The sequence below is a fragment of the Luteimonas sp. RC10 genome, from assembly GCF_014192745.1.
Lineage (GTDB): Bacteria > Pseudomonadota > Gammaproteobacteria > Xanthomonadales > Xanthomonadaceae > Luteimonas.
Genome location: NZ_JACHYJ010000001.1, coordinates 1 through 57,671, shown reverse-complemented (window position 1 = coordinate 57,671; position 57,671 = coordinate 1). Strand labels below are relative to the sequence as shown.

The 57,671-nt window shown below is 68.3% G+C and carries 36 protein-coding genes (1 of these 36 running past the window's edge); 25 read left to right on the top strand and 11 right to left on the bottom strand.

Going from position 1 to position 57,671, the window contains the following annotated elements:
• The 3 genes from FHW73_RS00180 to FHW73_RS00170 all read left to right on the top strand — a co-directional run.
• Positions 1-443, top strand: the end of a protein-coding gene (locus FHW73_RS00180; RefSeq protein WP_183424701.1) for a winged helix-turn-helix domain-containing protein. The gene continues 1,885 nt to the left of window position 1, outside the view; the window shows 443 of its 2,328 coding nt (coding positions 1,886-2,328); its start codon lies off the left edge, out of view; its stop codon occupies positions 441-443.
• A 110-nt stretch (positions 444-553) separates the two neighbouring features.
• Entirely contained in the window at positions 554-1,429 is an 876-nt protein-coding gene (locus FHW73_RS00175) for an AraC family transcriptional regulator (protein WP_183424700.1), read from the top strand.
• Between the two features lie 167 nt (positions 1,430-1,596).
• Entirely contained in the window at positions 1,597-4,386 is a 2,790-nt protein-coding gene (locus tag FHW73_RS00170; protein ID WP_183424699.1) for a TonB-dependent receptor, read from the top strand.
• Positions 4,387-4,482: 96 nt separating this feature from the next.
• Here FHW73_RS00170 and FHW73_RS00165 read toward each other — a convergent pair whose 3' ends face one another.
• Positions 4,483-5,559, bottom strand: a complete 1,077-nt coding sequence (locus tag FHW73_RS00165; protein WP_255492591.1) for an HDOD domain-containing protein — start codon at positions 5,557-5,559, stop codon at positions 4,483-4,485.
• Between the two features lie 140 nt (positions 5,560-5,699).
• Positions 5,700-6,233: an inorganic diphosphatase gene (gene ppa, locus FHW73_RS00160; RefSeq protein ID WP_183424698.1), complete on the bottom strand. Its 534-nt coding sequence runs from the start codon at positions 6,231-6,233 to the stop codon at positions 5,700-5,702.
• Between the two features lie 188 nt (positions 6,234-6,421).
• Between ppa and FHW73_RS00155 the strand changes: the two genes are divergently transcribed.
• On the top strand, positions 6,422-7,984 hold the full coding sequence (locus tag FHW73_RS00155; RefSeq protein WP_183424697.1) for a M91 family zinc metallopeptidase: 1,563 nt from the start codon (positions 6,422-6,424) through the stop codon (positions 7,982-7,984).
• A gap of 239 nt (positions 7,985-8,223) precedes the next feature.
• Positions 8,224-8,769 (top strand): hypothetical protein, encoded by a 546-nt coding sequence (locus FHW73_RS00150; protein WP_183424696.1) that lies wholly within the window; start codon positions 8,224-8,226, stop codon positions 8,767-8,769.
• 234 nt (positions 8,770-9,003) lie between these two features.
• Here FHW73_RS00150 and FHW73_RS00145 read toward each other — a convergent pair whose 3' ends face one another.
• Together FHW73_RS00145 and FHW73_RS00140 are read right to left on the bottom strand one after the other, a co-directional pair.
• Positions 9,004-11,055 (bottom strand): sodium-translocating pyrophosphatase, encoded by a 2,052-nt coding sequence (locus FHW73_RS00145; protein ID WP_183424695.1) that lies wholly within the window; start codon positions 11,053-11,055, stop codon positions 9,004-9,006.
• Positions 11,056-11,156: 101 nt separating this feature from the next.
• Positions 11,157-11,984: an ATP-binding cassette domain-containing protein gene (locus FHW73_RS00140; RefSeq protein WP_183424694.1), complete on the bottom strand. Its 828-nt coding sequence runs from the start codon at positions 11,982-11,984 to the stop codon at positions 11,157-11,159.
• 118 nt (positions 11,985-12,102) lie between these two features.
• Here FHW73_RS00140 and FHW73_RS00135 point away from each other — a divergent pair, with 118 nt between their 5' ends.
• Together FHW73_RS00135 and FHW73_RS00130 are read left to right on the top strand one after the other, a co-directional pair.
• Positions 12,103-13,311, top strand: coding sequence for a fatty acid desaturase (locus FHW73_RS00135; protein ID WP_183424693.1), 1,209 nt, complete (start codon positions 12,103-12,105; stop codon positions 13,309-13,311).
• 13 nt (positions 13,312-13,324) lie between these two features.
• Positions 13,325-13,684 (top strand): EF-hand domain-containing protein, encoded by a 360-nt coding sequence (locus FHW73_RS00130; protein WP_183424692.1) that lies wholly within the window; start codon positions 13,325-13,327, stop codon positions 13,682-13,684.
• Between the two features lie 353 nt (positions 13,685-14,037).
• Here FHW73_RS00130 and FHW73_RS00125 read toward each other — a convergent pair whose 3' ends face one another.
• Positions 14,038-15,699 (bottom strand): MFS transporter, encoded by a 1,662-nt coding sequence (locus FHW73_RS00125; RefSeq protein ID WP_183424691.1) that lies wholly within the window; start codon positions 15,697-15,699, stop codon positions 14,038-14,040.
• A 129-nt stretch (positions 15,700-15,828) separates the two neighbouring features.
• Complete coding sequence (locus FHW73_RS00120) at positions 15,829-17,208, bottom strand: DcaP family trimeric outer membrane transporter (protein WP_183424690.1); 1,380 nt, start codon at positions 17,206-17,208, stop codon at positions 15,829-15,831.
• Between the two features lie 250 nt (positions 17,209-17,458).
• Between FHW73_RS00120 and acs the strand changes: the two genes are divergently transcribed.
• Positions 17,459-19,417 carry an acetate--CoA ligase gene (acs, locus tag FHW73_RS00115; RefSeq protein ID WP_255492529.1) on the top strand — a complete coding sequence of 653 codons (1,959 nt, stop codon included), beginning with the start codon at positions 17,459-17,461 and terminating at the stop codon, positions 19,415-19,417.
• A gap of 9 nt (positions 19,418-19,426) precedes the next feature.
• A complete protein-coding gene (locus FHW73_RS00110; protein WP_183424688.1) occupies positions 19,427-20,092 on the top strand; it encodes a response regulator transcription factor in 666 nt (221 codons plus the stop codon).
• 402 nt (positions 20,093-20,494) lie between these two features.
• On the opposite strand, the gene FHW73_RS00105 is transcribed toward FHW73_RS00110, so the two are convergent.
• Both FHW73_RS00105 and FHW73_RS00100 read right to left on the bottom strand, forming a co-directional pair.
• Complete coding sequence (locus tag FHW73_RS00105; protein ID WP_183424687.1) at positions 20,495-21,811, bottom strand: amidohydrolase family protein; 1,317 nt, start codon at positions 21,809-21,811, stop codon at positions 20,495-20,497.
• Positions 21,808-23,181, bottom strand: coding sequence for an amidohydrolase (locus FHW73_RS00100; RefSeq protein ID WP_183424686.1), 1,374 nt, complete (start codon positions 23,179-23,181; stop codon positions 21,808-21,810). The genes FHW73_RS00105 and FHW73_RS00100 overlap by 4 nt, the downstream gene beginning before the upstream one ends.
• A gap of 176 nt (positions 23,182-23,357) precedes the next feature.
• Here FHW73_RS00100 and FHW73_RS00095 point away from each other — a divergent pair, with 176 nt between their 5' ends.
• Entirely contained in the window at positions 23,358-24,134 is a 777-nt protein-coding gene (locus FHW73_RS00095) for an AMP nucleosidase (protein ID WP_183424685.1), read from the top strand.
• A gap of 327 nt (positions 24,135-24,461) precedes the next feature.
• Here FHW73_RS00095 and FHW73_RS00090 read toward each other — a convergent pair whose 3' ends face one another.
• Positions 24,462-25,031 (bottom strand): recombinase family protein, encoded by a 570-nt coding sequence (locus FHW73_RS00090; protein ID WP_183424684.1) that lies wholly within the window; start codon positions 25,029-25,031, stop codon positions 24,462-24,464.
• Positions 25,032-26,293: 1,262 nt separating this feature from the next.
• Here FHW73_RS00090 and FHW73_RS00085 point away from each other — a divergent pair.
• The 11 genes from FHW73_RS00085 to aqpZ all read left to right on the top strand — a co-directional run bounded on the left by FHW73_RS00085 (position 26,294) and on the right by aqpZ (position 50,294).
• A complete protein-coding gene (locus FHW73_RS00085; RefSeq protein ID WP_255492528.1) occupies positions 26,294-29,659 on the top strand; it encodes a YadA-like family protein in 3,366 nt (1,121 codons plus the stop codon).
• A 71-nt stretch (positions 29,660-29,730) separates the two neighbouring features.
• Positions 29,731-30,525 carry an outer membrane protein assembly factor BamE gene (locus FHW73_RS00080; RefSeq protein ID WP_183424682.1) on the top strand — a complete coding sequence of 265 codons (795 nt, stop codon included), beginning with the start codon at positions 29,731-29,733 and terminating at the stop codon, positions 30,523-30,525.
• A gap of 111 nt (positions 30,526-30,636) precedes the next feature.
• Positions 30,637-31,806 carry a DUF2827 family protein gene (locus FHW73_RS00075; protein WP_183424681.1) on the top strand — a complete coding sequence of 390 codons (1,170 nt, stop codon included), beginning with the start codon at positions 30,637-30,639 and terminating at the stop codon, positions 31,804-31,806.
• A complete protein-coding gene (locus tag FHW73_RS00070) occupies positions 31,803-32,936 on the top strand; it encodes a DUF2827 domain-containing protein (RefSeq protein ID WP_183424680.1) in 1,134 nt (377 codons plus the stop codon). The genes FHW73_RS00075 and FHW73_RS00070 overlap by 4 nt, the downstream gene beginning before the upstream one ends.
• Positions 32,933-33,559 carry a hypothetical protein gene (locus FHW73_RS00065; RefSeq protein WP_183424679.1) on the top strand — a complete coding sequence of 209 codons (627 nt, stop codon included), beginning with the start codon at positions 32,933-32,935 and terminating at the stop codon, positions 33,557-33,559. The genes FHW73_RS00070 and FHW73_RS00065 overlap by 4 nt, the downstream gene beginning before the upstream one ends.
• Positions 33,556-34,761, top strand: a complete 1,206-nt coding sequence (locus tag FHW73_RS00060) for a DUF2827 domain-containing protein (protein ID WP_183424678.1) — start codon at positions 33,556-33,558, stop codon at positions 34,759-34,761. Before FHW73_RS00065 ends, FHW73_RS00060 begins: the two co-directional genes overlap by 4 nt.
• Entirely contained in the window at positions 34,758-34,913 is a 156-nt protein-coding gene (locus tag FHW73_RS00055) for a hypothetical protein (RefSeq protein ID WP_183424677.1), read from the top strand. The genes FHW73_RS00060 and FHW73_RS00055 overlap by 4 nt, the downstream gene beginning before the upstream one ends.
• A gap of 155 nt (positions 34,914-35,068) precedes the next feature.
• Positions 35,069-41,110, top strand: a complete 6,042-nt coding sequence (locus FHW73_RS00050) for an autotransporter-associated beta strand repeat-containing protein (protein WP_255492527.1) — start codon at positions 35,069-35,071, stop codon at positions 41,108-41,110.
• 213 nt (positions 41,111-41,323) lie between these two features.
• Positions 41,324-42,493: an EAL domain-containing protein gene (locus FHW73_RS00045; RefSeq protein WP_183424675.1), complete on the top strand. Its 1,170-nt coding sequence runs from the start codon at positions 41,324-41,326 to the stop codon at positions 42,491-42,493.
• Between the two features lie 788 nt (positions 42,494-43,281).
• A complete protein-coding gene (locus tag FHW73_RS00040) occupies positions 43,282-49,008 on the top strand; it encodes an autotransporter-associated beta strand repeat-containing protein (RefSeq protein ID WP_255492526.1) in 5,727 nt (1,908 codons plus the stop codon).
• Between the two features lie 584 nt (positions 49,009-49,592).
• Positions 49,593-50,294: an aquaporin Z gene (gene aqpZ, locus FHW73_RS00035; protein WP_183424673.1), complete on the top strand. Its 702-nt coding sequence runs from the start codon at positions 49,593-49,595 to the stop codon at positions 50,292-50,294.
• Between the two features lie 127 nt (positions 50,295-50,421).
• On the opposite strand, the gene rho is transcribed toward aqpZ, so the two are convergent.
• Both rho and trxA read right to left on the bottom strand, forming a co-directional pair.
• Positions 50,422-52,224, bottom strand: a complete 1,803-nt coding sequence (gene rho, locus FHW73_RS00030; RefSeq protein ID WP_183424672.1) for a transcription termination factor Rho — start codon at positions 52,222-52,224, stop codon at positions 50,422-50,424.
• Positions 52,225-52,451: 227 nt separating this feature from the next.
• Positions 52,452-52,778: a thioredoxin gene (trxA, locus tag FHW73_RS00025; RefSeq protein ID WP_047135552.1), complete on the bottom strand. Its 327-nt coding sequence runs from the start codon at positions 52,776-52,778 to the stop codon at positions 52,452-52,454.
• A 201-nt stretch (positions 52,779-52,979) separates the two neighbouring features.
• Here trxA and rhlB point away from each other — a divergent pair, with 201 nt between their 5' ends.
• The 4 genes from rhlB (at position 52,980) to ung (ending at position 57,572) form a co-directional block, all read left to right on the top strand.
• Positions 52,980-54,728 carry an ATP-dependent RNA helicase RhlB gene (rhlB, locus tag FHW73_RS00020; protein WP_183424671.1) on the top strand — a complete coding sequence of 583 codons (1,749 nt, stop codon included), beginning with the start codon at positions 52,980-52,982 and terminating at the stop codon, positions 54,726-54,728.
• Positions 54,729-55,215: 487 nt separating this feature from the next.
• Entirely contained in the window at positions 55,216-55,905 is a 690-nt protein-coding gene (gene ftsE / locus FHW73_RS00015) for a cell division ATP-binding protein FtsE (protein WP_183424670.1), read from the top strand.
• Positions 55,898-56,848 (top strand): permease-like cell division protein FtsX, encoded by a 951-nt coding sequence (gene ftsX / locus FHW73_RS00010; protein ID WP_183424669.1) that lies wholly within the window; start codon positions 55,898-55,900, stop codon positions 56,846-56,848. Before ftsE ends, ftsX begins: the two co-directional genes overlap by 8 nt.
• Positions 56,841-57,572: a uracil-DNA glycosylase gene (ung, locus tag FHW73_RS00005; RefSeq protein WP_183424668.1), complete on the top strand. Its 732-nt coding sequence runs from the start codon at positions 56,841-56,843 to the stop codon at positions 57,570-57,572. The genes ftsX and ung overlap by 8 nt, the downstream gene beginning before the upstream one ends.
• The last annotated feature ends 99 nt before the right edge of the window (positions 57,573-57,671 follow it).

Here is a 57,671-nt window from a genome sequence, read left to right as displayed (position 1 = left end):
GTGTCTCGCACGTCCAATTCGATCCGCAGCGAAGTCGGGTGCTCTACACCCGTCTCGACGGCAACGGGATCTGGAGCGCGACGGCCAATCTGACGCAGCCGCAGCGGCTCAGTGCAGACATTCCTTCGCGTTGGCGCTACCGCAGTTGGGCGCTGACCTCCGACGGGCACGTGTCCTATCTCGACAGCGACAGCGGGTGCCGTAGCCGAATGACCCGGTTTGCGATCGGCAATGACGGATTGGAACGCCAGGATCAGCGTTGCCTCGATGCGTCCAATCGCAGCACGGTCAATGGATTCAGCAGCCACGGTCACGACTGGCTGGTGTCGATCGCAGTCGACGACGGCACCGATATCGGGGTCATGACGATGCCCGTTGCAGCGAACGAGGAGCGGAGCCTGCTTGCCAAGCTGTTGATTTCGTTGAGAAGAAAAGCGTCGTAATGCTTTCGGAAAAAAAACGGGGCGAATTCGGCAAAGATTAGTCGCGCTATCGGGCAAGTCGGGAGGGCAGGTGGCAAAAAGGCGGCCCTTTCCATGTCTGGTGCACCTGCATGTCTTCTGTCCTGTGGTCGCAGCGCGGCCATCTGCTGCAGTTCGACCAACTTTCAGTGCCGGCCCAGTGCGTCGGTGCGTCGCGGCTGGGGGTGGTGCAGGTGACTGCGCCCGCATTCAGCATCTGGGTACAGGTCCGCGGAGAGGGGTGGATCGAGTCGCGCGAGGGCCGCTTTCGCATGCGCTGCGGCGACTGGATGGCGTTCGAGAAGGAATCCGCGCCGCTGATCCAGACCGGACCGCAGGGGATCTGCATCGGCTTGGCACTCGACGCGCGCGCGCTGGCTGAATTGCAGGCGCTCGATGATGGCGGCCTGTACGCCGGACGCGGGCGGGTGTCGTCACGCGAGGTGCGTGGGCTGTTCCGTCTGTGGCGCGAAGCGCAGCGCGGCGGCGGCGATCGGCTGAGCGTGCGGCCGCTGTTGTTGCAACTGGCCATCGTGCAACGCGATCTGGCCGCGCGCGCGCGGCGTTGTCCGGGACGTTCGCGCAATCGCAAACGCCAGGTCTTCGGCCGCATGCAGCGCGCCCGGCTCTATCTGGAAGGGCATAGCGACCGCGTGGTGCGTATCAGCGAATTGGCGGATCTGACCAGCTTCTCGAGCTGGTACTTCTCCAAAGCGTTCCATGCGCTGTACGACGAAAGCCCGCAGGCACTGTCGGTACGCCTGCGGCTCGAGCGGGCCGGCCTGCTGCTGCGCACGACATCGATGATGGTCGGGGAGGTCGCAGCCGCGACGGGCTTCGACAACTGCTGCAGCTTCGCCCGCGCGTTCAAGGCGCATCACGGCACGTCCGCAAGCCGGTACCGGGCCGCCGGGACGCGCAACATCGGGACCGGCAGGGCGACCGAAGAGGTGTACGCGAGCCTCTGACATACCGCTGTGACAGCCGTCGCATGATGACGGCGCATTCATCGAATAAGCCAGATTCGGCAAAGCGAGAGGGCCCGCGCCGCAAGGCGTGAGCCCGGCGTGCAGACGTAACGTGCGATGGGCGTCTTAACGCGTCAGTAACGCAACCACTCTGGAGAGAGAATTTGATGAACCTTTGCACCCCCACGATCCGCAAGGGCCTGCTGCCCGCCGCGATCGTGTTCGCGCTCGCGCCCGTCGCTGCCAGCGCGCAGGACCAGACGCAGGGCACCACCGAACTCGACCGTATCCAGGTCACCGGTTCGCGTATCAAGCAGGCGGATATCGAGACCTCCCAGCCTGTTCTTACGATGACGCGTGCCGAAATCGAGAAGCAGGGCTGGACCTCGGTCGCCGACGTTCTGCAGCGCGTGTCCGCCAACGGCGCCGCGCTCAACCGTACCTTCAACAACGGCGGCGACGGTTCGGCCGGTGTCAGCCTGCGCAACCTGGGTGAAGCACGCACCCTGGTGCTGGTCAACGGCCGCCGCTGGACCTCGGGTCTGGGTGGTAGCGTCGACCTGAACACGATTCCGTCGGCGATCATCGAGCGCATCGACGTCCTGAAGGATGGCGCCTCGACGATCTACGGTTCCGACGCCATCGCCGGCGTCGTCAACATCATCACCCGCACCGATTTCGAAGGTGTCGAGGCGAGCGCGTACTACGGCCAGTTCGGCCAGGGCGACGGTGCCCGCGAGGCCTGGGACGCGACCATCGGCACCTCGAGCGATCGCGGCTCGCTGGTGATCGGCGCCTCGTACGTCAAGGAAGATTCGATCATGGCGGGCGACCGCCCGATCTCGGCCGGCGGTCCGCCGCACTTCGGTGGGCAGAGCGGCACCGGCTATCCGGGCTCGTTCGTCGATCCTGCCATCAGCAGCAAGGATCGTTATGTCATCGTCAATGGTGAGCGCGTCCCCTACGACGGCGTCACCCACGGCTACAACTCCGCGCCGGACAACTTCCTGTTGACCCCGTCGGAACGCAAGTCGATCTTCGCTCAGGGCACTTACTCGCTGACCGATAATGTGTCGGTGCGCACGGAAATGCTCTACAACGAGCGTGTGTCCGAGCAGTTGCTGGCCGCTATGCCGGTGACCGGCATGGTTCTCGACGCCGACAGCCTGTACAACCCGTACGATCGCGACCTGATCTCGGTCAACCGTCGCTTTGGCGAAACCGGTGGTCGTTCGTTCAACCAAAACGTCAAGACCTTCCATTTCTACGGCGGTCTGGAAGGCTTCTTCGAAGTCGGTGAGCGGACGTTCGACTGGGATGTCGGCTACCGTTACGACAAGACCGACAACAATGAGCTGACCTACGGTCTGTTCAATCTCGCCAATCTCGAGAAGGCCTACGGTCCGTCCGAATTGCGCGACGGTGTGCCGGTCTGCGTGAGCGCGCCCGGTGGCGACATCATTGCCGGCTGCGTGCCGATCAACCCGCTCGGGCCGTTGGGCTCGATCAGCCAGGGCGCGCTCGACTACACCTCGTTCACCGCGCACGATTCGACGATGGTCGAATCCAAGGGCATCACGGTCAACCTCAGCGGTTCGATCGTGGAGCTGCCGGCCGGTACGCTCGGTTTCGCCGCCGGCTACGAGCGTCGCAAGGAGTATGGTCAGTTCGACCCCGATGCGTTCATCGCCGCTGGCCTGAGCACCGGTAACGGCACGCTGCCGACGCGCGGCGGCTACGACCTGGACGAGGTCTACCTCGAACTGTCGATTCCGGTGCTTGCTGACCTGCCGGGCGCCGAACTGCTCGACTTCAGCGTCGCCAGCCGTTACTCGGACTACAGCAACTTCGGCGATACCACCAACAACAAGGTGGGCTTCCGTTGGAAGCCGTTCTCCGACCTGCTGATCCGCGGTAACTACGCCGAGGGCTTCCGCGCGCCGAGCATCAACAACCTGTACGCGGGCGACTCGGATTCCTACGAGTCCTACGCGGACCCGTGCTCGACGCATTCCCCGCTGAACTCCAACCCGACGGTGCGCGAGCGTTGCGCTGCCGCCGGCGTCCCGGCGGACTTCGAGCAGCCCGGCGACGGCGCACTGCGTCAGACGGATGAGCCGTTCACCTGGCAGGCGAATGCCGACCTGCAGCCCGAGGAAGCGAAGAACAAGACCCTGGGCTTCGTCTACAGCCCGAGCTGGGCGCAGGGCCTGAACGTCTCGCTCGACTGGTGGAAGATCAAGATCGACAACGCGATCACCCGTCCCGAGGCGAACTTCATCCTCGAGAAGTGCTACGCGGGTAACGCGACCGAGCAGTCGATCTACTGCGGTCTGATCACGCGCGATCCGACGTACCCGGGCGCCCCGAACATGGTGACCAACATCGATATGCCGTTGCTCAACCTCTCGTCCTACGAGGTGGAAGGCTACGACCTGTCGGTCAAGTACCGTTTCCCGGAGACCAGCTACGGCCAGTTCGCGCTGTCGTGGGACAGCACCTACCTGTCCAACTGGGAGCGTCGCGCGACGGTGGACTCCGAGTCCGAGAGTCTGCAGGGCCAGTATCTGCAGCAGGACCCCTACTGGCGCATTCGTTCCAACGCATCGCTCGATTGGGCGATGGGCGATGTCGGCGTCACCTGGACCGCGCGTTACATGTCCGGTCTGGAAGAAGCCTGCGCCTACAGTGTGGGCGAGGGTGCCGAGGAGTACTGCTCGGATCCGGGTCGCCGCATTGCGTCGGGCTCGGCGCCGCGTAACCACCTCGCCTCGACCACGTACCACGATCTGCAGGTGCGCTGGAATGCGCCGTGGAATGCGACGATCTCGCTGGGTGCGAACAACCTGTTCGCGAAGGATCCGCCGCTCGCGCTGCTGGCCCCGTACAACCAGTTCGATCCGCAGTACGACGTGCCTGGCCGTTTCACCTACATCCAGTACCGTCAGCGCTTCTGATCGAAGCTGTTGAACAAGAGAACGGCTCCTTCGGGAGCCGTTCTTTTTTGCGTTCGAGGGGGTGTCGTTCGCATCGCCGCGCAGGACGATCTGCGTTCAGTCGCCTGGTGATCTCAGCTGCGTGGCGCACGCGCGCCAATCCTCGAGCCGCTCGAGCACACCGACGCGCGCCAGATAGTCCTCGCGCAGCGGCAGGTCGCCCGCGAGTGAGGTCGCGACATGGACCGCACCGGCGATCCAGAAGCCGCGCGTGCCGGCACGCGCAGGGTCGCGCTGGAACGCAACGGCCTCGATGATCGGCATCGGCAGACCCCACAGGCCCAGCAGGTAGGCGCCGGCCTCGATGTGGCCGGGCGCATCGGACAGGACGTCACTGTCTGTGTCCGCTGCATCCGGGCGCGCATCGCGGACACCGGGCAGCAGCAGGCCGATGTCGGCCAGCAGGGCGGCGGTCGCGCCGAGCTCGGCGCTGGATTCGGGGAGCAGTCGGCGTGCGAGCTGTGAGGCGTGCAGGGCGCGCTGCTGCAGTGCGTGGCGGTCCACGTCGATGCGCCCGGGCTGCGCGAAGACCTCACTGGCGAGCACCAGGTCGCGCATCGTCGACAGTCCTAGGCGGGTCACTGCGGTCCGCAGGTCGGCGATCGTGCGGCCGGCCGCGTAGTAGGCCGAGTTGCACAGCTGCAACACCTTGGCGGCAATCGCTGGATCACGACCGATCAGGCGGGCGATGTCGGCCGCGCCGGTGGCGTCTTCGGCCTCCAGAGCATGGGTCAGCGCCAGATAGGTCTGCGGCGGTGGCGGCAGCCGCTCGATGCGGCCGATGCATGTGCGCAGGGCCGGGTCGTCGAGCAGGTCGCGCAGTTCCTGGAGGCTGCCGATGGCCTCGAGCAACTGGGCGTCGTCGACCGGAAGGGGCAGGAAGCGGTGGGCGAGCGAGAGCAGGCGAGCCGCCGGCTGGACGTCGATCAGCGCGATGCGCGAGGTCTCGGGTCTCAGCGTCCGGATCTGGCCGAGCAGCATGGCAGCGGACATGTCGGGCAGCGTCGGTGCCACGACGACGACATCCTGTGGCGATTCGGCGGCCAGGGCCATGGCCGCGCCGCCGTCATCGACATGCGTGATGTCCCAGCGCGCGTCCATGCCGCCGGCCAGTTCGAGCAAACCGGCGGGCAGGCCGTCGCTGCCCCCCACGAACAGAATGCGCACGTGTGCCTCTCCCCCTGCGGAACGCCGCGCGGGCGCAGCGCCGATGCGCCCGCGCGCCTGCGCGCGCGCCGGGCGGGTGCCGGCGCCATCACGGCGCCGGACGTGGATCAACCTGCCTGCTTGTAGGCTTCGATCGCGTCGACCAGGATCTGCTTGGCCTCGGCGGCATTGCCCCAGCCTTCGACCTTGACCCATTTGCCCTTCTCGAGATCCTTGTAGTGCTCGAAGAAGTGGCCGATGCGCTCGAGCCAGTGCGTGGACACCTTGTCGAGGTCGTCGACGTGGGCATAGCCGGCGAAGATCTTCTCGACCGGTACGGCGAGGATCTTCTCGTCGCTGCCGGCCTCATCGCTCATCTTCAGCACGCCGACCGGGCGGCAACGGATCACCGAGCCGGGCACCAGCGGCAGCGGCAGCACGACGAGCACGTCGGCCGGGTCGCCATCGCCGCAGACGGTCGAGGGCACGTAGCCGTAGTTGCACGGATAGCGCATCGGCGTGGACAGGATGCGGTCGACGAAGATCGCGCCGCTTTCCTTGTCGACCTCGTACTTGACCGGCTCGGCGTCCTTCGGGATCTCGATGATGACGTTGATTTCGTGCGGCGGGTTCTTGCCGGTGGAGACGGAGTCCAGGCCCATGCTGCTGCGGTTCCAGTGCGGAAAGTGGGCCGTCATTCTACGCGCAAGGCATGTTGCGGCGCAGCGCGGACTGGCGTTCCGTTTCGCCTGAAACCGTCGCAGGCAGCTTCGTCCTCGGGTACGCCCTAGTACGGGCGCCCCATACGGGGGCGTACATATGGACGCCTCTTTTCTCGTGCAGGCCTGCCATGACCACGTTCGACTCGCTGTCGCCCACGTCTGTTCTGTCTTCAAGTGCCCAGGGCTACTGGGATAATCCGCTGGCGCCGACCCCGCACCGACACGACGGGCCGGCGACCGAAGTGGGGCGCGGCCCGGTCGACGGGCTCGCCGACGGCGGTCCGCAGGTCAGCACGCGTGACCAGCCGCAGCGGGCGGCCGGCGGCGCGGTCGAGATCGACGGCACCGCCACCAATCCCGACGAGAAGACGACCGGCAGCACGCCCGACGGCAAGCCGATCCAGATCGATCCGCTGCACAAGGATGGGCAGGTGGAGATCGCCCGGGAGCGCACCGTCGCTCAGGGCTATGTCAGCCGCGACCAGGTCGTGTTCACCACCGGCAGTGGCAACGACGATGTCGGCGTCAGCCAGCGCGACGATGGCACGCTGGATGTCACCGTCAATGGCGAAAGCTACGAGGTGCGCCTGGGCGAGGGTCAGGAGCTGACGCTGCGCACCGGCGAGGGCAACGACACGATCAAGGTCGCGCCGAACGTCGACGTCAACATCGTCGTCGATGCCGGTCAGGGCGACAACGAGGTGCTGGTCGAAGGCAACGGCGACAACCGCATCAGCAGCGGCAATGGCGACGACCTGATCCGGGTGACCGGCAGCGGCCGCAACGACATCCACACCACCGGCGGCAACAACGAGATCCATGGCGGCAGCGGGGTCAATGTGATCTACGGCGGCGATGGCAACGACACCATCCACGCCGGTGCGGGCACCAACTACATCGAGGGCGGCCGTGGCGATGACGTGATCCATGGCGGCGGCGAATTCGACATCATTTCGGCCGGTCGCGGGGACGATACGGTTCACGTCGGCGAGGGGCGCACCACGGTGTACGCCGGCGACGGTCAGGACACGATCGAGGGCGCGCATGCGCAGACGACGGTGTATGCGGAGGTCTCGGACCTCGTGAACGCTGCGACCGGCGCCAAGCCGACCGTGGTCAATGTCGAGATCGACAACAGCGTCGGCGACCGCGGCATTGCGGTGAAGGGTTCGGACGCGTTCGTGCAGCGCATGCAGTCGGAACTGGACTTCCTGCGTGCGTCGCCCAATGGCCAGCAGATGCTCGCCGAGTTCGACACGGCGGCCGAAGCCAAGGGCAACACCGTGACGATCCAGGAGCTGTCCAATGAGGACAACGGCTACGCCCAGACCTTCAGCAATGACGCCGACATCGTCAACGGGCGCCCGGGGGCAGGCGGGGATGTGACGATCAGCTACAACCCGTCCTTCCACATGGACGCGTTCCCGGCGCCGTCGGTGGTGCTGTATCACGAGATGTCGCATGCCTACAACGGCGTCAACGGCACCTTCCTGCCGGGGACCTACCGCGGCGAGGGCCCTGACAGCGGCCAGGTGCCCAACGCGGAGCGTCAGGCCGTGGGCCTGGAGACCAGTGCCCAGCCTTACGACTTCGACGGTACCGGCCCGCTCACCCATAACCCGATCCATCTGACCGAGAACGGCATCCGCCGCGAACTGGGCCTGCCGGATCGGCCGAGCTACGCGCTCTGACCGACCGCGCTGCGATCTAGCCCGATGATCTGGGCACCGAAGGCGGCGCATGCGCCGCCTTTCGTGTGAGGGCGGGTGCGCGCCGCGAGCTGGTGAGACGGCGCGTCGTGCGCGCCGCACTCACGGCATCCACCGCATGCTGGGCTTGGCCGTGCATTGTCTGCAGCGCATGGCCTACACGCATTCGCACAATCGCTTGCGCCGTGTGCCGTTGCCGCTTTCCGACATCGAGGTCTTCCATGACGCCGACCGATACTGCCCGCGCCCATGTCGATGCCGACGGCGTCGCGCTCGAAGCCGTGTTCGCTGCGACCGCGCGCGGTGCGCTCGAGGTCCGCTATCGGCTACGCAACACCGGCAGCGTTGCGCTCGCCGTGTTCGACCGGGGCGACCGCCACGCGGTCCTGACCGGGCGCCAGAAGCCGGGCGCGGCCGGCATTCCCTATCTGCGCGAGGAAGGCGAGGGCCGGATTACGCTCTCGCACGTCGCGCAGTCGCTGCCCTCGCCGGCACCGACCGTGCCGCCGACACCGCTGGCGCGCCGGGTCGAGCCGGGCGGCGAACTGGTCGGCGAGTTCGCCTTTGCGCAGTGGCTCAGCGATGCCCCTGCCGCGGTGCGCTGGTGTCTGGGGGTCGCCCCGGCCGATGCCGCGCGACTGCTGGCGCCCGAGCCAGGCGACGACGGCGAGGTCTGGCGGGCCGATTTCGCGTTCGCCGATATCCAGCGTCTGTTGTGCACGCCGTGGTTCGATCTGGCGCGCGGAGTTTTCGCGAAGGGCGACTGAGCGGCGGCGCTTGCGCAGGTGCGGGAGGCGGAAGGCCTGGATCCTGGAGATTCGAGCGTTCGCCGCATGCGGGACGGGGCGGCGACGCCTGCTGCGCGTTGCAAGCGCGGCGGCGAGGTTGCCCCCTCCGCGGCGATCGCGAATCGCCGATGCGTGCAGGCCGCGTGCCTTTACCCCGCTCCCCTCTCCCGCCTGCGGGAGAGGGGCCCAGATGCCGGGCGGGTTCGACGTTGACTACAGCAACGGCACGAGAAGCAGTGCCACGATGTTGATGATCTTGATCAGGGGGTTGATCGCCGGGCCGGCGGTGTCCTTGTAGGGATCGCCGACCGTGTCGCCGGTCACCGCGGCCTTGTGCGCCTCGCTGCCCTTGCCGCCGAAGTGACCATCCTCGATGTACTTCTTGGCGTTGTCCCAGGCGCCGCCACCGGTGGTCATCGAGATCGCGACGAACAGGCCGGTGACGATCGTGCCGATCAGCAGGCCGCCCAGCGCACGGATGCCCGCGCCGGGGCCCATCAGCGCGTTCATGCCCAATGCGACGACGACCGGCACCAACACCGGCAGCAGGGATGGGACGATCATCTCCTTGATTGCCGAGCGGGTGAGCATGTCGACCGCGCGGTCATATTGCGGCTTGCCGGTGCCGGCCATGATCCCGGGGATCTCGCGGAACTGGCGGCGCACTTCCTCGACGACGGCGCCGGCCGCGCGGCCGACCGCCTCCATCGCCATCGCGCCGAACAGGTAGGGGATCAGGCCGCCGATGAACAGGCCGATGATCACCGCCGGGTCGGCGAGGTCGAAACGGAATTCGACGCCCGGATACCTCGCTTCCAGGTTGTGGGTGAAATCGGCGAACAGCACCAGCGCCGCCAGCGCGGCCGAGCCGATCGCATAGCCCTTGGTCACCGCCTTGGTGGTGTTGCCGACCGCGTCGAGCGGATCGGTGATCTCGCGCACTTCCGAAGGCAACTCGGCCATCTCAGCGATGCCGCCGGCGTTGTCGGTGATCGGGCCGTAGGCGTCGAGCGCAACGATCATGCCGGCCATCGACAGCATCGCGGTCGCCGCGATCGCGATGCCGTAGAGCCCGGCGAACGAGTAGCAGGCCCAGATCGCGAAGCACACCGCGACCACCGGCAGTGCGGTCGACTTCATCGACACCCCGAGCCCGGCGATGATGTTGGTGCCATGGCCCGTCGTCGACGCCTGCGCGATGTGCTGGACCGGTCCGTACTGGGTGCCGGTGTAGTACTCGGTGATCCAGACGATCGCGCCAGTGAGCAGCAACCCGATCAGCGCGCACCAGTAGAGGTTGCCGGCGCCGTGGGCGTTGCCGGCCATCAGCTGCGTGGTGATCGGCCAGAACAGCACCGCGGCGATGACGCCCGAGACGATCACGCCCTTGTACAGCGCGCCCATGATCGAGCCGCCCGACTGCACGCGGACAAAGAACGTGCCGACGATCGAGGCCAGGATCGAGGCACCGCCCAGCACCAGCGGATAGAGCACGCCATTGGCGCCCACTTGGCTGGACATCAGATGGCCCAGCAGCATCGTCGCGATCACAGTGACCGCATAGGTTTCGAACAGGTCGGCGGCCATGCCGGCGCAGTCGCCGACGTTGTCTCCGACGTTATCGGCGATCACCGCCGGGTTGCGCGGATCGTCCTCCGGGATGCCGGCCTCGACCTTGCCCACCAGGTCGGCGCCGACGTCGGCGCCCTTGGTGAAGATGCCGCCGCCCAGGCGCGCGAAGATCGAGATCAGCGAGCTGCCGAAGGCCAGGCCGACCAGCGCGTGCAGGGCGGGCTCGCCGGCAATGCCGAAGTGCGGCAGCAGCATCCAGTAGCCGGCCACGCCCAACAGCCCCAGGCCCACCACCAGCATGCCGGTGATCGCGCCGCCGCGGAACGCGACGTCCATCGCCGGGCCGATACCGCGCCTGGCCGCCTCGGCGGTGCGCACGTTGGCGCGCACTGACACATTCATGCCGATATAGCCCGCCGCGCCCGAGAGCACTGCGCCCAGCAGGAAGCCCAGGCCGGTCGACCAGCCCAGGAACAGGCCGATCAGCAGGAACAGCACCGCGCCGGCGATCGAGATGGTCAGGTACTGGCGGTTGAGATAGGCGCGCGCGCCCTCCTGGATTGCGCCGGCGATCTGCTGCATCCGTTCGTTGCCGGCCGGTTGCCGGTTGATCCAGCCGGCGGAGACCACGCCGTAGAGAATCGCGATGGCCGCGCAGCCCAGCGCCAGCCACAAACCGTATTGCTCGAGCATGGACCCCCTCCCGAAAGTGGTGATGCCAGACGAAACAGCGGTGATGCGCGCCGACTATGGCACAGCGCGCGCACCACGGCATGCCGCGCCGCCGCGAGGCCTCAGCCGCCTTGGGCGACCTGCAACGTCGGCACACCGGCGGTATCGCAGCCCAGCCGAAGCGGCGCCCCGAACGCCTGCGACAGCAGGGCGTCTGTCAGCATGGTCTCGCGCGGCCCCTCGGCCAGGATCCGGCCCTCGCGCAGCAACACCACATGCCCGATCTCGGGCAGCAGTTCCTCGACGTGGTGGGTCACCAGGACCAACGTGGTCCCGCCGTGCGCCAGCGTGCGCAAGCGCTCAAGCAACTGCGCGCGGGCGACGACATCGAGACCGGTCGAGGGCTCGTCGAGCAGCAGCGCTTCGGGCCGATGGACCAGCGCCCGGGCGATGAGAACGCGGCGCGCCTCGCCGGCCGACAGGGTCGCATAGCGCCGTCCGGCCAGATGCGTGGCGGCCATTGCCGCCAACGCATCGCGTGCTGCACTTCGCAGGGAGGTGTCGACGCGTGCGGACGCAACCGGCGCGACGCTGCCGTACGCTGCGGCGACGACGGCGTCCTCCACCCGCAGGGCCGGGAGCGACAGCAGATCCTGGTGGATGCGCCCGGTGACGATCCCCAGCCGCGCGCGCAGTTGCGTCACATCGCCCAGCCGGGCCCCGAACACGCGCACCGGCGGTGTGCCGTCGGCATGCGCCAGCGGGTGCAGTTCGCGCGTGAGCAGGTGCACCAGCGTGGACTTGCCGCAGCCATTGGCGCCGAGGATCGCAGTGTGCCGGCCGGCCGGAATCCGCAGCCGCAGCGCATGCAGCACGGTGCGGTCGTCGCGGACCACGGTGGCGTCGTGCAGGTCCAGCAGCGGAGGCGTCTGGGTAGCGGGCGTGTTCATGTCGCGCGCAGTGTGACAGGCCTGAACGCCGCCGCTCACCATACGGGCGGGCAGGGATGGCAATCGTCCCAGGTCCGTCCCATCATGGGATGTACACCCGAACCCGTTGTCTCTCGCCATGTCCGTCTCATTGCTCGACCTGTTGTCCGGTGGCCTGTTGCAGTGGGGGTGGGGCGCGATGCTGCTGTACCTGCTGGCCGCCACCCAGCTCACGATCTTTGCCGTCACCCTGTACCTGCACCGCAGCCAGGCGCATCGCGGCGTGGATTTCCATCCGGCCATCGCGCACGTCTTCCGCTTCTGGACCTGGCTGACGACGTCGATGATCACCCGCGAATGGGTCGCGATCCACCGCAAACACCACGCCAAGTGCGAAACCGAGGACGACCCGCACAGCCCGATGCACAAGGGCATCGGCAACGTCTTCTGGCGTGGTGTGGAACTGTATCGCGAGGCGCGCGCGCAGCGCGCCGACATCGAGCAGTACGGCAAGGGCACGCCCAACGACTGGATCGAGCGCCACCTCTACACCCCGCACGCGAACATGGGGCCGACCGTGCTGCTGCTGGTGAGCATCGCGCTGTTCGGCTTCAAGGGTGTCGCGGTCTGGGCGATCCAGATGGCGTGGATCCCGTTCTGGGCCGCCGGCGTGGTCAACGGCCTGGGCCACTGGTGGGGCTACCGCAACTTCGAGACCACCGACACCGCGACCAACCTGACGCCGTGGGGCGTGTGGATCGGCGGCGAGGAACTGCACAACAATCACCACGCGTTTCCGAGTTCGGCGAAGTTCGCGCTGCGGCGCTGGGAGTTCGATATCGGCTGGGCGGTGATCAAGGGCCTGGAGACGTTGCGCCTGGCCCGGGTGCTGCGGGTCGCGCCGTCGCTCGATGTGCGTCCGAACATCCACGCGCCTGACACCGACACCCTCAAGGCGTTGCTCGCCCACCGCTTCCAGGCGATGACCGACTACCAGCGCAACGTGCTCGGCCCGGCGCTGCGCGAGGAAGCGCAGGCGGCCGGCGCCAAGTTGCGCGCGCTGCTGCCGCGCAAGCTGCGCCGGGGCCTGGTCGACGATGGCCGCTGGCTCGCGCCCGATGCGCGCGCGCAGCTGCAGGCCTGGATCGCGCAACGGCCGCGCATCCGGACTCTCGTCGAGTACCGTGCGCGCCTGGCGGCACTGCTGGAGGCCCGCACGCACAATGCCGGCGAAGCGCTGCAGCACCTGCAGGCCTGGTGCCGCGAGGCCGAGGCCAGCGGCATCCGCGCGCTGCAGGACTACGCGGCCCGGCTCAAGGGCTACTCGCTGCAAAGCGCGCGCGCCTGAGCCGGCCTCCGGAATGAGGCGTTCACCAGGGCCGCGCGTCGCGCCGTTGGGCATCGCCCTGGCCTGCGGCGCCTTCGCGGCGACCGCAGGCGCCCAGGTCGCGCGCACCGCCGAGTATCTGGAACGGATGGATACCGACGGCGACGGACGCGTGTCGCTCGCCGAGTATCAAGCGTGGATGGGCTACGCCTTCGACCGCATGGATCGTAACGGCGACGGCGTGCTGTCGGCCGACGAACTGCCGGGCGGCCAGGGCCGCCCGATCACCCGCGCCGAGCACCTGGCGCGCCTGGCCGCGACCTTCAATCGCCAGGATCGCAATCGCGACGGCTATCTCGACGCCCGGGAGCTGGCGGCACCGCCCCAGCGCTGACCGCGTCCGCTGTCCGGGCATGTGCGCGAGGCGGGGCCGGGTCGCGCAGTTCCGGGTCGCGCCGGTCGCCTCCGTACGCGCCGCCGCTCGGGCCATCGGCTTCGCTCGACATGAGACAGCGCAGTGTCGTGTGCGCCGCCGGGCGACGCGCGCGCACGCACCGTGAACTCGACGCAGCGACGCATGACGCACGGCGCAATGGGTCCGCCGGCTGCGGGCGAATGCGTGGCCGTCGAGGCTGCCTCGCGCTCCGTGCTTCGGCACGGCCGCTCGACGTCCTGAAACGACGAACGCCGGCCCAAGGGCCGGCGTCCGGGTCTTGCGTGGCGGGTCTGGGTGCCCGCCGATGGTGCCTACTTGGTGATGTCGACGTTGCGCGTCTCGCGCAGGAAGAACGTGCCGATCACCAGGGTCATGATCGCGATGCCGATCGGATACCACAGGCCGTAGTAGATGTTGCCCGTGCCGGCCACCAGCGCGAACGAGATCGCGGGCAGGAAGCCGCCGAACCAGCCGTTGCCGATGTGGTAGGGCAGCGACATCGAGGTGTAGCGGATCCGGGTGGGGAACAGCTCGACCAGGTAGGCCGCGATCGGGCCGTAGACCATCGTGACGTAGAGCACCAGGATCCACAGCAGCAGGATCGTCATCGGCACGTTGATGCGCTCGGTGGCGGCCTTCTCCGGGTAACCGGCCTGGGTCAGCGCCGCCTTCAGCGCGCCGCCGAACTCGCCCTGCTGGGCCTTGAGCGCATCGCCTGCCAGCCCCTCGGCCTCATAGGAGGTGACCACGGTCTGGCCGACATGCACCTGGGCCAACGAGCCGACCGGGGCCGGATCGACGCTGTAGGGCACACCGGCGCGGGTCAGCGCGGCGGTCGCGACATCGCACGAGCTGGTGAACTTGCGGATGCCCACCGGATCGAACTGGAAGCTGCAGGTCTTGGGATCGGCGACCACGACGGCCGGCGAGTTGGTGCTGGCTTCCTCGATCGCCGGATTGGCGTAGTGGGTGATGCCCTTGAAGATCGGGATGTAGGTGATCGCGGCGATCAGGCAGCCGGCCATGATGATCTTCTTGCGACCGATCCGGTCCGACAGCCAGCCGAAGAACAGGAAGAACGGCGTGGCCAGCAGCAGCGCCGCGGCGATCAGCAGGTAGGACACCGTGAGGTCCACCTTGAGCATGCTCTGCAGGTAGAACAGCGCGTAGAACTGACCCGCGTACCAGACCACGGCCTGGCCGGCGGTCGCACCGAACAGCACCAGCAGCATCAGCTTCAGGTTGCCGCCCTTGAGCGAGTCGCGGAACGGCATCTTCGAGCCCTTGCCCTGCGCCTTCATTTCCTGGAACAGCGGCGATTCGGACAGCTGCAGGCGGATCCACACCGAGATGCCCAGCAGCACGATCGAGCCCAGGAACGGAATGCGCCAGCCCCAGCTCTCGAACGCTTCGACGCCGAGGATCCAGCGGCAACCCAGGATCACCGCAAGCGACAGGAACAGGCCCAAGGTCGCGGTGGTCTGGATGAAGCTGGTGTACAGCCCGCGCTTGCCGGGCGGGGCGTGCTCGGCGACGTAGGTCGCCGCGCCGCCGTACTCGCCGCCCATCGCCAGACCCTGGGCCAGGCGCAGCACGATCAGGATCACCGGCGCGGCGACGCCGATCGAGGCGTAGCTGGGCAGCACGCCGACCAGGAACGTGGAGATGCCCATGATCAGGATCGTGACCAGGAACGTGTACTTGCGCCCGATGCGGTCGCCGAGGCTGCCGAAGAACGCAGCGCCGAACGGCCGGACGAAGAAGCCTGCGGCGAACGCCAGCAGCGTGAAGATCATGCCGGTGGTTTCGTTGACGCCGCTGAAGAACTGCCGCGAGATGATGATCGCGAGCGATCCGTAGAGATAGAAGTCGTACCACTCGAAAACGGTGCCGAGGCTGGATGCGAAGATGACCTTCTTGTGGCCCTTCGTCAGCGGGCCCGTGGGCGCTGCGTTGGCGGTCGTGCTGGACATGGGAAGCTTCCCCTCCGAAGCGTGCGTGGGATGGACGGCCCCGGCGGGATGCCGGCGGTCCGGTCGTGCGTGCGGCAGGCGCGCGAGCGCAGTCCGGCGCGGTCGATGCGACGACCGCGCCGGGGTGGATCAGAACGAGTAGCGGGCCATCGTGTGCAGGCGCATCAGCTCGCCGTCGACGCCCGATTCGAGCGTGCGTTCACCCCAGATCGCCTCGACACCGAAGTCGAGCTTGGGCACCGGCGACCAGATCACGTTGGCATGCACCGAATGCACCTTGCGGGTGACGCCCAGGCCCGTCCAGGCGGTGTCGTTGTCCCACTGCGAGCGGGCATAGAACAGGTTGCCGCGCACAGACGGGCTGAACACCTGGCGCACGCCGAAGTAGCCGGCCCAGCCGCCGAGCGCATCGAGGTTGCCGGCGGCATCGACCATCGCGTCCTGCTGGATCGTCGCCAGGCCGATGTAGCGGCCGATGCCCTCGCCGCCGCTGACCTGGTAGCGGATGTCGGTGCTGTCGCCCAGCTTGACCAGGCCGCTGACGGTCGCGCCGAAACCGGTGTCGGTGCTGTCCAGACCGGGCGCGGGCTCGTACTTGAGCTGGCGCGCCATGCCGGCGAAGCTCACGTGGCCCCAGTCGGCCTTGTGGGTGTAGCGGGCGATGACGTCGGGAATCGCGCTGTTGTCGCCGGCGATGATCCGCGCCGCGCCACCAAAGGGCTGCACCGTCGTCTCCGGGCTCTCGATCGACACCGTCCACGGGCCGCTGGTGTAACGGACCTGCGGCTGGCGCACGAACACCACCGCGTCGGTCGGACCGACGAAGTCCACTGCGTCGATCAACGCGTTGGTGTCCATGAAGTTCGACCACGTCTGGCCGACCAGCCAGTTGTTGTAGGTCAGGTAGGCATGGCGCAACGTGGCGCCGTAGGTGTTGGTCGCCGCCGAATTGCCGAGCGTGCCGCCGAAGAAGTCCATCTCCACGCGCGCGCCGAGCTTGTCTCCCGAGTCGAGCACGGTGCTGGCGTCGAACCACAGGCGCGAGAACTTCGCGTGCGCGTCCATGTAGGTGTCCGGGCCTTCGCCGCCGACCGGAATCGCACCGGGTACGTAGAAGTCGCGTCCGGCGGTGCCCTTGGCGATGTCGCCGTCGGTGGTCTTGGTGGCCATGCCATCGATGCGGATCATGCCGCCGACGGTGAACTTGGTGCCCGGATTGGCCTGCGGGGTGATCGTGGTGGCCTGGATCGGCTGGCTGCCGGCCGGGATCGGTGCGGCGGCGACCGCCGGCGCGGCCGCCTGGGCGGTGCGCACCTCCTGCACCTGCGCGGCGGTCTGCTGCTGTTGCCCGAGCAGCGCCTGCACCTGCGATTCGAGTTGCGCGATCCGCGCCTCGAGCTCGCGCTCCTTGGCGGTCTGCGCGAATGCGGCGCCCGGCAATGCGAGCGCGACGAGCACGGCGGCCGTGAGCAGGCGCGGCCTGGCCTGCGCGGCGATGGTCTGTGTCATGTCCCCTCCCAAGGGATGCGTGAGCCTGAGCCTGGTCGAACCGGCGCCCGGTCCTTCGTGCAGACTGCATGGCGACGCGCCCGGCGCCCATTCGCCATTGGTCGAAGTGCGGTCGTCCGCAGTTGGCACGGCGCGCGCCGGGCCGGCCAGCGGACGCGTCGGCGCCCGCGGGATAGACCAAGGTCCTAGCGTCGCCGGCCGGCGGATGCGGCACACTGGCGTGACGCGCAACAAGGGGAAGAGGTCCCGCATGTCCAGTCCCGCAGAACGTCATCCGGTCCCGGCCGGTTTCGCCGGTCCCAACACCATCACCCAGGACGACTACGCGCGCGACTATGCGCGCTCGGTCCAGGACCCCGAGGCCTTCTGGGGCGAGATCGCCCAGCGGCTGGACTGGTACCGGCCGCCGACCCGGATCCGCGACGTCAGCTACGACCTGTCCGACTTCCGCATCCGCTGGTTCGACGACGGCGAGCTCAATGTCAGCGTCAATTGCCTGGACCGCCACCTGGCGCGCAACGGCGACAAGACCGCGCTGATCTGGGAGCCCGACGGCCCCGACACCGAAGCGCGCCACATCAGCTACCGCGAGCTGCACGCCCGCGTGTGCCGGCTGGCGAACGCGCTGCGCAACCTTGGCGTCGCCAAGGGCGATCGGGTCACGATCTATCTGCCGATGATCGTCGAGGCCGCGGTGGCGATGCTCGCCTGCGCGCGCATCGGCGCGGTGCACTCGGTGGTCTTCGGCGGCTTCTCGCCCAATTCGATCGCCGACCGTGTCGGCGACTGCGGCAGCAAGCTGATCATCACCGCCGACGAGGGCATGCGCGGCGGCAAGCGCGTGCCGCTGAAGGCGAATGTCGACGCCGCGCTCAAGCTGCCCGGTGCGCAGAGCGTGGAGACCGTGCTCGTGGTCCGCCACACCGGCGGCGCGGTCGACATGCAGATGCCGCGCGACCGCTGGTACGACGCCGTCGTCGATGGACAGCCCGACACCTGCGAGCCCGAGCGCATGAACGCGGAAGACCCGCTGTTCATCCTCTACACCTCCGGCTCGACCGGCAAGCCCAAGGGCGTGCTGCACACCACCGCCGGCTATCTGCTGTTCGCCAGCTACACACACGCCTCGGTGTTCGACCTGCGCGACGACGACATCTACTGGTGCACCGCCGACGTGGGCTGGGTGACCGGCCACAGCTACATCGTCTACGGCCCGCTGGCGAATGCGGCGACCTCGCTGGTGTTCGAGGGCGTGCCGAACTACCCGAGCGTGTCGCGCTTCTGGGAAGTGATCGACAAGCACCAGGTCACGATCTTCTACACCGCGCCGACCGCGATCCGCGCGTTGATGCGCGAGGGCGAGGCGCCGGTCAAGAAGACCTCGCGCGCCAGCCTGCGCCTGCTGGGGAGCGTCGGTGAGCCGATCAATCCCGAGGCCTGGCGCTGGTACTCCGATGTCGTCGGCGACGGTCGCTGCCCGATCGTCGACACCTGGTGGCAGACCGAGACCGGCGGCATCCTGATCTCGCCGCTGCCCGGTGCGATCGAGGCCAAGCCCGGCTCGGCGACCAAGCCGTTCTTCGGCGTGCAGCCGGCGCTGGTCGATGCCAACGGCACCATCCTCGAAGGCGCCGCCGAGGGCAATCTCGTGATCACCGATTCGTGGCCGGGGCAGATGCGCAGCGTCTACGGCGACCACCAGCGCTTCATCGACACCTACTTCAAGGCCTATCCGGGGATGTACTTCACCGGCGACGGCTGCCGGCGCGATGAGGACGGGTATTACTGGATCACTGGCCGCGTCGACGACGTCATCAACGTGTCCGGCCACCGCATCGGCACCGCGGAACTGGAAAGCGCGCTGGTGCTCCATCCCAAAGTCGCCGAGGCGGCGGTGGTCGGCTTCCCGCACGACATCAAGGGGCAGGGCATCTACGCCTACGTCACCCTCAAGGCCGGCGAGGAGTACACCGAGGAACTGCGCAAGGAACTGGTCGCGCATGTCCGCCGCGAGATCGGGCCGACCGCGACCCCGGACCACATCCAGTGGGCGCCGGGCCTGCCCAAGACCCGCTCGGGCAAGATCATGCGGCGCATCCTGCGCAAGATCGCCGAGAACGCCCCCGACCAGCTCGGCGACACCAGCACACTGGCCGACCCCTCGGTCGTCGATGCGCTGGTCAAGGAACGGTACGTCCCCAACGCCTGACCTCGCCCGATGACGACCCTGCTGATCGCCGACGACCACCCGCTGTTCCGCGAAGCCCTGCGTGGGGCGATCGCGCGTGCCGTGCCCGATGCCCGGCTGCGCGAGGCGCACAACGTCGAGGCGCTGTACGCGATGGTCGAGGCCGAGCCCGACGCCGATCTGTTGATGCTCGACCTCAACATGCCCGGCGCCCAGGGCTTCAGCGCACTGGTGCACCTGCGCGCGCAGTTCCCGCAACTGCCGGTGCTGATGGTCTCGGCACGCGAAGAACCGGCGGTGATGCGCCGGGCCCTCGACCACGGCGCGGCCGGCTTCGTTCCGAAGTCGGCCGATGCCGAAACGCTGGGGCGCGCGGTCGCGCAGGTGCTCGACGGTGACCGCTTCGTCCCCGAGGCCGCGGTCTCGGCGCCGGCGGTCTCGGCCGGCGAACACGATGTCGCCGCGAGGTTGCGCGACCTCACGCCGCAGCAGTTCCGGGTGCTGCAGATGCTCGGCGACGGCATGCTCAACAAGCAGATCGCCTACGAGCTCGGCGTTTCCGAGGCCACGGTCAAGGCGCACATGACCGCAGTGCTGCGCAAGCTCGGCGCCTCCAACCGCACCCAGGCCGTACTGATCGCCGGCAAGCTCGCCGTCGACCCCGATCTCGACGGCATCCCCCCCGACGCCCGATAGGCCGCGCGCTGCGACGCCTCCTTTCCCGCTTGCGGGAAGCCAACCCCAGCACGCCAGCCGTATCGCTTGCCGCCCCTTCCCCCGCCCGCGGGGAAGGCCGGCAAGCGACCAGCGCGGCGCTTGCAACCCCTTCCCCCGCTTGCGGGGGAAGGTCGGCATCAGCACGACAAGCCACGGCGCTTGCAACCTCCTTCCCCGCTTGCGGCGGGAGGGCCAGCATCCGTGCGACCAGCGCGGCGCTTGCAACCCCTTCCCCCGCTTGCGGGGGAAGGCCGGGATGGGGGCAAACGCTCCGATCGCGCGTTGATCGGTTCCCAACAGACCGTGGTCCTGGGACCACAGTCCGCTAAGGCTGAAGGCCTACCCCCACGTACCTTCCGCCTGCACGGGGGCGCAGACCCCTCAGCGGTGCCGGTAGGCCCGCGGCAGACCGCCTTCGCTGGCAGGTGTCGCCGGCGGCAGGTAGCGGTCGCGCAATTCGGTCTGACGCGAGCGCATCTCGATCGCCCGGCCGCCGAACCACACCTGGTCCGCGGTATAGGCGACGTCCAACGGGTCGCCCGACCACAGCACCAGATCCGCGGTGCGTCCTACCGCGATCGTACCGATCGCCGCATCGACGCCGAAGGTCTCGGCCGGCACACGCGTCAGCCCGGCCAGGCCGGCCTCCCAGGGCAGCCCGTGGGCGACCGCATTGCCGGCAAGCTGGCGCAGCTTGCGGGCGTTGTGCGAGGCATCGCTGGCCTGCGCGAAGCCGACACGCACGCCAGCGGCGTGCAGGCGTGCGGCGTTCTCGAGCGTGGCGCCGATCTGGTCGAAGTCCGACGGCAGGTTGACCAGCGGATCGACGAACACCGGCACGCCGGCGGCCGCGAGTTCGGGCGCCAGCTTCCAGGCCTCCGCACCGCCGCGGATCGCGATGCGCAGGCCGTGGCGCTTGCTCCAGCGCAGCAGTTGGCGGATGTCGGAGGCGCGGTTGACGCCGACGACGATCGTGCCCTGGCCGTCGAGGTAACGCGTCAGTGCGCGCTTGCCGGCCGGCGTCAGCGATGCGACATGCGAATCGGCCGGCAGCCGACCACGCGCCTCGTCGATCAACTGGTCCAGCAGCATCCACTGCGCCGCGCGCGACTGCCCGCTCTGCTCGGCGCCGGCACTGCCCAGTGCCAGATACAGCACCTTCGGGCCGGCCGGATCGACGCTGCCGTCCAGACGCATCGCCGCGCCCTGACCGCCGACGATCGCATTGGCGTTGCCGGCCGACAGCAGTGTGAAGCCGATGCCTTCCACGCGCGCGACCGGGATCACGATCGAGTCGGGATTGAACGCCAGCGTGACGTCGAACTCCGGACGCACGACCATGTCCTCGGCGCTGCCGAGCGACAGGCGGTCGTCGCGGGTGCCACGCTCGCCCGACACCTCCTCGATGCCGATCCCGGTCACGCCGCCGAACAGCGTCGGCGTCAGCGGACGTCCACCAGCCTCGACAACCGGCACGCCGGCCGCGGACAGCCCGGGGCCGACCGCGGCGATACGGCCGCCGCGTACCAGCACGTCGGCCTCGCGCAGGGTGCCCTGGGCGCCCGCGGTGTGGACCGTTGCGCCACGGATCAGCACGTCCTGCGCGGCGACCGGCAGCGTGGCGGCGACGAGTGCGCCCATGCACAGCAGGCGCGCGATCGTGCGCCGGACGCGTCGGGTCGAAACCGCGCGGCTCATCGGGCACCTCCGGTGGCGGCTGCGCCCTGGCCGAGCATGAAGTCCGTCACCGGCTGGCGCGTCGGGTCGAACCGGTCGTAGACATGCGCGCCATCGATCCACACCTGCTCGGCGAGCGCGTAGACGCTGAAGGGATTGCCGTTCCACAGCACCACGTCGCCCATCTTGCCCGGTGCCAGCGTGCCGGTGCGCTCGAGCACGCCCAGCGAGCGCGCCGCGTTCTCGGTCAACCAGCGGATCGCATGCTCAGGTGCAATGTCGAGCCCGGCGCGCTGGGCGCTGGCCAGCACCTTGGCCGCCTCCTGGTTGAGGCGCTGGATGCCCTCGTCGGAATCCGAATGCACGATCGCGCAGCCGCCTGGCGCGCGGTCGACGATCGCGATGTTCTCCTGGATGCCGTCGAAGGCCTCCATCTTGAAGCCCCACCAGTCGGCCCACAGCGCGCCACACACGCCCTCGGCGGCCAGCCGGTCGGCGATCTTGTAGGCCTCCACGCCGTGGTGGAACGCGGTGATGTGGAAGTCGAACTCATGCGCCAGGTCCAGCATCTGCGCCATCTCGTCGGCACGGTAGCAATGGATGTGCACCAGGATCTCGCCATCCATCGCGCCGGCCAGTGTCTCGAGCTTGAGGTCGCGCTTGCCCGGCGAATCGCCAGCCTGCTTGTCGCGGTACTCGGCCGCGTCGATCAGCGCGGCGCGGTAGCCGGCGACATTGCCCATGCGCGTGGCCGGGCCGCCCTTCTCGCCGTAGACGCGCTTGGGGTTCTCGCCGCAGGCCATCTTCAGCCCGTAGGGCGCACCCGGGAATTTCATGCCCTGCACCGTGGTGGCGGCGACGTTCTTGAGCGTGACGCCGCGCCCGCCGACGAGGTTCGCCGAGCCGGGCAGGATCTGCAGCGTGGTGATGCCACCGGCCAGCGCCGCGCCGAAGCCCGGGTCCTGCGGCCATACCGAATGCTCGGCCCACACCTGCGCGGTGACCGGTGCGGTCATCTCGTTGCCGTCGCTGTGCGCACGCGCGCCGGGGCTGGGGTACACGCCCAGATGGGAGTGCACGTCGATCAGGCCCGGCGTGACCCACTTGCCGGTGCCGTCGACGCGCTGCGCATCGGCCGGCACTTCGAGGTGACGTCCGACCGCGGCAACGCGGCCGTCGCGCAGCAACACATCGGCACCGTCCAGGCGCTGGCCGTCGCCGATCAGCACCGTGGCGCCGCTGATCAGCACCGGCGCGGCGGCGATCGGCGCATAGGTGCTGGGATAGGGCGTCGATGGGGAAGCGGCGCGGGACGGCGCGCCGGATGAGGCAGTGGTGGCACAGCCGCCCAGCAGGACGGCCGCCAGGGCGGCGGACAACAGACGAGACATCGACAACTCCCCGAAGCGATGGATGATGGAACAGCCGTCGCGCATGCGCGACCCCCGAAGCGTCGTCGAGTGTACCCGTGTCGTGGCCGAGCGCACTGCGACCGTGCGCGCAGTTGTGGCGGGCTGCGGCCGACCGGCGCGCGATGCGAGAATGCCTGCGAAGCAAGGAGAAGACGATGAAAGAAAAAGACCAGATTGTCGGCAACTGGTTGCCACGCTACACCGGCGTGCCGCTGGACCAGTTCGGCGAGCATGTGCTGTTGACCAACTTCGGCGGCTACCTGCATCACTTCGCGCGCCTGACCGGCGCCGAGGTCGTGGGCCTGGACCGGCCGATGCCCAGCGCCACTGCCGACGGCATCACGATGATCAATTTCGGTATGGGCAGCCCCAACGCGGCGACGATGATGGACCTGCTCTCGGCGGTCATGCCCAAGTCGGTGCTGTTCCTGGGCAAGTGCGGCGGCCTCAAGCGCAAGAACCAGTTGGGCGACCTGGTGCTGCCGATCGCGGCGATCCGTGGCGAGGGCACCAGCAGCGACTACCTGTTGCCGGAGGTGCCGGCGCTGCCCGCGTTCGCGCTGCAACGCGCGGTCTCGACGATGATCCGCGATCTCGGCCACGACTACTGGACCGGCACCGTCTACACCACCAACCGCCGGGTCTGGGAACACGACGACGCGTTCAAGGAACGGCTGCGAGCGATGCGCTGCATGGCCATCGACATGGAAACCGCGACGATCTTCGCTGCCGGCTTCGCCAACCGCATTCCGTCGGGTGCGCTGCTGCTGGTCAGCGACCAGCCGATGATTCCCGAAGGCGTCAAGACCGAAGCCTCCGATGCCCGGGTCAGCGCCGACTTCGTCGAGCGCCACATCCAGATCGGCATCGAAGCGTTGAAGCTGATCCGCCGCCACGGCAAGTCGGTCCGGCATCTGCGCTTCGACGAGTAAGGGCACCACAAGCCTTTGTTTGTATCCAGGTTGCATTCGCAGCTGCCCGAATGGGCAGCTGCGTGCGGCACGATATGGGCATGGAAAGACTGACGCGCGCATCATGAAGATGCGCAGCACGCTGGAATCTCGGAAAAATCCTCGATGACGTCGACAGGCCGTTGTGCCATCCGAAGGTGACGGACTGCACAGGTAACGGGCTGATCCGATGCGAGATCACGGCGTCAATACCGACGTGCAGACGCAAATGACGGCGACGAAGCACTGCCGTCACCAGTCGCCCGGGGCGCATCCGGCCGCACAGGGCGTCCATGCTGCGTAATGCGCTTATCCGTCGCCGCTATCGCGTGCGATGAGTCGCGCGATCGTGCGCGGGTGCACATTGAAGCGCTGCGCCACATCCCTGTGTGGCAGATGTTCGCATTGCACCAGCTTGCGGGCTTCCTCGCGCTGGGCCGGCGAGAGCGCGGATGCGCGCCCCAGATGGCGCCCCTTCGCGCGCGCTGCCGCCATGCCGGCCCGCGTGCGTTCGCTGATCAACGAGCGCTCGAACTCCGACAGCGCCGCCATCATGTGGAAGACGAGCCGGCCACCTGATGAGGCGGTGTCGATGTACTCGCACAGCGAGCGGAAGCGGATGTCGCGCTGGCCGAGGTCCGCCAGCAGTTCGACGAGGTGCGTCAACGAACGGCCCAGGCGATCCAGGCGCCAGACCACCAGCGTGTCGCCGGGTTGCGCAGTGGACAGCAGATTCTCCAGTCCGGGTCGCGAACGCTGCCCGCCGGAGATGCCCTCGTCAGTGAAGATCTCGCTGCAGCCAGCCGCCTTCAGGGCGTTCAGTTGCAGGCTGACGTTCTGCTCGTCGGTCGACACACGCGCATAGCCTAGGAATCTCATAGTTACCGCGCAGCCCCCATGTCCGCCAGTCCCCGTGGGTGACACGCGCTGTTGACACAAGGGATCCCTTTCCTCCTTCTGTCAATTTCGGCTGCGCCGAATCCTTAATGCGCGATACGCCCTTACTTTTGCCCGCCAATATTGTGGGCAATTTCATTCTTGCACAAGGGATCCCTTTCGCCCGGAAACGCTCGAAGTTTCACCAAGTTTTGCATTTTATTTCCTTTCGAGTGGGCGTTACAGATTAACAGAATGAATAGCGGTTGGGGATAAGCCCGTACGCATTCGCTGGCTGGTCGGCATCACGACGATGCGCCGCAGAGCGGGCAAGAGGGCGCACGCGACAAGACACGTCTCCCTGGAGAGGGCGGCGGCGCGTGCGTGGGCGTCTCCCGGTGCATTAACCCATAACGCACTGCCAGCCAAAGGCGCATGGCAGTCATACGAACGTTGCCAATACGATTGAGGACGCGAAATTGAACAGGATCTATCAGAAGAAATGGAGTCGCGCACTGCAACAAGTGGTCGTGACGTCCGAACTGGCCAGCGCCGAGGGCGCGGCCGGCGTGGTGACCGGTGCCGTCCGTGCCCCGTCCGATACCAGGCTCACCACCGCCCTGCGCTGCGCGCTGTGGGGCTCGCAGGCACTGCTGTTGACCGGTGCCATGTTTGCAGTGCCGCAAGCGGCGATGGCACAAGCAAACCAGGATGTCATCTGCCGGCTTCTTGATGGGACGCCTGCAGGCTCAACAAATCCCACGAGCGGTGCAGATGTTGCTTGCGGTTATGCGGCGGTCGCTGGCTATGCGGCTACTGCCGTTGGCGGTGGTGCGCGCGCAACGGGCGATGTCTCTGTAGCGCTCGGTTACAGCGCATATGCGACCGGCGCCTATGGAGTTTCGGTCGGCGGAGGCGCAAGAGCACAGGGGCAGAACGCCATTGCGTTGGGTCGTCTAGCAACCGCATCGGCTCTCCGTGCGATTTCGATCGGCGATCAGGCTGTCGCCTCAGACGCGGGGACCGTCGCAGCAGGCGGACTGGCTCAAGCCCGGCAGAACGGCGCTGTCGCTCTGGGACAACAAGCGATCGCCAACAACAGTTTCGACGTCGCTTTGGGGGCACTTTCCTCAACCGCTGTGGCCGTGGCCACGCCTGCTGGAGCGGTGGGTGGGCAAAGCTATACGTTTGCGGGCAGCACGCCGACCGGCACAGTGAGTATCGGCGGAGCGACCGCAGGTACGGGTGTCGTATTCACACGCACGTTGACCAATGTTGCAGCTGGCCGCGTCAGCGCCACCAGCACCGATGCAGTTAATGGCAGCCAGCTCAATGCGGCCTACCAGGGCATCAATCTGCTGTCGGCCTCGACCTCGACCAGCATCAGCTCGCTGTCGACCGCAGTCGGCAGCGGCACGGGTGGTGGTAATGCCGTGCAGTACAACGACGCGGGGCGCACGTCGGTCACCTTGGGCGGGATCGCGGCGACGGCGCCGGTGCGGCTGACCAATGTCGCGGCCGGTTCGCTCGCGACCACCAGCACCGATGCGGTCAATGGCAGTCAGTTGGGCTCGCTGTCCACATCGACTTCGACCGGCCTGGTATCGCTGTCCACCGGCATCGGCTCGCTGTCGACCGGCCTGAGCACGACCAACAGCTCGTTGACCTCGCTGTCGACCGTCGCCGCCAACGCGGTGCAGTACGACGACGCGACGCACGGTGTCGTCACGCTCGGTGGTGCAGGCTCCGTCGCGCCGGTGCGGCTGACCAACGTGGCGGCCGGCTCGCTGGCGGCGGGCAGCACGGACGCGGTCAATGGCGGCCAGCTCGGTCTGCTGTCGACCTCGACCTCGACCGGCCTGGGCTCGCTGTCGACCGGCCTGAGCACGACCAACAGCACGGTCGCCTCGCTGTCGACCCTCGGCCAGAACGCCGTGCTCTACGACGACGCTTCGCACACGGCGGTTACCCTCGGCGGCGCCTCGGCGACCGCACCGGTGCGGTTGACCAATGTGGCCGCCGGTTCGCTGGCTGCAACCAGCACCGATGCGGTCAACGGCAGCCAGCTGGGCTCGCTGTCGACGTCGACTCTGGCCGGCCTGAACTCGCTGTCGACTTCGACCTCGACGGCGTTCGCGAACCTGCAGACCGGCGGGACCGAGAACGCGGTGCAGTACGACGACTTCTCGCGTGCGGTCGTGACCTTCGGCGGTGCCAATGCGACCACGCCGGTGCGGTTGACCAATGTGGCCGCCGGCTCGCTGGCCGCCGACAGCACGGATGCGGTCAACGGCAGCCAGCTCGGCTCGCTGTCGACTTCGACCTCGACGGGCCTGAGCACGACCAACAGCACCGTTGCGTCGCTGTCGACCTCGGCCTCGACCGGCCTGGGCTCGCTGTCGACCTCGACCTCGACGGCGTTCGCGAATCTGTCGACCGGGACGGCCAACGCGGTGCAGTACAACGATGCCACGCACACGGCGGTCACGCTGGGTGGCGCCTCGGCGACCGCGCCGGTGCGGCTGACCAACGTGGCGGCCGGTTCGCTGGCCGCCGACAGCACCGATGCGGTCAATGGCGCGCAGCTCGGTTCGCTGTCGACCTCGACCTCGACCGGCCTGAGCTCGCTATCGACGGGTTTGAGCTCGACCAACAGCACGATCGCGTCGTTGTCGAGCCTGAGCGGCAACGTGGTCGAGTACAACGATGCCTCGCACACGGCGGTCACGTTCGGCGGCACGTCGGCGACGGCGCCGGTGCGGTTGACCAATGTGGCGGCCGGTTCACTGGCGGCCGACAGCACCGACGCGGTCAACGGCAGCCAGCTCGGTTCGCTGTCCACGGTGACCTCGACCGGCCTGGGCTCGTTGTCCACCGGGCTGAGCACGACCCGCTTCGACCTGAGCTCGCTGTCCACCTCGACCTCGACGGCGTTCGCCAACCTGTCGACCGGGGGCAGCACGAATGCCGTGCAATACAACGATGTCTCGCGCACGGCGGTCACGCTGGGCGGCACGTCGGCGACGGCGCCGGTGCGGCTGACCAATGTTGCTGCGGGTTCGCTCGCCGCCGACAGCACCGATGCGGTCAATGGTAGTCAGCTGGGCGCGCTGTCGACTTCGACCTCGACCGGTCTGGGCTCGCTGTCCACTGGCCTGAGCTCGACCAACAGCACCGTCACCGCGCTGTCGACCTCGGCCTCGACCGGCTTGGGCTCGCTGTCCACCTCGACCTCGACGGCGTTCGCGAATCTGTCGACCGGGGCGGCCAACGCGGTGCAGTACAACGACGCCTCGCGCTCGATCGTCACGCTGGGCGGCACGTCGGCGACGGCGCCGGTGCGGCTGACCAATGTGGCGGCCGGTTCGCTGGCGGCCAACAGCACGGACGCGATCAACGGCAGCCAGCTGGGCTCGCTGTCGACCTCGACCTCGACCGGCCTGAGCACAGTGGGCTTCAACCTCGCCTCGCTGTCCACGTCGACCTCGACCGCATTCGCCAATCTGTCGGCGGGCGGTAGCGGCTTCAACGCGGTGCAGTACAACGACGTCAACCACGACGCGGTCACCTTCGGCGGCGCGGCGGCCCAGGCGCCGGTGCGGCTGATGAACGTGGCGGCGGGTTCGCTTGCAGCCAACAGCACCGATGCGGTCAATGGCAGCCAGCTGGGCGCGCTGTCGACGAGCCTGAGCACGACCAACTTCAACCTCAGCGCGCTGTCGACCTCCACCTCCACCGCGATCGCCAACATCACGGTCAATGGCGGCGGCTCGCCGAATGCGGTGCAGTACGACGATGCCTCGCACACCAAGGCCACGCTCGGTGGCACCTCGGCGACCGGCACGGTCGGCCTGACCAACGTCTCCGACGGGTCGCTGGCGAGCGACAGCACCGATGCGGTCAACGGCCGTCAGCTGGGCTCGTTGTCGACCTCGACCTCGACCGGTCTGGCGTCGCTGTCGACGGCGCTGAGCAGCATCGGCACTGGCGGCGGCAGCCTGATCGGCGGCGGTGGCGACACCGGCGGCACCCCGCGTCCGCCGGCAAAGGCCGACGGCGACGGCAGCCTGGCCGTGGGCGGTGGCTCCAGCGCCAGCGGTGGCGGTTCGACCGCAGTCGGCTCGGATTCCAACGCCAATGGCGACAAGACCACGGCCATCGGTTCGGGCTCGTCGGCCAGCAACCAGGGCACTGCGATCGGTGCGGGTGCGGTGGCCAGCGGCGCCAACTCGGTCGCGTTGGGGGCCGGCTCGATCGCCGATCAGCCCAACACCGTCTCGGTGGGCTCGCCTGGCCATGAGCGTCGCATCGTCAATGTGGCCGACGGTATCGCCGATACGGACGCGGCGAACATGCGCCAGCTGCGTGCGGTCGAGTACCGGGTGGACCGGATCGAGCGCAACACCAACGCCGGCATCGCAGGTGCGATGGCGATGGCGATGATGCCGCAGCCCACCGACCCGGGGAAGAGCATGGTTTCGGCCTCGCTCGGCGGGTACGACGGCGAAGGCGCATTGGCGGTGGGCGTGTCGCGCGTCTCGGAAGACGGCGACTGGGTGTTCAAGGGCGGTGCCACCGTCAACACCCGCGACAAGACCGGTGCAGGGGTGAGCGTCGGCTATCAGTGGTGATGCGTTGAACCGCGCACGGCAGCCCTCGGGCTGCCGTGCGTGGACGGCATTCGCTCGACAGGAGGTGGTGCGTGAAGTCGTTCCTGGCAAAGCTGGGCACCGTGGTGTTGCTGGTGCTGTTGATCCTCGCCCTGGCGTTGATCGTGTTGTTGTTTGCGGGCACGGGACGGGCGTCCCAACTGGCCCGCGGGATCACTGGAAGCAGTTCGCCGATCAGCGAGCTGTTGTTTCCCAACCTCGCTGCCGAAGAGCAGGCGAGACAAGGCATTTTCGTATCCGAGGCCGAACTGCGACGGCTGGTGCTCGGCATGACGCGGCGCCAGGTGCTGGCGCTGCTGGGTCCGCCGCAGTTCAGCGATGGGCTGCCCGAGCCGCGCGAGTGGAGCTATGTCATCAAGCCCAGTCCGCGGGCGGCGGTGGCCGAGACGTGCCGGGCGCGGATCTGGTTCGACAAGGACAACCGCTCGACCGGCATCGCGTTCCAGCCGGCCGGCTGCGCGCCGATGGCGCGTGACGAGGTGCGGGAAGGTGCCGCCGCGGCGCGCCGCCGGAGTGCGTGCGAGTCGCCGCATGTGGACGTGCGGATGCCGCCGGCCGAGCACGCCCGCGGTGCGCTGTCGGGCACGCAGGGCCATCGGCAGTCGGCGTTCGTGTATCGAGCGCGCGCCGGTGCCCCGGTGCGGCCCGACACCCTGCATGCCGCGCCGATGGGCCCGCATGGGGAGGCGCAGCGGGACTGGCCCAGTTGGTTCGCCGTCCGGCGCGCGCCTCCGTCCGAGATGCCGCAGCGGTGGGCGCAGGTCGAAACCGCGGCCGCCGACCACGGCGGACCAGGCGTTGCCGATCCGGAGCGGCACATGAAGTAGCCCACGTCGAACGTCGCCATCGAACGTAAGCCATCGGGGCGGGATCGCCCCATCGCGTGACACCAGGGGGCCGCCCGGCGCGGCCATGGAATCGAGCGAGGACACAACGGAATGAGAATCGGGATTTCGATCAGCAGTGCGCATCCGCACGACGCCGCCGAGGCGGCGGCGCGTCGCCGCGCGCTGCACATGGCACAGGCGCTGTCGGCCGTGGACACGGTCGAGCACGTGCTGCTGGTCGACACCGCGCAGGTGCCGCAGGCGATGGACGAGGCCGACCCGGAGTCGTTGCGCTTCCCGGTGGCCAGCCAGCGTGAAGCCACCGAGCAACTGGACATGCTGATCGAGATCGGCGGCCAGCCCGACCTGGAATGGCTCGACTATCTGCGCGCACGCGGCAAGCGCGTGGTGCTGCACCCGCCGCATCCGCCGTATGCGCGGCTGATGGAGGCGACGATCTTTGACCGGCCGCGCGGCTTTGCCCGGCCCCGCCGCTGCGACGAAGTCTGGCTGCTGCCGCGCGACGCCGCCCTGGCGCCGACGATGCGGGCACTGCACCGCTGTCCGGTGCGCGAAGTTCCGCTGCTGTGGGGCCCGGAGTTCGTCGATGCGCAGGCCCGGGTGCTGCAGGGGCAGGGGATCGAGTTCGGCTCACGCTGCGCGCGCGTGGCGCGGGAAGGCGTGGACCTCGCCGATACCCAGGCCCAGCACCTGCGCATCGCCTGCATCGCCAGCAATACCTCCGTGCTCGATGTGGCGCTGCTGCCGATCCTGATCGCCGAGCACGCGTATCGGACGGGCAGCGCTGCCATCGAACACGTCCACGTGCTCGGCAGCCTGCACCTGCGCCAGCACCCGACCTTCGCCGCGCTCAGCCCGCACCTGCGGCTGGTCGCCGACGATCGTCTGTTGCTCACCGGTGCGCAGGGCTTCGCGCGCTACAGCGCCGAGCACCGGATCGACATGGTCATCGCGCACCAATGGTGCCGCGACCAGGACGCCACCTGGCTCGATGTGCTCTACGGCGGCTTTGCGCTGGTGCACAACTCGCCGTGGTTGCACGACGCCGGCGTGGGCGCCTACTACCCCGGCTTCGATATCGATGCCGGTGCCGAGCGGCTGGCCGAGGCGGCGCGCGAGTGCCTGGCGGGCTTTGGCGCGGCGCGCCTGCGCGAGCTGGCGTTCCTCGGCGCCCTGCACCCGCAGGTGCCAAGCAATGTCGCGGCGTTCGCCCGGCTGCTGGCGATGGCGCCGGCGCCGCTGTCGGAGGCGCTCGCATGACCGGGGCCAAGGGACGGCGCGGCGGCCTGCTCGAGGTCGGCATCACGCTGTATGTCCGGCGCGGGCAGCAGTCGATCTGGGAGAACGGCATCTTCCAGAACTGCTTCCTGCTGGCCACGCTGCTGCTGTGCGCGCCGCGCGTGGGCTCGGTGCGGCTGGTCAACGGTGGCGACGGCGACCCGACCCAGAGCGGCGACTTCCTGGCCGCCTCGCCGGTGCCGGTGATCGATCTTGCGACCGCGCTCGACGAACTCGACGTGGTCATCGAGCTCAGCGCCCAGCTCGACCCGACCTGGGCCCAGGCGTTCCGCGAGAAGGGCGGGCGGATCGTTGCGATGCACGTCGCCAACGACTACGTCATCGACATCGAGCGGATGATCTACGGCCTGCCGCCCGGCATGCGGGCCTCGGGCGTGGTCTACGACAGCGTCTGGACCCTGCCGGCGTTCGAGGCGACCTGCGCCAGCTACTACCGGCACGTGCTCGGCGCCCCGGTGCGCACCATGGGCCACCTGTGGAGCCCGGCAATGCTCGAGCACCGCGCCGCCGAGTCCGGTGTCGCGTTCGAGTACACGCCCGGTCGCACGCGTTGGCGGCTGGCGGTGTGCGAGCCGAACATCTGTTCGGTCAAGACCTGCCACATCCCGATGCTGGTGTGCGATCTCGCCCACCGTCAGAACCCGGACTTCATCGTGCACCTGCGCGTGCACAACACGCTGCAGATGAAGGCCAACCCGGACTTCGTGGTCTTCGCCCGCAGCCTGGACCTGGTCAACCACGGCATCGCCACCTTCGAGCCGCGCCTGCCGATCGCCGACATCCTCGGCGTGAGCGCCGATGCGCTGGTGTCGCATCACTGGGAGAACGCCCAGAACTACCTCTACTACGAAGCGCTGTGGGGCGGCTTTCCGCTGATCCACAACTCGTCGCTGCTCGGTGGCTGCGGCTACCGCTATCACGACTTCGATTGCGAAGACGGCGCCCGCGCCCTGCGCGAGGCCCACGCCCTGCACGACGCCTCGCTCGCCGGCTATCGCCGCGAGGCGCGTGCGTTCCTCGACACGCTCCACCCGGCCAATCCCGACAACGTCAGGCAGTACGAAGCGGCGCTGGAGGCGCTGTTCGCATGAGACGACATCAAGCCCGTGCCGCGCTCGCCGCCTGGTTCCTGGCGGCCTGTGTCGTGGCCCACATCCTCCTGGCGGCGGTGACCCAGGCCGCCGAAGCGCAACCGGTGGCGATGCCGTCGAGCCAGGCGTTGCCCCTGCTGGCCAGCGCCGCCCGCCGGGCCGGCATCCGCACCTGCCTGCCGGCGCTGTCGGCGATCTCGGCCAGCGTCTCGCGCGATGTGCTGCGCCAGGACGTGCTGCTGGACTGGGATCGCGAGTCGCCCGACGACGGCGCGTTCTTCAGCCTGCTCGCCTCCGAGACCCGCGACCGCACGATGCTGCTGTCGGTCAACCGCGTGCCCGAGCGCAACGGCGGCTGCGCGTTCCTGGTCGAGAACATCCAGGCCGACCGCCGCGCCTGCAACGTGCTGGCCCACGACGAACTCGTCGGCTACACCCGGGTCCCGTTCCTGCCCACGGTCGATGTCTACACCCTGGCCGAGCGGCCACAGGAAACGGTGATGCTGGTCCGCGCCTCGCCCGGCTGCCTGATGGTCTGGCGCCACGTGCAGTACGGCATCGGCCGACCGACCCGCATCCCCGGCACCGCGCCCGGCACCCAGGCCGCGGAGGGCGGGCAATGATCGAGTCCCTGCTCGGGCGGCTCACCGGCCGGCGCGCGGCCTATGTGCGCGACCTGACCGACGAAGGCGTGGTACGCACACCGCTGCGCATCGGCATCACGCTGGGCCTGCACAGTGCCGACGAAAGCCTGTGGACCAACGGCATCAAGCAGAACGCGCTGTACCTGGCCAAGCTGCTGCTGGGCAGCCCGCACGGCCACCAGGTGCTGCTGGTCAACGTCACCGACGTGCCGATCACCGACCGGCTGCCGTGGGATCTCAAGCAGTTTCCGACGGTGTCGTTCGAGGCCTGCCGCGACCAGTTGGACGTGCTGATCGAACTCGGCGGGCAGATCGACGCCGCGCAGACCCAGCACCTCAAGGCGCGCGGCACGCGCCTGGTCAGCTACTGCTGCGGCTTCGAGTACATCCACAACGCCCAGGCGATCCTGTTCGGGCGGCGGCTGTGGGACACGATCTTCGTCAACACCCGCTACGACGCGGTCTGGGTAATCCCGCAGGTCGCCGAAAGCACGCTGCACTTCCTGCAGACGCTGCGCCGGGTGCCGGCCACGATCGTGCCGTTCGTGTGGGACCCGATGTTCCTCGAACAGCGCACGCTCGCGCTGCCGCATGCCGGCCAGTACCGCCCCGCCGATGGCCCCAAGCGGCTGACGGTGATGGAGCCCAACCACGACATCACCAAGTTTTGTCTCTATCCGGTGCTGATCGCCGAAGAGGCCTGGCGACGCGTGCCCGAGGCCATCGGCCACCTGCACGTCACCAATGCGGCGCGCATCGCGGTCGAAAGCCCGGAGTTCATCGGGCTGATGGCCCAGCTCGACATCGTGCGTGCGGGGCGGGCGAGCTTCGTCGGCCGCTTCGAAACGCCTGACTTCCTGGCCGCGCACACCGACGTGGTGATCTCGCACCAGTGGGCAAACCCCCTCAACTACTTCTACTTCGATGTGTGCTGGCAGGGCTATGCGCTGGTGCACAACGCCTCGCTGTGCGCGGGTCTGGGCTACTACTACCCCGGCAATGACGTGCAGGCCGGCGCGCAGCAGCTGATCGAAGCGCTGACCCGGCACGACCTGCACTGGGACAGCTATCGCACGACCCAGCGCGAGCGCATCGCGCCGTATCTGAGCACCGACCGCGCGCTCATCGGCGCCTACGACGCGCTGCTCGCGAACCTGTGCAGCACCGAGGCGCGGCCATGAGCCGGCTGCCTTCGCTTGCGCACCTGCATCACCAGGGACTGGCCGCATCTGGCGAGCCCATTGCCTTGTTCTGTTTCCTGTCGTGTTTCGACTCCACCCGCGCCATGGCCATTTCGGCCGCAATGACCATTACCGAGGACGTCTCTCAATGAATCGCATCTACGCACTCCGCTGGAACGCCTCCATCCGCCGTTGGGTCGTGACCAGTGAACTGGCCAGGCGCACGCGGCCCGCATCCGGTGCGTCCGCAGGAAGCGGTCGCACGATTGGCGCCGCCGTGCTGTCGGTAGGGCTGTTTGCAGCCGGGATGCCGCTTGCGCACGCCCAAGGCGCGCCTGGGGCAGTGTTCAACGGCACGATCATGAACAACACCGGGACCTTGGTCGGTAATCCGGCGCCGGCACACGATAACGTCGGTGGCTTTGGTGCCGTGCTCATCGGCAACGAGGGGCACGTCAACAGCGGCACGCTGCAGGGCGGAAACGGCGGCGCCGCCGGCGGTCACTCCGGGTCAGGCGTCAAGCTCGAAGGCGGGGGAACCGAGCTCACCAATACGACCACCGGCCGGATCATCGGACCGAATGGCGGCTTTGAACATAATGGTGGTTACGGTGCCTACATCCTCGGCGGGGACGATCCAACAAAGCAAGCCAAACTGTATAACTTCGGCACCATCGTGGGCGGCAACGGCGGTGGCGGGACCTCGGTCGCCAGCCCCGGTATCCATGGCTTCAATGCATACGTCTCTAACGCCGGTGTCATCACAGGTGGCCTATTCCCCAACGGCACTCGCAGGGAGGCGGTCCTGTTCGGTACCGGCCGCAATACGCTGGAGTTGCAGCCCGGCGGCGTGATCAACGGTAACGTCCTGGCCTTTTCCCGAAACGATACCTTGGCTCTCGGTGGGACGGTCGACAATCGCACGGGGACGTTCAATGTCGCCGAGATCGGCGACGCGGCGAAGTATCGCGGGTTCGGAATATTCCAGGTGGTGGGAACCGATTGGACGCTGACCGGCACCACGGCCGCGCTCACGCCATGGCGGATCTTTGACGGTTCGCTGACCGTGTCCTCGGACGGGGCGCTTGGTGCGTCGTCTGGCGGCCTGACCTTGCTTGGCAGTAGCACCTTGCGTGTAGCCGGCGACGCGTTCACCAGTACGGCGCGCCAGATCACGGTCAATGATGCAGGCGCGATCGACATCGTCAGCCCGACCAATACGTTCACGATCTCCCAGGCGGTCACCGGCACGGGCAGTGTCGCCAAGCGTGGTCCCGGCACGCTGGTCTACACCGGCAACAACACCTACGCCGCTGGCACGACGATCGAGACCGGCACCCTGCAGCTGGGCAACGGCGGCACGACCGGCAGCGTGGTCGGCAACATCGTCAACAATGCCAGCTTGGTCGTCGAACGCAGCAACGCGATCACGCTCGGTGGCGTGATCTCCGGCAGCGGCACCTTGACCCAGACGGGGACGGGAACAACCACGCTGACAGGCGCCAACAGCTACACCGGCGCCACCGAGATCCTGGCCGGCACGTTGCTGGTCAACGGCAACCAGCGCGCCGCGACCGGGACGGTGACGACGACTCGGGGCACGACGGTCGGCGGCAGTGGTGTGATCGGCGGCGATGTCGTCATCGCCGACGGCGCCACGCTGTCGCCGGGCGCCAGTGCCGGGGCGCCGGGCACGCTGACGATCGCCGGCGACCTGTCGCTGTCGGCCGGCAGCGCGCTCGCCTACCAGTTCGGCCAGGCCGGCACGGTGGGTGGCTCGCTCAACGATCTGACCGTGGTCGAAGGCGACCTGGTGCTCGACGGCATCTTGAACGCGACCGCATCGCCGGGCGGCACCTTCGGTGGCGGCCTGTACCGGGTGATCAGCTACAGCGGCAGCCTGACCGACAACGGGCTGGACCTGGGCACCAGTCTCGACCCGGATGTGTTCAACGTGCAGACCTCGGTGGCCAACCAGGTCAATCTGATCAATGCCACGGGCCTGAGCCTGAACTTCTGGGACGGCGATGCCGGCGGTCGCAACGACGGCACAATCAGCGGTGGTGACGGCACCTGGCAGGCGCGGACACCGCGCGGAAGCGACAACTGGACCGACCGCGACGGCGCGATCAATGCACTGTATGCCGATGGCGCATTTGCGATCTTCGCCGGCACCGGCGGCACGGTGAACGTGGACAACAGCGTCAGCGCCGTGACTGCGAGCGGCCTGCAGTTCGCGACCGACGGGTACCGCGTGGCGGGCGATGCCCTGACGCTGATCGACGACGGCACCGGCAGCGCGACGCTGCGGGTAGGCGACGGTACGACAGCGGGCGCGGACTACACCGCGACCCTCGACACGGTGTTGCAGGGTGACACGGCGGTGACCAAGACCGACGCCGGCACGCTGGTACTGGGCGCCGACAACACCTACACCGACGGCACGACGATCGCAGGCGGCACGCTGCAGCTGGGCCATGGTGGCACGACCGGCAGCGTGCTCGGCGACATCGTCAACAACGCGACGCTGGCGGTGGATCGGTCCGGGACGGCGACGCTGGGCAACCTCGTCTCCGGCAGTGGTCAGGTGCACCAGATCGGCGACGGCACAACGGTGATGACCGCCGATAACACCTACACCGGCGGCACAACGATTTCGTCCGGCACGCTGCAGCTTGGCGCGGGCGGTACTACTGGCAGTCTGGTCGGTGATGTGGTCAACAACGCCACGCTGGAAATCCGGCGCAGCGATGCATTGACGCTCGCAGGCACCATTTCCGGCAGCGGGCATGTGCTGCAGACCGGCTTCGGCACCACGACGCTCACTGGTGATAACACCTATACCGGCGGCACGGCGGTCTCGAACGGCACGCTGCGACTGGGCGACGGCGGCACCAGCGGCAGTGTGGTGGGTGACGTGGTCGTCGGTGGCCTGGCCGGCGACCTCCTGTTCGACGCCGAGCTGGTGTTCGATCGCTCGGACGTCCACACGTTCGCCGGCGCGATTTCTGGCCGTGGACGCATTGTCCAGGCCGGCACCGGCACCACGGTGCTGACGGGGGCCAATGCCTACACCGGTGCGACCGATGTCGCGGCCGGCACGCTGCTGGTCAACGGTGACCAGCGCGCTGCCACGGGCGCGACCAGCGTTGCCAGTGGCGCAACGATTGGCGGTGCCGGCGTCATTGGCGGCGATGTTGCAGTCGCCAGCGGCGCCACGCTCGCGCCAGGTGCGAGCACGGGGGCACCCGGTACGCTGACGATCGCCGGCGACCTGTCGCTGGCTGACGGCGCGGTGCTGGATTACCAGTTTGGCCAGGCCGGCACGGTCGGGGGTCCGCTCAACGATCTGACCGTGGTCGAGGGCGATCTGGTGCTCGATGGGACCTTGAACGCTACCCAGTCGCCCGGCGGCGAATTCGGCACCGGCCTCTATCGCGTCATCAGCTACGGCGGCGCGTTGACCAACAACACGCTCGATCTGGGCACGATGCTGGACCCGGCGCAGATCAGCGTGCAGACCTCGATCGCGAACCAGGTCAATCTGGTCAACGCGACCGGGCTGACGCTGAACTTCTGGGACGGCGATGCGGGTGGGCGCAACGACGGCACGATCAGCGGCGGCGACGGGACGTGGCAGGCGCGCGCAGGCAACGACAACTGGACCGATGCCGACGGCACGCTCAATGCCCCGCACAGCAGCGGCGCGTTCGCGATCTTTGCCGGCGCGGCGGGCGCGGTCGACGTCGACAACAGCTTGGGTGACGTGGTCGCGGGTGGGATGCAATTTGCGACCGACGGCTACGTGGTGCAAGGCGATGCGCTGACGCTGGTCGCTGACGATGCGAACGGGGCCACGATCCGCGTGGGCGATGGCACGACGGCGGGCGCCAACTTCACCGCGACGATCGACGCGGTGCTGCAAGGCGATGTGGGCGTGGTCAAGACCGACGCCGGCACCTTGGTGCTCGGTGGCGCGAATACCTATACCGGCGGTACGACGATCGCGGGTGGCACCGTGGCGATCTCAGAGGACGGCAATCTCGGTGCGGCGACTGGTGGGTTGACCTTCGACGGCGGCACGCTGCGCGCACTGGCCGACCTGGACAGCGATCGTGCGATCGCCAGCCAGGCTGGTGGTGCGACGGTCGACACGCAGGCGCACGCGGTGACGCTGGGCGGTGCGATCGACGGACCGGGTGCGCTGACCAAGGCCGGCACCGGCACGCTGACGCTGACCGCCGACAATGGCTATACCGGCGGCACGACGATCTCGTCCCGGACGCTGCAACTCGGAGATGGCGGCACGACCGGGCACATCGTCGGCGACATCGTCAACAACGGCACGCTGGCCGTGAATCGTTCCGACGCAGTGACGCTGGCCGGCGCGATGTCGGGCACGGGCCATCTGACCCAGATGGGCGCGGGGACGACGGTGCTGACCGGCGCCAATACCCACACCGGCGGTACGACGATTGCGGCCGGCACCTTGCAGGTCGGCGACGGCGGCACCAGCGGCAGCCTGGCCGGCGACATCGTCAACAACGCGGCGCTGGTGATGAAACGGTCCGACGAGACGACGCTGACGGGGGTGATCTCCGGCACGGGACACCTGACGCAGGCGGGGACCGGGACCACCGTATTGGTCGGCGACAACACCTACACCGGCGGCACGACGATCTCGGCCGGCACGCTGCAGGTTGGTAACGGGGGCGACACCGGCAGCCTGATCGGCAATGTCGACAATGGCGGCACGCTGGCGTTCGATCGCGCAGGCACGAGCCGCTTCGACGGCACGATCACCGGCTCTGGCCGTGTGGTGCAGACCGGTCCGGGGGCAGTGCTGTTCGGCAATGCCAACACCTACACGGGCGTCACCGAGGTCGCGTCGGGTTCGCTGCAGGCGGCGATGGCGAACGCCTTCAGTGCCAACTCGCGGCATGAAGTCGCCGCCGACGGCACGCTGGATCTGGCCGGCTACGACCAGACGGTGGCCGGCCTGCACAATGCCGGCACCGTGTCGCTGATGGGCGCAACGCCGGGCACGACGCTGACGGTGCGTGGCGACTACGTCGGCGATGGCGGCGTGCTGCAGATGAGCGCAGCCCTCGGCGATTCGTCCAGCCCGACCGACCGCCTAGTCATTGATGGCGGTACGGTCAGTGGTCGCACACTGATCGACCTCACCAACCGCGACGGCCTCGGTGCGCAGACCACGGGCGACGGTATTGAAGTGGTCCGTGCAATCAACGGGGCAACGACAACCGCGCAGACGACCAAGGACGGGTTCTCGCTGGTCGGCGATTTCGTCGATGCGGGTGCGTTCGAGTACCGGCTGTATGCGGCCGATGCCGCAGGCCTGGGCGAGAACTGGTATCTGCGTTCGAGCAACCGCGGCGAGGCGGCGCTGTTCGGATCGCTGGGCGGTCAGTTCCGCGAATCGGCGGCTGGCATGCTCGGCAACCTGCATCAGCGCCTGGGCGATGCGACGATGGGCAGCCGCTCGGAATCGGCCGGGTATCGGCAGTCCTGGGGCCGTCTGGTCAGCGTGGATCGCAGCCTCAAGCAAGGCGGCGATGCAACCCCGAGCAGTCGCGGTCGCCAGAACGGTCTGCAGATCGGCTCGGATGTGTGGGCCAGCAGTAACTGGCACGTGGGCGCCTACTTCGGCACGCTGGCCGGTGAGATGGAGGTCGCGGGTTCGGCGCGCGGCAGCACGAACCTGGCCGTGGGCCGCACCGATCTCGACAGCAAGTTCGTGGGTCTGTACGGCACCTTCGAAGCCGAGAACGGCTTCTACGTCGACACGGTGCTGCAGGGTGGCCGACTGCGCTACAAGCTGATCCCGACCATCGGCGACATGGTGTCGGGCGATGGCGACAGCCGCGTGGCGTCAGTGGAAATCGGCCAGGCCTTCCCGATCGGTCGCGACTGGCAGCTCGAGCCGCAGCTGCAGCTGATCTACCAGCGTCTGGACAACGACGATGTCGAGATCGCCAATGCGTTGGTGCAGCAGGACGCCGCCAACAGCCTGACCGCGCGTGTCGGTCTTCGGCTCAAGGGTGAGTTCGAGACCGAGGCCGGACTGCTGCAGCCCTACACCCGGGTGAACTACTACCGCACGCGTTCGGACCAGGACGTGGCGCGCTTCATCGGCCCGTCGGCGACGGCGGACATCGTGACCCCGACCGGTGGACGCAGCAGTGAGCTGGCGATGGGCGGCACGTTGTCGGTGAACAACGAGGTGAGCCTGTTCGGCGAAGTCGGCAAGTTGTGGGCGCACGGTGATCAGAGCCGCAGTCGCAGCGATGACCTCTCGGCGAGCGTCGGCGTGAAGGTCGGCTGGTAAGGCCCCGCGGGCGCGGCGGACACCCCGCCGCGCCCGCATCGCGCCCGATGCACCGCACTGCCTTGCATCGGGATGTCCGGTACACGCGGCGGCGTTCGCTGCGTCCGTCAATCGTCTGTCGTGGATGCGGCCCTGGCTGGCCGCAGGTAAGGAGGCTGGTCCATGTCGTGTGCGGTCGATCCCCGCGCTGCGGAGCGAATGCAGGATGTCTGGTTGTTGGTCACCCTGCGCAATTACGGTCAACTCAATGCCACCTTCGGCCCGGCGGCCGGCTATGGCGCCGATGGCATCGCGCCCAGCGTGTTGCGTGCGTTGAGCTGGATCTGCGCGCTGCAGGGCGCGTTCATCGAGTGGGTCGGACCGGACCGGTTGATCGTCCGGCTCGACTTCTCCGGCCCCGAGCTCAGCGAGCAGGAAAAGCGTCAGTTGGTCGAAGACTGGCTGGTCCTGCTCAACCGTCGTTATGTGCTTGAGGACGACACCGAAGTCATGCCGGCGGTGTCGGTGCGGCTGATCGAGGAGGTCGCAAATCTCGGCCCGGGCGCCGAAGGCGAGGCCGTGCTGCTGCAGGACCTGACCTGGCAGGCGGACTACCGGCGCGACATCGCCCTGGCGGTCGCGCTGCACGACCAGTTGGACAAGGGCCACATCGAGGTCGCGCGGTCGACCATCGTGCCCGGCGACGATCCCGACTGCGTCATCTATCACGAACTGGTGCTGCAGCTGTCCGCGGCATCGTCCTTTCCGGCGAGCGATCTGCCGCTGTGGCTGTCCGCCTTGCAGCGCTTGGGCATGACCCGCCTGCTCGACCACACGCTGTTGCACACCGCGCTCGACCAGCTTATCGCTGATCCCGAGCTCACGCTCGCCTGCAGCATTTCGCTGCAAAGCGCGGCTTGCGACCTGTGGTGGAACTCGTTGTTCGAACGCCTTGAGAGCGACCCGCAACTCGCGACCCGGCTGGTGGTCCAGATCGCGATGCCGGTGCCGGTGCTCAACACCGCACCGGCGGAGGCGTTCTGCCAGCGCCTGCGCGATGCCGGCTGTTCGATCGCATTCGATGGCTTCGGCAGCGGCCGCTGCAATCTGGATTTTCTGCTTGCGGTCAAACCCGCGATCGTCTGCATCGGCGAATACCATGCGTATCTCGATGCGCGCAAGGAAAGCCCGGACATCTGGAGCGACGAAGTCATCGACGCGCTGCAGGCGCTGTGCCGCGCTGCAATTCCGCACGTGGTCATCATCGAGCGGCGCGAAGCCACCAAGGCGGCAATGCATGGCGTGGACGGCAACTGGTCGCTCTATCGCGGGCGTGCCGGCCAGCACCGCGGCCACGGACAACTGCGTTCTCGCGAGCGCGCTCTGCAGCGCGCAGCGTCCTGATCCCTGATTTATCTCAACGCGCTCCGTTCTTCTCCTTTCCCGTGCCATCGGTGCTGTTCATTCCATCGGTCGCAACCCGCTTTCTCTGAGGACATCACGTCATGAACCGCATCTACGCACTTCGCTGGAACGCTTCCATCCGCCGTTGGGTCGTGACCAGCGAACTGGCCCGGCGTACGCGGCCCGCATCCAATGCGTCCGCAGGAAGCGGTCGCGCGATCGGTGCCGCGTTGCTATCGGCGGGGCTATTCGCAGGGGCGGTGCCACTTGCGCATGCGCAAGCTGGTACGCCCGGTGGGGTATTCGACGCCGGGAACATCATGAACAACACCGGCAGTCTGATTGGAGGGCTCGGGTCGGGGACCGACAACAGCGGTGGGGCGGGGGCCGTACTCCGTGGGGGGGAAGGACATCGCAACAGCGGCCTCATCCAGGCGGGTGGTGGCACGAACAATGGCAATGCCGGTAGCGGTGTATTGATGTCCGGCGACGGGGTGGAACTCATCAACACTGCGACTGGCAGGATCATGGGAGCAGATGGTCTTCCCGGACGCTCCGGTGCACACGGCATCATCGCGAGCGGCGGTGGCGCTAGCTCGGAAAACAGGGCGAAGATTCGTAACTTCGGTACCATCCAAGGCGGAAATGGCAGTGGGGACGCAAGGCAAGGTCGCTATGGCATCCTGGGTTCAAACGTCTATGTGAGCAATGCGGGCGTCATTTCAGCTGGCCAGGATAACAACGGTGCCCGGACCAATGCCATTCTCTTCACTGGGGGCACCAATGCTTTGGAATTGCAGCCCGGCGGCGTCATTAATGGCACCGCCACGGCATTCAGCCGTCAGGACGCGATCTATCTTGGCGGCGATGTCGGTGCCACCGGCACACTCAATGTTGTCGATATCGGCGATGCGGCGAAGTATCGGGGCTTCGGCGTGTTCCTGGTCCCAGCCACGAACTGGACGTTGACCGGTACGACGTCCGCGGTTACGCCGTGGCAGGTGGTGCTTGGCTCGCTGACCGTGTCGTCCGAAGGGGCGCTGGGTGCGACTTCGGGCAGCCTCACTCTGCTCTCCGGCGCCACCTTGCGCGTGACAGGCGATGCCTTTGTCAGCACCGCGAGGCAGATCAGGCTCGGTGCAGGCGGTGGCGCCTTTGACATCGCCAGCCCGACCAATACGTTCACGATCTCCCAGGCATTGACGGGCGATGGGGAGCGCGTCACCAAGCGCGGACCCGGCACGCTGGTCTACACCGGCAGCAATACCTACGCCGGTGGCACGACCATCGAGGCCGGCACGCTGCAGTTGGGCGATGGCGGCACGACCGGCAGCGTGGTCGGCAACATCGTCAACAACGGCGTATTGGCGATCAACCGTTCCAATGGCTACACACTCGGCGGCGGCTTGTCGGGCAGTGGCAGCCTGACCCAGGCCGGCACCGGCACCACGACGGTGATCGCCGACCAGACCTACACCGGCGGCACGACGATTTCGGCCGGTACGCTGCAGTTGGGCAACGGCGGCACGACCGGCAGCGTGGTCGGCAACATCGCCAACAATGCCGCCCTGGTCGTCGAACGCAGCAACGCGATCGCACTCGGTGGCGCGATCTCCGGCAGCGGCACCTTGACCCAGTCGGGGACAGGAACGACCACGCTCACCGGCACCAACAGCTACACCGGTGCTACCGACGTCCTGGCCGGCACGTTGCTGGTCAACGGCAACCAGCGCGCCGCGACCGGAACGACGACGACAGCCCGAGGCACGACGCTCGGCGGTACCGGCGTGATCGGCGGCGATGTCGTCATCGCCGATGGCGCCACGCTGTCGCCGGGCGCCAGTGCCGGGGCGCCGGGCACGCTGACGATCGCCGGCGACCTGTCGCTGTCGGCCGGCAGTGCGCTCGCCTACCAGTTCGGTCAGGCCGGCACGGTAGGCGGTGCGCTCAACGACCTGACCGTGGTCGAAGGTGACCTGGTGCTTGACGGCATCCTGAGCGCAACCGCATCACCGGGCGGCACCTTCGGCGGGGGCCTGTATCGCGTCATCAGTTACAGCGGCAGTCTGACCAACAACGGGCTGGACCTGGGCACCAGTCTGGACCCGGCGACGTTCAACGTGCAGACCTCGGTGGCCAACCAGGTCAACCTGGTCAACACCGCCGGCCTGAGCCTGAACTTCTGGGACGGCAAGGCGGGCGGTCGTAATGATGATGTTGTCGATGGCGGTAACGGTAGCTGGCAGGCGCGTACGGTCGGTGGCGACGACAGCTGGACCGATGCCGACGGCGCGATCAATGCGACCTATTCGGACGGTGCCTTCGCAGTCTTCGCCGGCACGGCCGGCACCGTGACCGTGGACAACAGCGTCGGCGCCGTGACCGCGAGCGGCCTGCAGTTCGCGACCGACGGCTACCGCGTGGCGGGCGATGCCCTGACGCTGATCGACGACGGCACCGGCAGCGCGACGCTGCGTGTGGGCGACGGTACGACAGCGGGCGCGGACTACACCGCGACCCTCGACACAGTGTTGCAGGGTGACACGGCAGTGACCAAGACCGATGCCGGCACGCTGGTGCTGGGCGCCGACAACACCTACACCGACGGCACGACGATCGCAGGCGGCACGCTGCAGCTGGGCCATGGTGGCACGACCGGCAGCGTGCTCGGCGACATCGTCAACAACGCGACGCTGGCGGTGGATCGGTCCGGGACGGCGACGCTGGGCAACCTCGTCTCCGGCAGTGGTCAGGTGCACCAGATCGGCGACGGCACGACGGTGATGACCGCCGACAACACCTACACCGGCGGCACAACAATCGCGGCCGGTACGCTGCAACTGGGTGCGGGCGGCACAACCGGCAGTGTGGTCGGTGATGTGGTCAACAACGCCACGCTGGAGATCCGGCGCAGCGATGCGTTGACGCTCGCAGGCACGATCTCGGGGAGCGGTCGCGTGCTGCAGACCGGCTTCGGCACCACGACGCTCACTGGTGACAACACCTACACCGGCGGCACGACGGTCTCGAACGGCACGCTGCGACTGGGCGACGGTGGCACCAGCGGCAGTGTGGTCGGTGACGTGGTCGTCGGTGGCCTGGCCGGCGACCTCCTGTTCGACGCCGAACTGGTGTTCGATCGCTCGGACGTCCACACGTTCGCTGGCGCGATTTCTGGCCGTGGACGCATTGTCCAGGCCGGCACCGGCACCACGGCGCTGACGGGGGACAATGCCTACACCGGTGCGACCGATGTCGCGGCCGGCACGCTGCTGGTCAACGGCGATCAGCGCGCTGCCACGGGCGCGACCAGCGTTGCCAGTGGCGCGACGATCGGTGGTGCCGGCGTCATCGGCGGTGATGTTGCGGTCGCCAGCGGCGCCACGCTCGCGCCAGGTGCGAGCGCGGGGGCACCCGGCACGCTGACGATCGCCGGCGATTTGTCGCTGGCCGACGGCGCGGTGCTGGATTACCAGTTCGGCCAGGCCGGCACGGTGGGCGGCCCGCTCAACGATCTGACCGTGGTCGAGGGCGACCTGGTGCTCGACGGCAGGATCGACGTGACGGCCCCGACAGGTGGCGCGTTCAGCACCGGCCTCTATCGCGTCATCAGCTACGGCGGCGCGTTGACCAACAACATGCTCGATCTGGGCACGATGCTGGACTCGGCGCAGATCAGCGTGCAGACCTCGATCGCGAACCAGGTCAATCTGGTCAACGCGACCGGGCTGACGCTGAACTTCTGGGACGGCGATGCGGGCGGGCGCAACGACGGCACGATCAGCGGCGGCGACGGGACGTGGCAGGCGCGCGCAGGCAACGACAACTGGACCGATGCCGACGGCACGCTCAATGCCCCACACAACAGCGGCGCATTTGCGATCTTCGCCGGCGCCGTGGGCGCGGTCGACGTCGACAACAGCCTGGGTGACGTGGTCGCGGGCGGGATGCAGTTCGCGACCGAAGGCTACGTGGTGCAGGGCGACGCGCTGACGCTGGTCGCTGACGATGCGAACGGGGCCACGATCCGCGTGGGCGATGGCACGACGGCGGGCGCCAACTTCACCGCGACGATCGACGCGGTGCTGCAAGGCGATGTGGGCGTGGTCAAGACCGACGCCGGCACCTTGGTGCTGGGCGGTGCCAACACCTACACCGGCGGCACGACGGTCACCGGTGGTGCGGTGGCGATCTCCAACGACGGCAACCTGGGTGCGGCGTCCGCTGGGCTGACGCTCGATGGCGGCACGCTGCGAGCACTGGCCGATCTGGACAGCGATCGTGCGATCGCCAGCCAGGCGGGCGGTGCGACGTTCGACACGCAGGCCCACACGATGACGCTGGGCGGTGCGATCGATGGCCCCGGCGGACTGACCAAGACGGGCAGCGGCATGCTGACGTTGACCGCCGACAACGACTACAGCGGTGGTACGACGATCTCAGCCGGCACGCTGCAACTGGGCAATGGCGGCACGACTGGTCATATCGTCGGCGACATCGTCAACAACGGCACGCTGGCGATCAGTCGCAGTGATACCGCCACGCTCGCAGGTGCAATGTCCGGCACAGGCCATCTGACCCAGATCGGCACGGGTACGACCGTGCTGACCGGCGCCAACACCCACACCGGCGGTACGACGATTGCGGCGGGCACCTTGCAGGTCGGCGACGGGGGCACGACGGGCAGTCTGGTGGGTGATGTGGTCAACGACGCGACGCTGGTGATCGATCGCGCCGATGCCATCACATTGGGCGGCACGATCTCGGGCAGCGGTCAGCTGACGCAGGCCGGCACGGGGGCCACGGTGCTGACCGGCGACAACACCTACACCGGCGGGACGACGATCTCGGCGGGTACGCTGCAGCTCGGCGATGGCGGGACCACTGGCAGCCTGGTCGGTGATGTCGCCAATGCCGGCACCTTGGTGTTCGACCGGTCCGACGCAGTGCATTTCGATGGCGTGGTGTCCGGTTCCGGTCGCGTGCGCCAGGAAGGCGCCGGCCGGGTGACGTTCGGCAGCGGCAACACCTACACGGGCGTCACCGAGGTCGCGTCGGGTTCGCTGCAGGCGGCGATGGCGAACGCCTTCAGTGCCAACTCGCGGCATGAAGTCGCCGCCGACGGCACGCTGGATCTGGCCGGCTACGACCAGACGGTGGCCGGCCTGCACAATGCCGGCACCGTGTCGCTGATGGGCGCAACGCCGGGCACGACGCTGACGGTGCGTGGCGACTACGTCGGCGATGGCGGCGTGCTGCAGATGAGCGCAGCCCTCGGCGATTCGTCCAGCCCCACCGACCGGCTGGTGATCGACGGCGGTGCGGTCAGCGGCCGCACACTGATCGACCTCACCAACCGCGACGGCCTCGGTGCGCAGACCACGGGCGATGGTATTGAAGTGGTCCGTGCGATCAACGGGGCAACGACAACCGCGCAGACGACCAAGGACGGCTTCTCGCTGGTCGGCGACTTCGTCGATGCGGGTGCGTTCGAGTACCGGCTGTATGCGGCCGATGCCGCAGGCCTGGGCGAGAACTGGTATCTGCGTTCGAGCAACCGCGGCGAGGCGGCGCTGTTCGGATCGCTGGGCGGTCAGTTCCGCGAATCGGCGGCCGGCATGCTCGGCAACCTGCATCAGCGCCTGGGCGACGCGACGATGGGCAGCGGCTCGGAATCGGCCGGGTATCGGCAGTCCTGGGGCCGTCTGGTCAGCGTGGATCGCAGCTTGAAGCAGGGCGGCGATGCGACCCCGAGCAGTCGCGGTCGCCAGAACGGTCTGCAGATCGGCTCGGACGTGTGGGCCAACGGTAACTGGCACGTCGGCGCCTACTTCGGCACGCTGACCGGCGAGATGGAGGTCGCGGGCTCGGCGCGCGGCAGCACGAACCTGGCCGTGGGCCGCACCGATCTCGACAGCAAGTTCGTGGGTCTGTACAGCACCTTCGAGGCCGAGAACGGCTTCTACGTCGACACAGTGCTGCAGGGTGGTCGGCTGCGCTACAAGCTGATCCCGACCATCGGCGACATGGTGTCGGGCGATGGCGACAGCCGCGTGGCGTCAGTGGAAATCGGCCAGGCGTTCCCGATCGGTCGCGACTGGCAGCTCGAGCCGCAGCTGCAGCTGATCTACCAGCGTCTGGACAACGACGATGTCGAGATCGCCAATGCGTTGGTGCAGCAGGACGCCGCCAACAGTCTGACCGCGCGTGTCGGTCTTCGGCTGAAGGGCGAGTTCGAAACAGGCGCCGGACTGCTGCAGCCCTACATCCGGGTGAACTACTACCGCACGCGTTCGGACCAGGACGTGGCGCGCTTCATCGGTCCGTCGGCGACGGCGGACATCGTGACCCCGACCGGTGGACGCAGCAGCGAGCTGGCAATGGGCGGCACGTTGTCGGTGAACAGCGAGGTGAGCTTGTTCGGCGAGGTCGGCAAGTTGTGGGCGCACGGTGATCAGAGCCGCAGTCGCAGCGATGACCTGTCGGCGAGCGTCGGCGTGAAGGTCGGCTGGTGATGCATCACAGGTGCGGCGTCGCCCCCACCCAACCCTCCCCCGCAGGCGGGGGAGGGCTCGGTCTCGCGCTCGCTCCTTCGCGGGCGGGGGAGGGCTCGGTTTTCGCGCTTCCCCGCAGGGGGGCTCGGTCTCGCGCTCGCTCCTTCGTGGGCGGGGCGGGCTGGTCTTCGCGCTTCCCCGCAGGGGGGGGAGGGCTCGGTCTCGCGCTCGCTCCTTCGCGGGCGGGGGAGGGCTCGGTTTTCGCGCTTCCCCGCAGGGGGGCTCGGTTTCGCGCTCGCTCCCTTCGCGGGCGGGGCGGGCTGGTCTTCGCGCTTGCTCCTCGCTGGTGGGGAAGGGCGCAGTGCTCGCGGCCGCCCTCGTCTTGTCGGCTGCCAGACCTTCCTGCTTATGGGAGCGCCGCACCGCGCGCCGGTTACGCCACGTGCGCATCAAGCCGTGGCGTGTGCGGCGGCCCGACAGCGTGCGCCAAGGATGCATTGCACGTGCGTGTTCTTCGAACGCGATCGATGCCTGGACAGGTCAACGATTGCGTTCGCTTCCACCCGCCATCCGGCGGTCATTCTCCTGAAAGAGGTATGCGACACATGAACTACAAACCCCTGGTCGCGGAATTCATCGGTACCTTCTGGCTGGTCCTGGGCGGCTGCGGTGCCGCGGTGTTGGCGGCGTCCTCGCCTGGCGCGGGGATCGGCACTCTCGGCGTCTCGTTCGCGTTCGGCTTGAGTGTCGTGACCATGGCCTATGCGCTGGGCGCGATCTCGGGTGGCCACTTCAATCCCGCGATCACGTTGTCGTGTTGGGTGGCCAAGCGCATCACCGCAGGCCGCGTGGTGCCCTATGTCATCGCGCAGACGTTGGGCGCGATCTGTGCGGCGGCGGTGCTGTACTACGTCGCCAGTGCCAGCCCGGTCTTCGATCCCAGCCATGGCTTCGCCACCAACGGCTACGGCGCACATTCGCCGGCCGGCTATCCGCTGGAAGCGGCCATCGTCATCGAGTTCGTGCTGACGATGCTGTTCACCGTGATCGTGTTGGGCGTGACCGCCAAGCCGGTGACCGCGCCGTTCGCGCCGTTGGCGATCGGCCTGGCGCTGACGCTGATCCACCTGGTGAGCATTCCGGTCACCAATACCTCGGTCAACCCGGCGCGCAGCACCGGCGTGGCACTGTTCCAGGGCGGCGCGGCGCTGCAGCAGTTGTGGGTGTTCTGGCTGGTGCCGCTCGTCGCCGGTGCGGCCGGTGGTGTGCTGCATCGCCTGGTGCTGGCGCCGCGGCGCGAGCTCTGAGGAACTGGCGATGTCGGTAGTGGGAAAGCTCGTTACGAATGCGGCGGCGTTTCCGTGAAGCCGCAATGACCGCAGAACGAAGAACGCCCCGCGATGCGGGGCGTTTTTCCGGAAGTCCCGGGGGGCTTCAGCGCTTCATCGACGAGAAGAACTCGTCGTTGGACTTCGTGCTCTTCATCTTGTCGAGCAGGAACTCCATCGCGGCGATTTCGTCCATCGGGTGCAACAGCTTGCGCAGGATCCAGATCTTCTGCAGCAGTTCCGGCTCGATCAGCAGATCCTCCCGGCGGGTACCCGACTGGTTGACGTTGATCGCCGGATACACGCGCTTTTCGGTGATGCGGCGGTCCAGGTGGACTTCCGAGTTGCCGGTGCCCTTGAACTCTTCGTAGATCACCTTGTCCATCGCGCTGCCGGTGTCGACCAGCGCGGTGGCGATGATCGTCAGCGAACCGCCTTCCTCGACGTTGCGGGCCGCGCCGAAGAAGCGCTTGGGCCGATGCATCGCGTTGGCGTCGACGCCGCCGGTGAGCACCTTGCCCGAGCTCGGCACGACGTTGTTGTAGGCGCGGGCCAGGCGGGTGATCGAGTCGAGCAGGATGACCACGTCCTTCTTGTGCTCGACCAGGCGCTTGGCGCGCTCGATCACCATCTCGGCGACCTGCACGTGGCGCGCGGCCGGCTCGTCGAACGTCGAGCTGATGACCTCGCCGCGCACGGTGCGCTGCATCTCGGTCACTTCCTCGGGCCGCTCGTCGATCAACAGCACGATCAGGTGCACGTCGGGGTGGTTGTAGGTGATGGCGCTGGCGACCTGCTGCATCATCATCGTCTTGCCGGCCTTGGGCGGCGAGACGATCAGGGCGCGCTGGCCCTTGCCCTGCGGGGCCATCAGGTCGAGGACGCGGCCGGCGATGTCCTCGCTGGAGCCGTCGCCGCGCTCGAGCTTGAAGCGCTTGCGCGGGAACAGCGGGGTCAGGTTCTCGAACAGCACCTTGCCCTTGCTGGCTTCCGGCGGCTCGCCGTTGATCGTGTCCACGACCGACAGCGCGAAGTAGCGCTCGCCGTCCTTCGGCCAGCGGATGCGGCCGAGCAGGTGGTCGCCGGTACGCAGATTGAAGCGGCGGATCTGGCTGGGCGAGATGTAGACATCGTCCGGACCGGCCAGGTAGCTGGCCTCGGCTGCGCGCAGGAAGCCGTAGCCGTCGGGCAGGATCTCGAGCACGCCGTCGGCGACGACACCCTCGCCGTGACGGGTCAGGACCTTGAGCAGCGCGAAGATCACGTCCTGCTTGCGGGCGCGGGCCACGCCCTCGATCGCGAGCTGGTCGGCGATGTCGAGCAGCTTGTGCGCCGGCATCCGCTTCAGGTCGCTCAGCGAGTACTGCGGGAAGCCTTCGGGCACGTTCGGCGGCGGCAGGCGCTGCGCGTGGTCGTTGCCGCCGTCCTGCGGCAGGCCGTCGTCGCGGCCGCCGCGCTGGCGGTCGCGCCGGTTCTTGAAGCGATCGCGGCGGTTGCCCTGGTCCTGGCGATCCTGCCGGTTGTTCTGGTCCTGGCGGTTGTTCTGGTACGGCTGCTGCTGCGGGCGCGGTTCGCCGCCCTGGCGCTCACCGCCGTTGCGGGGTTCGCCGCCGTTGCGCGGCTCGTGGCGCTGTCTGCCGTCCTGCGGCGCGCCATCGCCGCCTGCGGCGGGCGGGGCCTTCGGCGGCTGCGGGCGTGGCGCCTCGGGCGCGGGCGATGCCGGCGCCTCGGCGGCCGGACGCGTCGGCGCGGGGGCGGCAGGGGCATCCTGGGCGGGAAGCTGGAGTTGGGGCTGGGGGGCGTCGGACGCGGCGTCGGCGGGCTTTTTGGCCGCGCGGGGCTTGCGGACGCGCTTGACGGCGGTGTCGGCGGCCGGCGTGCCGGCGTCGTCAGGGGTGTTGTCGGACAAGAGCAGAATCCTCGCTCGGTGCGAGCGCCCGGAGGGCGGAAGGTGGAAACGGGCAGGGCCGGGAGATCACGCCCGGCAGGTGCAGTTCAGATGGGTGCGGCAGGCGAGTGCCTACCGGAGTCGCGCAAACCTAGCATCGCCGCGGGGGCGTCGGCAAGCGGTTATGGCGATGGCGATTCAGGCCGAGGCCGTTTGCGGCGGCGTTGCGGCCGCCGCGGAAGGCGCGCTCAGAGCGCCTTGTCGATCAGCTGGGCCAACTGGGCCTTGCCGACCGCGCCGATCTGGGTGCCGTGGACCTGGCCGTCCTTGAACACCAGCAGCATCGGAATCGAGCGCACGTGGTACTTCAGCGCGGTGGCCTGGTTCTGGTCGACGTCGACCTTGACCACCTTGGCGCGCCCGGCGTAGTCGCCGGCCAGTTCGTCCAGCGCCGGGGCGATCATCCGGCAGGGGCCGCACCACGGCGCCCAGAAGTCCACCAGCACCGGCACGTCGGCCTGCAGCACGGTGGCGTCGAAGTCGGAATCGGTGGCATGGATGACGCGTTCGCTCACGGGCTTCTCCGGATCAAGGAGGCGCCGGCTGCGGCAGCGGCGCCGGGATGGATGGTAAAGTGGGGGATCGTCGGCCCGAATCAAGGCGGCGCATCCGCGGGACGACCCACGCGTCCTGCATCCAGGCAGTCTGCGTTGCGGATGCCTCCCACGCAAGCACGCGGCGCCCACTGCCGGCGACGCCCGGATACAGACCTACGCATGAGCGACAAACCCCTTACCGACCTCACCTTCGCCTCCTTCGAGTTACATCCGGCCCTGCAGGCCGGCCTGGAAGGCGCGGGCTTCACCCGCTGCACCCCGATTCAGGCGCTGACGCTGCCGCTGGCGCTCAATGGCCGTGACGTCGCCGGCCAGGCCCAGACCGGCACCGGCAAGACCCTGGCGTTCCTGGTCGCGGTGATCAATCGCCTGCTGACCCGCCCGGCGCTGGCCGACCGCAAGCCCGAAGACCCGCGCGCGCTGATCCTGGCGCCGACCCGCGAACTGGCCATCCAGATCCACAAGGACGCAGTCAAGTTCGGCAGCGAACTGGGCCTGAAGTTCGCGCTGGTCTATGGCGGCGTCGACTACGACAAGCAGCGCCAGATCCTGCAGGAGGGCGCCGACGTCATCATCGCGACCCCCGGCCGGTTGATCGACTACGTCAAGCAGCACAAGGTCGTCAGCCTGCACGCCTGCGAGATGTGCGTGCTCGACGAGGCCGACCGGATGTTCGACCTGGGCTTCATCAAGGACATCCGCTTCCTGCTGCGCCGGATGCCGGTGCGCACCGAGCGCCAGACGCTGCTGTTCTCGGCCACGCTCAGCCACCGCGTGCTCGAGCTCGCCTACGAGCACATGAACGAGCCTGAGAAGCTTGTCGTGGAAACCGAGTCGATCACCGCTGCTCGCGTGCGCCAGCGCATGTATTACCCGGCCGACGACGAGAAGCTGCCGCTGCTGATCGGCCTGCTGTCGCGCAGCGAAGGCGCGCGCACGATGGTGTTCGTCAACACCAAGGCATTCGTCGAGCGCGTCGCGCGTGCGCTGGAGAAGGCCGGCTACCGCGTCGGGGTGCTCTCGGGCGATGTGCCGCAGAAGAAGCGCGAATCGCTGCTCAAGAAGTTCCAGGCCGGTCAGCTGGAGCTGCTGGTGGCGACTGACGTCGCCGCCCGCGGTCTGCACATCGACGGCGTGAGCCACGTCTTCAACTACGACCTGCCGTTCGACGCCGAGGACTACGTGCACCGCATCGGGCGCACCGCGCGTCTGGGCGCCGAGGGCGATGCGATCAGCTTCGCCTGCGAGCGTTACGCGACCTCGCTGCCGGATATCGAGGCCTACATCGAGCAGAAGATCCCGTCCGAGCCGGTGACCCAGGAGCTGCTGACCCCGCTGCCGCGCAAGCCGCGCGAAGGCGTCGAGGTCGATGCCGCCGAGGGCGAGAGCGTCGGTGAGATCTTCCGCGAGGTCCGCGAGGCGCGCGCTGCCGAGGACGCCAAGCGCGGCGGCGGTCGTGGTGGTCCGGGGGCTGGTCGCGGTGCGCCGGGTTCGCGGGGTCCGCGTGCGGGCGGTGGCGAAGGCCGTGGCGAGCGCGGTCCGCGCAAGCCGCGCGCCCCGCGGCCGGACGCGACGGCCGATGCGTCTGCCGCGCCGGCCAAGCCGGTCATCGACGCCGCCGGCGCCGTCGCCCAGGCGATGCCGGACGAGTCGCGTCCGCCGCGCAAGCGCCGTCGCCGTCGTGGCGGCAAGAAGGTCGAGGGTGCGGACGCCACGGCGTCGCAGACCGGCGAGACGACGTCGATCGAGTCCAAGTCGCGCAGCAATGGCGGCAATGGCGGTCAGGGTCCGCGCGAAGTGCGTCCGACCCAACGTCCGGTGCCGACCGCGGCCGAGAAGGCGCCGTCGCTGCTCAGCCGCATCGGGCGAGGGCTGCGTCGTCTGGTCTCGGGTGGCGATTCGCGCTGATCCGGCGCGAGGTCGCACGCAGAACAAGCCCCGCTCCAGCGGGGCTTGTTCGTTCTGTGCAGTCCAGACGAGGCGCAGGGTCTTTTGCTTGAGCCCTCCCCCATGTGCGGGGAGGGTTGGCCACGTGGTCGCGGTCGGCCAGGGCGCGACCCACAGTTCTCCCCGCGTGCGGGGAGGGTTGCGACCGGACCGTCGCGTCCGGGCAGCGCGACAAGCGGCGCAGGGGAGGGTTGTACGGGCGTAAGCAGCCGGAAACCGTCTGGAAAAGCCCTCCCCCGCGTGCGGGGGAGGGTTGGGTGGGGGCGAGCGTTCCGATGACGACAACGCGATCCGAGCGACTCGACGGTGGAATCGCGCCCGATCTGCTGCGATCGATGCGCATAGTTCGCCCCCATCCCAGCCTTCCCCCGTCAACGGGGGAAGGGGCCGTGCGTCGTGCCGATCCGGTGACAGCGCCCTGCACGCGTTCCCTGCAATAATCCCGCGCATGAGCGTTCTGCGATTCGACAACGTGAGCAAGCAGTACGCCGGCGGCCATGTGGCGCTGTCGGACGTCAATTTCGCCGTGTCGGCGGGCGAACTGTTGTTCGTCACCGGCCATTCGGGCGCAGGCAAGAGCACGCTGCTCAAGCTGATCCACCTGGCCGAGCGGCCCAGCCGCGGCGCAGTGGTGTTCGCCGAGCGCAACCTGCTGAAGGTGCGCGGGCGCGGTGTGGCGCTGCATCGCCGCGATGTGGGCGTGGTGTTCCAGGACCATCGGCTGCTGTCGGATCGCAGCGTGTTCGACAACATCGCGCTGCCGCTGATCCTGCGCGGCCAGCGTCGCGGCGAGATCGGCAAGCGGGTGCGCAGCGCGCTCGAGCGGCTGGGCCTGGGCAACCGCGAGCGCGCGCTGCCCACGCAGCTGTCGGCCGGCGAGCAGCAACGGGTCGGGATCGCGCGCGCGATCGTCGGCGAGCCGCGGCTGCTGGTCGCCGACGAACCCACCGGCAACCTCGACCCGACGCTGTCGGCCGAGATCATGGCGCTGTTCGCCGAGCTGCCCGAGCGCGGCACCAGCGTGCTGATCGCCAGCCACGACCTGGGCCTGGTCAAGCGCATGAAGAAGCGCACGCTGGTTCTCGACCACGGCACCCTGGTCGACGACATCGCGCCGGAGGATCTCGCCGATGCCTGAGGCGCCCCGCAACCAGCCGGTCCGCACCGGCGCATCCCCGGTCGGCACCTGGGTCGACCACCATGTCTACAGCTTCGTTGCCAGCCTGGGGCGCGTGTTCCGCAGGCCCTGGTCGACCGCGCTGACCATCGGTGTGATGGCGGTCGCGCTGGCCCTGCCACTTGGGCTATGGCTGGTGCTCGACAATGTCGGCCGGCTCGGCGGCAGCATCGATGCCTCGCGCGAGATCAGCGTGTTCCTGCAGCGCGATGTCGATGCCGAGCGCGCTGCCGCGCTCGCCGGCGAGCTGCGCGCACGTGGTGATGTCGGCAGCGTGGTGCACCGCACGCCCGACGAGGGCCTGGCGGAACTGCGGGAGCGCGGCGAGTTCGGCCCGGCGATCGACGTCCTCGACGAAAACCCCTTGCCGCACGTGCTGATCCTGACCCCGTCGGGCGACGAGATGCTGCTGGCCGATGCGCTGCGCCAGCTGCCCGAAGCCGAGCTGGTGCAGCACGATGCGCAGTGGCGGCAGCGGCTCGACGGCTGGTTGCGCCTGGGAGGACGCGTGGTCTGGGTCCTGGCAGCGCTGCTTGGACTGGGCGCGTTGCTGGTCGTCGGCAACACCGTGCGGTTGGACATCCAGTCGCGGCGCGAAGAACTGGGCGTGCTGCAGTTGCTGGGCGCGACCGACGGCTTCATCCGGCGGCCGTTCCTCTATCTGGGCGCCTGGTACGGGCTGGCCTCGGGTGCGGTCGCACTGGCGCTGCTGGGCGCGGCGGCGGCGGCGTTGCGTGCGCCGCTGGCCGAGGTCGCGGCCAGTTATGGCGCCACGTTCGCGCTGCGTGGCTTCGGGCCGCTCGGCGTGGTGGCGGTGCTGGCGGGCTCGACCGCGCTGGGCTGGCTCGGCGGCGGCATCGTCACCGGCCACTTCCTGCGCCAGACGCGTCCCGACCATGCCTGATCCGCAAACGACGCCTGAGTCGCAGACTGCCTCCCGGATCAAACTCGAGCCCTCGTGGAAGGCGCGCGTGGGCGACTGGCTGCTCCGCGACGACATGCGGGCGCTGTCGGCGTTCCTGCGCACACGCCGCGCCGAGGGCGCACGGATCCATCCGCCGGGTCCGGACATCTTCGCCGCGTTCGACGCGACCCCGTTCGACGCGGTCAAAGTCGTCATCCTCGGACAGGACCCGTATCACGGGCCCGGCCAGGCGCATGGCCTGTCGTTCTCGGTACGGCCCGACGTGCGCATCCCGCCGTCGCTGGACAACATGTTCAAGGAGATCACCCGTGACCTCGGCCTGCCGCGGCCCGACCACGGCTGGTTGATGCCCTGGGCGCGCCAGGGCGTGCTGCTGCTCAATGCGGTGCTGACGGTCGAGGAAGGCCGAGCCGGCTCGCACCAGGGCAAGGGCTGGGAGGGCTTCACCGACCACGTCGTCGACACTCTCAACCGCGAGCGCGAGGGCCTGGTGTTCCTGCTGTGGGGCAGCTACGCGCAGGCCAAGGGCAAGCTGGTCGACACGCGCCGCCACCGGGTATTGCGCAGCACCCATCCCTCGCCGCTATCGGCGCATCGCGGGTTCCTGGGCTGCGGCCATTTCTCGGCCACCAACGACTACCTGCAGCGCCGCGGCGAGCGGCCGATCGACTGGTCGCTGCCGCCGCGCGCCTCGCTCGCATAAAAAAGGTTCATCGCTGAATACCGGGGAAGGCTGCGCGGATCTTGAGGAAGAAATACGCCTGATCCCGGTAGCCGTAGGCACGACGCTTGATGACCTTGA

What these genes read in the sequence shown, in the direction of transcription:
- FHW73_RS00075 (WP_183424681.1), top strand. Translation starts at nt 30,637, where the DNA reads ATGAGAATCGGGATTTCGATCAGCAGTGCGCATCCGCACGACGCCGCC.
- FHW73_RS00105 (WP_183424687.1), bottom strand. Translation starts at nt 21,811, where the DNA reads ATGAGCCGCGCGGTTTCGACCCGACGCGTCCGGCGCACGATCGCGCGC.
- rhlB (WP_183424671.1), top strand. Translation starts at nt 52,980, where the DNA reads ATGAGCGACAAACCCCTTACCGACCTCACCTTCGCCTCCTTCGAGTTA.
- FHW73_RS00095 (WP_183424685.1), top strand. Translation starts at nt 23,358, where the DNA reads ATGAAAGAAAAAGACCAGATTGTCGGCAACTGGTTGCCACGCTACACC.
- FHW73_RS00060 (WP_183424678.1), top strand. Translation starts at nt 33,556, where the DNA reads ATGATCGAGTCCCTGCTCGGGCGGCTCACCGGCCGGCGCGCGGCCTAT.
- acs (WP_255492529.1), top strand. Translation starts at nt 17,459, where the DNA reads ATGTCCAGTCCCGCAGAACGTCATCCGGTCCCGGCCGGTTTCGCCGGT.
- FHW73_RS00055 (WP_183424677.1), top strand. Translation starts at nt 34,758, where the DNA reads ATGAGCCGGCTGCCTTCGCTTGCGCACCTGCATCACCAGGGACTGGCC.
- FHW73_RS00135 (WP_183424693.1), top strand. Translation starts at nt 12,103, where the DNA reads ATGTCCGTCTCATTGCTCGACCTGTTGTCCGGTGGCCTGTTGCAGTGG.
- ung (WP_183424668.1), top strand. Translation starts at nt 56,841, where the DNA reads ATGCCTGATCCGCAAACGACGCCTGAGTCGCAGACTGCCTCCCGGATC.
- FHW73_RS00110 (WP_183424688.1), top strand. Translation starts at nt 19,427, where the DNA reads ATGACGACCCTGCTGATCGCCGACGACCACCCGCTGTTCCGCGAAGCC.
- FHW73_RS00070 (WP_183424680.1), top strand. Translation starts at nt 31,803, where the DNA reads ATGACCGGGGCCAAGGGACGGCGCGGCGGCCTGCTCGAGGTCGGCATC.
- FHW73_RS00175 (WP_183424700.1), top strand. Translation starts at nt 554, where the DNA reads ATGTCTTCTGTCCTGTGGTCGCAGCGCGGCCATCTGCTGCAGTTCGAC.
- ppa (WP_183424698.1), bottom strand. Translation starts at nt 6,233, where the DNA reads ATGGGCCTGGACTCCGTCTCCACCGGCAAGAACCCGCCGCACGAAATC.
- FHW73_RS00050 (WP_255492527.1), top strand. Translation starts at nt 35,069, where the DNA reads ATGCCGCTTGCGCACGCCCAAGGCGCGCCTGGGGCAGTGTTCAACGGC.
- FHW73_RS00120 (WP_183424690.1), bottom strand. Translation starts at nt 17,208, where the DNA reads ATGACACAGACCATCGCCGCGCAGGCCAGGCCGCGCCTGCTCACGGCC.
- FHW73_RS00090 (WP_183424684.1), bottom strand. Translation starts at nt 25,031, where the DNA reads ATGAGATTCCTAGGCTATGCGCGTGTGTCGACCGACGAGCAGAACGTC.
- ftsE (WP_183424670.1), top strand. Translation starts at nt 55,216, where the DNA reads ATGAGCGTTCTGCGATTCGACAACGTGAGCAAGCAGTACGCCGGCGGC.
- FHW73_RS00125 (WP_183424691.1), bottom strand. Translation starts at nt 15,699, where the DNA reads ATGTCCAGCACGACCGCCAACGCAGCGCCCACGGGCCCGCTGACGAAG.
- aqpZ (WP_183424673.1), top strand. Translation starts at nt 49,593, where the DNA reads ATGAACTACAAACCCCTGGTCGCGGAATTCATCGGTACCTTCTGGCTG.
- FHW73_RS00150 (WP_183424696.1), top strand. Translation starts at nt 8,224, where the DNA reads ATGACGCCGACCGATACTGCCCGCGCCCATGTCGATGCCGACGGCGTC.
- FHW73_RS00130 (WP_183424692.1), top strand. Translation starts at nt 13,325, where the DNA reads ATGAGGCGTTCACCAGGGCCGCGCGTCGCGCCGTTGGGCATCGCCCTG.
- FHW73_RS00155 (WP_183424697.1), top strand. Translation starts at nt 6,422, where the DNA reads ATGACCACGTTCGACTCGCTGTCGCCCACGTCTGTTCTGTCTTCAAGT.
- ftsX (WP_183424669.1), top strand. Translation starts at nt 55,898, where the DNA reads ATGCCTGAGGCGCCCCGCAACCAGCCGGTCCGCACCGGCGCATCCCCG.
- FHW73_RS00100 (WP_183424686.1), bottom strand. Translation starts at nt 23,181, where the DNA reads ATGTCTCGTCTGTTGTCCGCCGCCCTGGCGGCCGTCCTGCTGGGCGGC.
- FHW73_RS00065 (WP_183424679.1), top strand. Translation starts at nt 32,933, where the DNA reads ATGAGACGACATCAAGCCCGTGCCGCGCTCGCCGCCTGGTTCCTGGCG.
- FHW73_RS00140 (WP_183424694.1), bottom strand. Translation starts at nt 11,984, where the DNA reads ATGAACACGCCCGCTACCCAGACGCCTCCGCTGCTGGACCTGCACGAC.
- FHW73_RS00145 (WP_183424695.1), bottom strand. Translation starts at nt 11,055, where the DNA reads ATGCTCGAGCAATACGGTTTGTGGCTGGCGCTGGGCTGCGCGGCCATC.
- FHW73_RS00170 (WP_183424699.1), top strand. Translation starts at nt 1,597, where the DNA reads ATGAACCTTTGCACCCCCACGATCCGCAAGGGCCTGCTGCCCGCCGCG.